This is a genomic window from Rhizocola hellebori (genome assembly GCF_016862955.1).
Taxonomy (GTDB): domain Bacteria; phylum Actinomycetota; class Actinomycetes; order Mycobacteriales; family Micromonosporaceae; genus Rhizocola; species Rhizocola hellebori.
Map to the genome: position 1 here is coordinate 1 of NZ_BONY01000074.1, position 46,818 is coordinate 46,818.

A 46,818-nucleotide genomic window follows, 5' to 3' on the forward strand; every position below is an offset into this window, starting at 1 on the left:
TTGGTGCGCATGCTCGGCCTGGCGAGCCTGATCAAGCTGGTGCCCGTGCTCGGCCTGGCGGGCTTGCTCGGCCTGGCGGGCTTGCTCGGCCTGGCGGGTCTGCTCGGCCTGGCGGGTCTGCTCGGCCTGGCGGGTCTGCTCGGCCTGGTGCCCGGCGTGCGCCTGTCCGGAGTGGGAGTGGCCGGCGTTTGCTTGCTCTGCTTGGTGGGCCGGGTCGGCCGGAGTATCTGCGGCGGTGGGGGTTTGCTCGGTTTGGCCGGGGGTGGGCTGGGCTCCGAGGGGCTGGCCGGGAACGTTCTGGGCCATGATCACCTGCGGGTACTCGCCGGTCTCGGCGCCGCGGGCGGCGGCGGCCATGACCGCGGCGGCGGCCAGGTTCGCGACGCGTTCCGCCTCGCGCTGCACTCGGGCCCTGACCTCCTTGGCGTGCCGTTCGGCGGCGTCGGCGTGACGCTTGGCGTCCTCAAGCCGGTTGAGCTGACTGGTCAGCTCCTGGTTGACAAGTCCGAGTCGCTCCTGCAACTGGTGCAGCTCCTGACCGGCCGCCGAGCCCTCCTGCCGGGCCTGCATCAGCCGCTGCTGGGCCGCGTTGAGCTCGCTGTGCAGCTGGGTGGCGACCTGTCGCCGGGCCTGGATCTCCTGCTGCACGACGGTGAGCTGCTGCTGGTGGGCGGCAGCCGCCTCTTCCGCGCGCCGGCGCAGATCGGAGGCGTAATGCTGCGCCTCGGCCGCCAGCGCCGAGTTCTTCTGGTTGACCTGATTACGCAGCTCGGCGATCTCCTGCTCGGCGGCGGCCTTCCACTGGGCCAGCTCTTCCTGGGTCTGCGTCCGGGCGGCTTCGATCTCCTGCTGTAGCTGCTTACGCGCGTTCTCCATGAGGGTCTCGGCGTCGGCGCGCGCCTTCTCTACCTGTTGCGTGTTCTGCTCGCCGATCCGAGCCGCTTCCTGCTCCGCCTGTTCCCGGGCGGCCTCGCCCGCGGCGCGCAACTCGTCGGCCTGCTCCCGCGCCTCGACGAGCGCCTTGTCCGCCTTGGCCTGACGGTGCGCCGCCTGTTCCACCGCGCTCGCGGTGATGGCTTCGGCCTGCTTCTCGCTCAGGGCCAGAATCTGGTCCACCATCGGGCCGAGGTGGCGGAAGGACGCCTTTTCGACCTGCGCTGGGCGCTGGCGCATTTCGGCGAGCTCGGACTGAAGCTTCTGCAGCTGCCGCGCCAGCTCCTGAATCTGGACGAAGCCGCGCTTGCGCTCCTCGATCATGGCGGCGAGCTGACCTTCGACCTGGCTGACGTATTCGTCCACCTGTCGTTTGTCATAACCGCGCAGGGCGCCCTCGAAGCCCGGCCGCGCGATGTCGTCGCGCGATGCGGGCTGCTCCTTGGCTTGGGACATGCGCCCTCCTCCAAACGATCGCAAGCTGCTGTGCTGACGGACCTTACCTCCCCGTCAGCACAGCGACACGCTACGGCGTCGATGGTGGCCGCGTCACTAGGCCTGACGTACCAGTGGGCGGACAAGTTACCTAATCACGGTGGTCGAAGTGTTGACGCGCCCGTAGCACGTCGGTAACGTCTGGCCAAAGTAGTGCAAGTTTTCGACAAAGCAACGTTGATTTTTGTCGTTAACTCGCGCAAGTACTCTGCAGGGCCGCTCACCTGCCCGTTTCGCCGTTCCCCGCGCCCGCATCCGCACCAGCTCCCTGGCAGATGCGTGGCGACGTCCCTCAGCGACAAGGACAGTGATGAGACGAACAAATCTGATCAAGGCGATGGCCGCGACCGCGGTCGCGGCCTGTGTGATCGCCACCGTAGGGTGGGCGCCCGTCGCGAACGCGGCCGGTGGCCCCAATCTCGCGCCCGGCAAGCCGGCCTCCGCGAGCACCGTCAACGGCGCCTTCGGGGCCGGTAACCTCAACGACGGCAACCAGGGCAGCTACTGGGAGAGCGCCAACAACGCCTTCCCGCAGTGGGCCCAGATCGACCTCGGCGCCAGCACCAGCATCGACCAGGTGGTGCTCAAGCTGCCGGCCGGCTGGGGTTCTCGCCAGCAGACCCTCGCCGTGCAGGGCAGCCCGGACGGCGGCGCGTTCACCGCCATCGTCGCCTCGGCCGCGTACACCTTCAACCCGGCCACCAGCAATGCGGTGACCATCAACTTCCCGGCCACCTCCACCCGCTTCGTGCGGGTCAGCATCAGCGCGAACACCGGCTGGTCGGCCGCGCAGCTGTCCGAATTGGAGATCTACGGCGTCACCAGCTCGACCACCAACCTCGCCCAGGGCCGGCCCACCACCGAAAGCGGCCACGCCGACGTCTACGACTCGGCACGAGCGGTCGACGGCAACGCCGGCACCTATTGGGAGAGCGCCAACAACTCGTTCCCGGAGTGGCTCACCGTGGATCTCGGCGCGCCGACCACGATCAGCCGGGTCGTGCTCAAGCTGCCCAGCTCCGGCTGGGGTACCCGTACCCAAACCCTTAGCCTGCAAGGCAGCACGAACGGGTCGACCTTCACCGACATCGTCGCGTCGGCGACCTATACCTTCAACCCGGCCGTGAACGCGAACTCGGTGACCATCACCTTCGGCCAGACCTCCACCCGCTACGTGCGGGTCAACATCACCGCCAACAGCGTATGGCCGGCCGGGCAGCTGTCAGAGGTCGAAATCTACGGTCCGGGCACCGGCTCGGATGTCACGCCGCCGAGCATCCCGGGCACGCTGTCGTTCATGCAGGCCGGAACCACCATCACGCTCAACTGGGGCGCGTCGACCGATGGCGCGGGCGGCAGTGGCCTGGCCGGTTACGACATCTTCCGCAACGGCACCCTCGCCGCGACCGTCGGGCTGGTCACCACGTGGGCCGACACGCAGCCGCTGACCGCGACGGTGAACTACTTCGTCCGGGCCCGCGACAACGCCGGGAACGTTTCCGGCAACAGCAACACGGTGAACCGTCCGGGCGCGCCGGACACCACGCCGCCGAGCGTGCCGGGCACCCTGTCCTACACCGTTTCGGGGACCACCATCACGCTCACCTGGGGCGCCTCCACCGACAACGCGGGCGGCAGCGGGATTCAGGGCTACGACATCTTCCGCGACGGCGCTTTCGTCCAGACCACGGGCAATGTGACGACCTGGAACGACACCCAGCCGGTGACGGCGACGGTGTCCTATTTTGTGCGGGCGCGCGACAACGCCAACAACGTCTCGGGCAATAGCAACACGGTGACCCGGACAGGTGGCGACGGCACCGCGCCCACGGTGCCGGGCACGCTGTCCCAGAGCACCTCGGGCAACACCATCACCCTCACCTGGGGCGCTTCGACCGACACCGGCGGCAGCGGGCTGGCCGGGTACAACGTGTACCGGGGCGGGAGCCTGATCGCGACCCTGGGCACCGTGCTGTCCTATCAGGACACTCAGCCGCCCACGGCGACCGTCTCCTACTTCGTGCGGGCGCGTGACGGCGCGGGCAACCTGTCGGGCAACAGCAACACGGTGACCCGCCAAGGATCCCAGCCACCGGGCTGTACCAATGTGGCGCAAGGCAAACCCGTGACGGCCACCGGCTCGACGTTCACGTTCGTCCCGGCCAACGCCGTCGACGGCTCGCTGACCACCTATTGGGAGGGTTCCGCGGTCTACCCGCAGGACCTGACCGTCACGCTGGGCGCGAACTACAACGTCACCGCGGTCAATGTGAAGCTCAACCCGGATCCAGCCTGGGGCACGCGCACCCAGAACTTCCAGATCCTCGGCCGGGACCAGGCGTCGAGCACCTTCACCAGCCTGGTGGCGGCGGCCAGCTACCAGTTCGTCCAGGGCACCAATGTGGTGAACGTTCCGGTCACCGCGGCCACGGCCGAGGTGCGGCTGCGCTTCAACTCCAACACCGGAGCGCCCGGGGCACAGGTGGCCGAGATCGAGGTCTGCGGCACCCCGGCGCCCAACCCGGATCTGGTGATCACCTCGACGACGTGGGCACCCGCCTCGCCGAACGAGACCAGCGCGATCACCCTTTCCGCCACCGTGCAGAACATCGGAACAGCGGCCTCCACGGCGACGACGGTCAACTTCAACCTCGGTGGCGCGGTGGTAGGCACCGCGAACGTCGGCGCGCTGGCCGCCGGCGCCTCGGCCAACGTCTCGTTCAACGCCGGAACCAGGCCGATGGGCAGCTACACCGTCTCCTCGGTGGTCGACCCGACCAACACCGTCATCGAGCAGAACGACGCCAACAACGCCTTCACCGCAAGCGGAGTCATGCTGGTGGCGCAGGCGCCCGGGCCGGATCTGCAGGTGCTGAGCATCACCGCCAACCCGCCCAACCCGGCCGCCGGTCAGGCGGTCACCTTCATCGTGGCGGTGAACAACCGCGGCACCCAGCCCTCCGGGGTTTCCACCACGACCCGGGTGACCGTGGGCAGCACCACTTTGAACACCAGCACCACCTCGATCTCGGCGGGCGCCACCGTCAACGTGGCCATCGCCGGCAGCTGGACGGCCACGGCCGGCGGGGCCACGATAACCGCCACCGCCGACGCCACGAACGTGGTGGCCGAGACCAACGAGAGCAACAACTCGTTCGCTCAGTCCATTGTGGTCGGTCGTGGGGCGGCGCTGCCTTATGTCTCCTACGAGGCCGAGGCGGCCAGCCACAACGGCACCCTGCTGACCACCGACCCGCTGCGCACCTTCGGGCACACCAACTTCGCCACCGAGTCCTCGGGTCGCCAGTCGGTGCGGCTGAACAGCTCCGGCCAGTTCGTCGAGTTCACCTCGGTGAATCAGGCCAACTCCATCGTGGTGCGCAACTCGATCCCCGACTCGGCTTCCGGCGGCGGCATCGAGGCCACGATTTCCTTGTACATCAACGGAACCTTCGATCGCAAGATCACGCTTTCGTCGCGCAACAGCTGGCTCTACGGCACCACCGATGACACCGAAGGGCTGTCGAATTCGCCTCAGGCCAACGCCCGCCGGTTGTTCGACGAGTCACAGGCGTTGCTTTCGACAAGCTATCCGGCGGGTACGCGGTTCAAGCTCCAGCGCGATTCGGGCGACACCGCTTCCTTCTACATCATCGATATGATCGATCTCGAGCAGGTGGCCGGGCCGTTGAGCCAGCCGGCCGGGTGCACCTCGATCACGTCCTACGGCGCCGTCGCCAACGACGGAATCGATGACACCGCAGCGATCCAGCGCGCCGTGACCGATGACGAGAACGGTGTCATCAGCTGCGTCTGGATCCCGGCCGGGCAGTGGCGGCAGGAACAGAAGATCCTCTCCCCTGATCCGACTCGCGGCCAGTACAACCAAAAGGGTCTGCGAAACGTCGTCATCCGCGGCGCGGGAATGTGGCACACGAAGCTCTACACCAACACCGAGCCGCAGAACGTGGTCGGCAACATCAACCACCCGCACGAGGGCAATGTCGGCTTCGATATCGACGACAACACGCAGATTTCCGATCTGGCCATCTTCGGGATGACCACCAACCGGGCCAACCGCGGCCACGGCATCAACGGCCGGCTCGGCCGCAACACGAAGATCACCAACGTGTGGATCGAGCACACCAACGTCGGCGCGTGGGTCGGCCGGGATTACTCGGACACCCCCGCCTACTGGAACCCGGGCGACGGGCTCGAGTTCACCGGCGTGCGCATCCGCGACACCTACGCCGACGGCATCAACTTCTCCAACGGCACGCGCAACTCGACCGTCTTCAACTCTTCCTTCCGCACCAACGGCGATGACGCGCTGGCGGTGTGGGCGAGCACCTTCGTCAAGGATCAGGCGGTCGACATCGGGCACGACAACCACTTCCGCAACAACACGATCCAGCTTCCGTGGCGCGCCAACGGCGTGGCCATCTACGGCGGCTACGGCAACACCATCGAGAACAACCTCATTTACGACACGATGAACTATCCCGGCATCATGCTGGCCACCGATCACTCCCCGCTGCCGTTCTCCGGCACGACGCTGGTGGCCAACAACGCGCTCTTCCGTTGTGGCGGCGTCTTCTGGAACGAAGCGCAGGAGTTCGGCGCCATCACGCTTTTCGCGTCGGGCCGGGACATCACGGGTGTCACCATCCGCGATACCGACATCTTCGACTCCACCTATGACGGCATCCAGTTCAAGACCGGCGGCGGCAGCATGCCCGGCGTCGCGATCACCAATGTCCGCATCGACAAGTCGAACAACGGTGCTGGGATTCTGGCGATGTCGGGCGCGCGCGGCAGCGCAAACCTGACCAACGTCACCATCACCAACTCGGCCGACGGCAACATCCTGCTTCAGCCGGGAACGCAGTTCACCATCACCGGCGGCTAGCCGGCCCATTGGAAAACGGGCGGCGTAACCGAATTCGGTTGCGCCGCCCCCACGTCTGCGGGCACGCTGCCTTCGATGCTCCCGCTGTCCGAGATAGACGCTCTGCAGCGCACCGTTGACGAGCAATGGTGTTCGCCGGTGGCCGATGCCGTCGCCGCCGCGTGGGCGCTGCCACCCGGCGCGGCCCGCTGGTGGCGTTCCAGCGCGAGCCACGTCTTCGCCACTTCCCTGGGCTATCTGCGCTTCGCGCCCGAGTCGTGCCGTTCGGCGGCCGACACCCGCCGGGTCGCCGGGCTCGTCGCCGCGATTGCCGCGCTCGGGCTGCCGGTGGCCGCGCCGGTTGCCTGTGCTTCGGGTGAGCTTGCCGCCGCGGTGCCCACCCGGCTCGGTGTGATGAACGCGGCGCTGCTGCGGCGGGCGCCCGGCGCCCCGATCGACAGCGAGGAGCTGACCCCGGTGCTGGCCGGGCGATGGGGTGCCACCCTCGCCCGGCTTCATGCCACACCCCCGCCGGTGCCGCTGGCCGGCGCCGAGCTCGTCTCGGATCCGGCGCTGGCCCACCTGCCGCGGGATACCGGCCAGTTCGGTCTCACCCATGGCGACTTCGAGCTGGACAACATCGCCTGGGAAGGCGGCGAACCCACCATTTACGACTTCGACGATGCGGGCCTGTCGTGGTTCGCGGCCGACATCGCTTTCGCACTGCGCGACCTGACCGGCGGCACCGGCCGGCCTACGCCGGAACACCATGCCAGCTATGAGGCTTTCCTCGCGGGCTATCGCGAGGTGCGGGCTTTCGACGACGAGACGCTGCTGCCCCTGTTCTCCCGCCGCCTCGCGGCGCTGGCCGCGCGCAGAGCCGCCGCGGCATTGGACAGCCCCGAGCCGGCGTCGCTGCGCATGCGTCTCGAGGGCTTCATCGCGCGCCAACTCGAGATCGCTGAACAGGGCGTTTAGCGATTATCTGGGCGATTGGCCGCGTACCGTCAAAATATGGCCCTGCCGCTCATCGCCGCCTTCGCGTCGGCGGTTTGTTATGGCGTGGCCTCGGTGCTTCAGGCTGTCGCCGCCCGGCGCACCGCGCACGGCGGCCCGGTCGATCCGCGCCGCCTGGTCCGGGTGCTGGCGCAGGGCCCGTTTCTGGTCGGCATCGTTTTGGACCTCCTCGGATTCGCTTGTCAGTTCTACGCTTTGCGCGTTCTTCCGCTGTACCTGGTGCAGGCGGCGCTGGCCGCCAACCTCGCTGTCACCGCCGTGGTGGCGATCCCGGTGCTGGGGCTGCGATTGAGCACGCTGCAATGGTCGGCGGTCACCGCGGTCTGTGCCGGGCTGGCGCTGCTGGGCATCTCGGCCGGGAGGGAGTCCACGGCCACGGTCAGATTCTCCTGGCGGGTGGGTTTGCTTGTCATCGCCGTGCTGCTGGGCCTGGCCGGGGTGCTGGCCACCCGCGCCCCTGAACGGCTGCGCGGGCCGCTGCTCGGCCTGACCGCGGGCCTGGGCTTCGCCGTGCTCGCCCTGGGCGTGCGCTGCCTACCCGACCTGCATCCGATGGCGCTGCTGGCCAACCCGGCCACCTACGCGGCGGCCATCGCCGGCGGCGTCGCCTTCCTATGCTTCGCGGCCGGTCTGCAACAGGCCGCCGTCACCACCGTCACCGCGGCCGTTGTCGTCACCGAGACCGCCATCCCGGCGGTGCTCGGCGTCTGGCTGCTCGGCGACGGGACCCGCCCGGGCCTCGCCCCGGTGGCCGTGGCCGGATTCCTGCTCGCCGTGGCCGGTGCTGTCGGCCTGGCCGGCTTCGGCGAAGTCACCGACGCCAGGGTGAGGCCCGCCGGATGAGCGACATCATTGATTGGTACCAAAGGGTTCTGGTCGACACCGGCCGCGCCGCCGCGCTCTGGCTGTTGCTCGGCTTCCTGGTCACCTTCATCGTCACCCGCGGCATCACCCGGCGCATCCGTGGCAAGAAGGCCGCCGAAGCGGCACAGGCCGATGCGGCGCCGACCGAAGCGGGCGGGCTCAAGAACGTCTACATCGGTGGTGTCCACATCCACCATCAGGTGTGGGGCATCCTGCTCGTGCTGATCACGGGGCTGCTGGAGTTCCGTTTCAACCCTGAATCGCCGTGGGGCGAGGTGCTCGGCGCGCTGTTCGGTGCGGGCGCAGCGCTGACTCTCGACGAGTTCGCGCTCTGGTTTCATCTCGACGACGTCTACTGGAGCCGGGAGGGCCAGAAGTCCATCGATGCCATCCTCATCGGCGCGGCGCTGGGTTCGGTGCTGCTCATCCAGGGCTCGGCGATCGGGTCGGAACGCGGCTCGGAGACCCTCGGCGTCTACATCGCCGTGCTTGCGCTGCACCTCTGCACGGCCGCCATCAGTTTCCTGAAAGGCAAACTCGCCACCGGGATGATCGGCATCGTGGTCCCTTTCGTGGCCACGGTCGGCGCCATCAGGCTCGCCAAACCGAATTCGGTGTGGGCGCGCCGCCGCTACTCGGGCCACAAGCTGGAACGGGCCAAGCACCGCTTCGGTGAGCGCTACTCGGCGCGGCAGGAGAAGCTGCGCGACCTGGTCGGTGGCAACCCGGATCCCGACAAGTAGTTCGCTGCTACTGCCGGCGCGAGTGCCAGGTCGCTCCCAGGGTCAGTTTTCGGGTCGGGTTCGCCAGGCTGTGCTCGGGTTCGGGCAACGCGATGGAAGGCAGGTGGCTGTTGAGGTACTGCTCCCGCGCGGCCGCGCAACGCGGATACCTCGCCTGCACCGACTCGGCGTCGCCGAGGTCGCTTCGCACGCCGTAGGGCAGTGCCCGGTTGCCTTGGTATTCGACCAGTTTGGCGGCTTCCGGCCGGTTGCCCAGCTCCTCCTGAATGGGCCATCCGAAGAGCTCGGCTTCGCCGAACGCGTTCTCGCGGGCCGGATCGACGAACTCCACAAGGAGGTCAGGGTTGGCCACCACGCGTTGGTAGACCTGCTCGCCCTGGCAGATCAGCCAGTCCTGCACGTCGGAGAAGGTGTCGTCGCTGCAGTAGCCGAACGCCACGGTGACCGCTTCCACCAGCGGCCAGCAATTCGCCTGATCCCGCATCGCCGTGTACGAGTCGGCGAAGCCCGCCAGCTCGCGGTCACCCATTTCCACCACATGGCGCCGCAACAGGACGCGCATCAGGGGAATGACGCCTTCGGCCCGTGCCCGCAGGTGCTCAATGTAAAGCCAAAAGCCGTCGTCTTCCATCGTTTGGATGGTAGGCACCCCAGATCACCGTCGGATCGGTCAAGCGGGCGGACCTGCCCTAACCTTCCAGCGCGTGACCACTCCGCCACGCGCTGGAATTGAGCGCCTCAGGGTGTGACCCGCCCCGCCACAAAGACCATTTCCCGGCCGGGCCTATCCGGCGCGTCACGTATCTCTTCCACCGCGAAGCCGCAAGCCGCCAGCGAGGCGGTCACCTCATCGCGGCCGCGGAAGCGCAGCGTGGAATCGGAGACCAGCTCAGCGCCGTCCGAGTCGAATTGGCAGATCCCGCGGAAGGTCACCAGATCGCCGCTGACCTCGAGCAGCTCGACCCAGCTGTGCACCCCGCCGATGCCGGGAATGTCGGTGTACCCGTAGGAGTCCTCACGAGTCCAGGTCAGCCACGCCTGCGCGGCAGGATCGCGGGTTTCGAAGACGAGCCGCCCACCCGGACGCAACGCCGCATGCGCCGCGCGCAGCGTGGCGAGCCAAGCCTCGTCGGTGAGGAACACCTGCGCCACGTTCGCCGTCATCGTCACCAGATCCACCTGTATGGGCGGCACGTCGGTGGCGTAGCCGTGGATCCAGGTCACCTTCTGCGCACCGGGCTTGGCCCGCGCCACGTCGAGCGAGGCCCGTGCTGGATCGACTCCGGTCACGGTCAACCCGCGGTTGGCCAGCAGACAGGCGAAAGTGCCTGTCCCACAACCGATGTCGAGCACGCTGCCGGCCCCGAACTCGGCCGCGATCGCGGCATACCCCTCAAGATCGCTGCGGTCCGGGTCGAGCGGATCGTAGACCTGAGCCAGCCGAGGCTCCTCGAAGATCGCATCCGGCATGCGGACACCCTAGAGCGGCCAGCTAATCGGCGTCGACCGAATTGGCGGCGAGCCGCGCGGCCTTGGCCAGCAGGTAGTGCTGTTCGGGGGCGCTGGCCGTGCGGGCGGCCGCGGCGCGGTAGTGCCTGATCGCCGCTTCCAGGTCGCCGGCCATCTCGAAGAAGTGCGCGCGCACCGCGTCGAGCCGATGATGTGCGGCCAGCCGCTCGTCGAGAGCGTCGAGCAGCCTGAGCCCCTCGGCCGGGCCGTGCACCATGGCCGCGGCGATCGCACGGTTGAGGGCGACCACCGGGTTGCCGGTCATCGAGTCCAGAACCGCATACAGGGCAAGGATCTGCGGCCAGTCGGTGTCCTGGTAGCCCTCGGCTCGGGCGTGCACCGCGGCGATGGCGGCCTGCAGCTGGTACTCGCCGATCGGGCCATCGGCGATGGTGGCATTGATCAGGGCGGTCCCCTCCTCGATGAGCGCCCTGTCCCACAGCGTGCGGTCCTGTTCGTCAAGCGGGATCAGGGTTCCGCCGGCACCTGTCCGGGCCTGCCGCCGCGCATCGGTGAGCAGCATCAGCGCGAGCAGACCCGCGACCTCACCGTGGCCCGGCAGCATCCGGTGCACCATCCGGGTCAGCCGGATAGCCTCGCCGGAAAGCTCGGTGCGGTGCAGGTTCTCGCCGGCGCTGGCCGCGTACCCCTCGTTGAAAATCAGATAGAGGACGTGCAGGACGGATCGCAGGCGCTCCGGCAGCTGTGCGCTGTCGGGCATCTGAAACGGCTCCCCGGAGGCCTTGACGCGCTGCTTGGCCCGGCTGATCCGTTGCGCCATCGTGGTTTCCGGCACCAGGAACGCGCTGGCGATCTCGGTGGTGGTCATGCCGCCGACCGCCCGTAGGGTCAGCGCGATCGCCGAGGCCGGGGTCAAGGCCGGATGGCAGCACATGAACAGCAGGATCAGCGTGTCGTCCCGGCCCGACGGCTCGGCTTGCGCGATCGCCGAGTCCTGCACGGCGGCGAGGTCTTCGCGGCGACGGCGGGCCTGTTCGCTGCGGATGTGGTCGAGCAGCTTGCGGGAAGCGGTCTGGATCAGCCAGCCCCGCGGGTTGCCCGGGATACCGTCGCGTGGCCAGTGGGTGACCGCCGAAAGCAGGGCCTCGCCGACCGCGTCCTCGGCAGCGTCGAAGTCGCCGAACCGCCGCACGAGCACGCCAAGAACCTGCGGCGCCAGGTCGCGCAGCAGGTTGTCGAAGGCCGGCTCCGGGGTCACGGCTCCGGGGTCAGCACCTGAAAGTCGCAGGCTGTCATCACCCGCCGCACACCGATCGGCTGCTGCAGCGGCACCCCTTTGGGCCCCGGCACGCTGGAGATCCTCGCGGCGATCTCGATGGCGCGTTGCTGTGATTCCACATCGACCAGCTGGTACCCGGCAAGCAGCTCCTTGAACTCCACGAACGGGCCGTCGGTGATGACCGGCGCGGTCATCCCGTCGCTGGTCACGATCTTGGCCAGCTCAGGCCCGGTCAGCGCCTGGTCGTCCACCAGCTCACCGCTGTCGGCCAGCTCCTTGAGCAGCGCACGGTAGTAGTCCATGTGCGCCTTGACCTCTTCGGGCTCCCACTGGTCCATCGGCGTGTCGATGGCGCCGCCGTCATAGTTCACCGTCAGCAGATACTTGGTCATCTCAGCTCCCGTCTCACCGGCCTCTACCTTAGGACGGAGCCGCGAGCGCGATTTCGACACGTCGGGGCAACCCGAATTTCTCGTATGGTCGAGCCATGAACGGCGCACAGGCGATCCTGCGGACATTGGTGGCGGGCGGGGTGGAGGTCTGCTTCACCAACCCGGGGACCTCCGAGATGCATCTGGTCGCCGAAATGGACTCGGTGCCGGCCATGCGAGGCGTGCTGTGCCTGTTCGAAGGGGTCGCGACCGGGGCGGCGGACGGCTACGCGCGCATGGCGCAGCGCCCGGCCAGCACCCTGCTGCATCTGGGCCCGGGGCTGGGCAACGGGCTGGCCAACCTGCACAACGCCCGCAGGGCGGGCACCCCGATGGTGAACATCATCGGCGACCATGCCACCTACCATGAGCGCTTCGACGCGCCGCTGCAGTCGGACATCGCGGCCATGGCCGGCACAGTGTCCAAATGGGTCGGTCGGGCGCTGACCGCGGCGCAGGCCGGCGCGCTCACCGCCGAAGCTGTCGGGTGCAGCCTCGGGCCGGCCGCCGGGGACCCGGCTGGAAGCCGGATCGCCACGCTGATCCTGCCCGCCGACGTGTGCTGGTCACCGGGGGCCTCGCCGGGCGCGGTCACCCCGGCGTCGCCCGCTTCAGCCGACCCCGACCGGGCCGAGGCGGTCGCCAAGCTGCTGGGCACGCAGCAGAATTGCCTGCTGCTGCTGGGCGGTGACGCGCTGCTCGCGCCGGGCCTGACCGCAGCGAGCCGGGTGGCCCAGGCAACCGGGGCGCGGCTGCTGGCCGAGCACGCCCCGGCCCGCCACGAGCGCGGCGCTGGGATCCCGCACCTCGACCGGCTCGCTTACCTCGGCCAGGCCGCCGCGGCCCAGCTCGCCGGCACGCAGCACCTCATCCTGGCCGGCGCCCGCGCACCGGTGACCTTCTTCGCCTACCCGGACAGCCCCAGCGACCTGGTGCCCGCCGGGTGTACGGTGCACGATCTGGGCAATGCCGCCACCCTGGCCCAGCTCGCCGAGCTGGTGGCACCACGGGCGAAACCCGTTGCTGCCGTTGACAACCAGGCCGGGTTACCCAGCGGGGAGCTGACCGCCCAGACCGCTGCCGCGGTCCTCGCCGCGCTGTTGCCGCGGCACGCGATTGTGGTCGACGAAGCGATCACGTCGGGCCGGTTCCTGGCCGCCGCGACCGCCGGCAGCCCGCGGCACGACTGGCTCAGCCTGACCGGCGGCGCCATCGGGCAGGGGATGCCGGTGGCGACGGGAGCGGCGATCGCCTGCCCGGACCGGCCGGTGCTCAATCTGCAAGCCGACGGCAGCGCGATGTATACGCTGCAAGCACTCTGGACCCAGGCCCGGGAAGGGCTGAACGTCACCACGGTCATCTTCCACAACGCCAGTTACGCGATCCTCGGCATGGAGCTGCGCCGGGTCGGCGCGGCGGGCGGCGAGCGCAGCAGGGCCCTGCTCGACCTGCCGGGCCTCGATTTCGTCCACCTGGCCAGGGGGATGGGGGTGCCCGCCACCCGGGCCGCCACCGCCGACGATCTCGCCGCGCAGCTGGCCGGCGTGCTCGCGGAGCCGGGTCCCCACCTGATCGAGGCCATGGTGCCGTGACTACGATTTCGCACCATGCTGATCCCGATGCCGACTCTCACCGCGATCGCGGCCGGAGAGGTCACGCTGGCCTTCCGCCGCTGGGACAGGGCCAGGGTGAAGGCCGGGACCCAGCTGCGCACGGCGATCGGGCTGGTCGAGGTGACCTCGGTGGAGTCGGTGAAGCTCAGCTCGGTCACTGCCGGGCAGGCGAAGCTCGCCGGGTTCGGCTCCCGTCAGGCGCTGCACGACTTCCTCAACCGCAAGCCGCAGGGCACAATCTTCCGCATCGAGCTGCGCCCGGCCGGCGCCGACCCGCGAATCGCGCTGCGCGCCGACGATGATCTGTCCGATGTGGAGATCGCTGCCATCGTCGACCGGCTGGCCGCGATGGACCGGTCTTCCGGCAAGGATCCGTGGACGTCGCGGTTCCTGCGGCTGATCGCCGAGCGGCCCGCGGTGAGGGCACCCGATCTGGCCGAGTCGGTCGGCTGGGAAACCTTGGTCTTCAAGCGCTATGTGCGACGGCTCAAGGAGCTCGGCCTCACCGAGAGCCTCGACATCGGCTACCGCCTCTCCCCCCGCGGCCAGGTCGTGCTCTCCGCGATTCTCCAAGGTGGACGTTCCGGATAGGACGATATAGAGTGATCTGGATATATTGATCACTAGTAGCTGCGAGGTCCAGATGACCGATCAGACTGCTCCGGCCCCGGCCACCCTGCGCAAGGATGCCATCGGGCTCAGGGAAGTGCTCTTTCAAAGCATCACGGACATGGCCCCCGCCGCGGCCATCGCGGCTTCCATCCCGGCCGGCGCTGCTTTCGCCGGTGGCTCGCTGCCGCTTTCCGTGGTCTTCGCCCTCATCGCCTGCCTGTTTTGCGCTGTATGCATCTCCGAGCTCGCCAAGCATCTGCCGGCGGCCGGATCGCTGGCCACCTACGCGGCGCGCGGTCTGCACAACGGGATCGGGTTTTTGGTGGCGTGGGCCTACACCCTGGTCGGGGTGCTCATCCCGCCGCTTGTCCTGCTGCAGCTCGGATTCACCACCGCCGCTACGCTGAGTTCCGAGTTCCCCGGCTATCCGGCCGATCTGTGGTGGCCGTGGACGGTGCTCGGCGCGCTCATTGTCATGGTCGCCGGGCTCTATGGGATCCGGACCTCCACCAGACTCGGTACCATATTGGGAATCTTCGAAATCGGCGTCTTCGCCGTCCTCGGCGTGTTGCTCGTGCTGCACGCGGGCAGCGACAACACGCTGTCCGTCTTCACCACCGCGCACACCCCCAACGGGGAGTATCACGGGCTGACCGGGGTCATCGCCGGTTCGGTCTTCACCATTCTCGCCTTCGGCGGATTCGAGGGCGCGGCCCCGCTGGCCGAGGAGGCGCGCGATCCCCGCCGCACCATCCGCCGCGCCGTGCTGGGCGCGACGCTGATAATCGGCGCCCTCTACATCTTCACCACCTACGCCGTCGATGTGGCTTTCGGGCCGGACAGCTTCCTCACCTTCACCAGCTCCGGCCCGGACTCGTGGGAAGGCTTGGCGCGCAGCCTTTACGGCGTTTTCTGGGTGCTGGTCTTCCTCGCTATCGTCAACTCCACCATCGCCAACGCCAACGCGGGGGTGAACGTCTCCAGCCGCACCGCCTACGCGATGGGCCGCATCGGCGCCTTCCCGTATGCCTTGGCGCGCATCGGAACCAAGCATCGCTCGCCGCACGTGGCGATCCTCATCGTGACCGCGGCGACGATTGTGGTCGCGCTGGGTCTGGGCTTCAGCTACGACCCGGTGACCGCCTTCGCGATGGTCGGCACCGGCATCGTCATCCTGCTGGTGGCCAACTACATCGTCGCGAACGCGGCCTGCCTTGGCTATTTCACCCGGCGCAGGCGGGAGGAGCTCAACGTCTTCCTGCATATCATCATCCCGGTACTGGGCATCGCCGCATTCGTGCCGGCCTGGCTGACCGCCGCCGGTCTGCCGGTGTTCTCCTTCGTCCCCCACCTGACCCCGCCCATCTCCTACGCCGGCCCGGCCGTGGCGGTGTGGATGGTGCTCGGTTTGCTTGTCATGATTTGGTTGTACGTGCGCCACCCGCAGCGGGTGGCCGACGTGGCCAGGGTGCATCTCGATGAGTAGCGTCCAGGTCTTCACCTACCGCCCTTCGGCCAGCGAGTTCGCCTGGACCTTCGGCGGGGCCGCCCCCGTGGCGCGGGTGGCCCCGGGCACCGTGCTGGAGGTGTTCACCGAGGACTGCTTCGCCGGACGGGTCCGTGGCGTCGACGATCTGGTGTCCCGGGTGGTCGAATTCCCCTACGTCAACCCGCAGACCGGCCCGTTCTACATCGACGGCGCCGAGCCCGGCGACACGCTCGCGGTGCATTTCGTGTCGATCGAGCCGGCCCGTGACTGGGGCGCGTCGACCACGGTGCCGCTGTTCGGTGCGCTGACCTCCACCCACACCACCGCCACGCTTCAGGATCCCCTGCCGGAAGTGGTCTGGATCTACCAGTTCGACAAGGCAAACCGCTTGTGCCGCTTCGAGTCGCGCTTCGGGGACTACACGGTCGATCTGCCGATGGACCCGATGCACGGCACGGTCGGGGTCGCCCCGGCGAACCTGGAGGCGCGTTCCTCGCTGGTGCCCGACGCGCACGGCGGCAACATGGACACCCCCGAGATGCGCGCCGGGGTCACCTGCTACCTGGGCGTCAACGTGCCTGGCGCGCTGTTCTCCCTCGGCGACGGCCATGCCCGCCAGGGCGAGGGCGAGACCTGCGGGGTCGCCGTGGAATGCGCCATGAACACGGTGGTCATCGTCGACGTGGTCAAGGGGCGGCCGTGTCCGTGGCCCCGGCTGGAGTCCGATACGCACATCATGAGCACCGGATCGGCCCGCCCGCTGGAGGACGCCTTCCGCATCGCCCAGGTGGATTTGATCCAATGGCTGCAGGCCGACTACGGGCTGGCCATGCTGGACGCCTATCAGCTTGTGTCGCAAGGGGTTGAGGCGCCACTGGCGAACGTCGTCGACCCCAACTACACCGCGCTGGCCAAGATGCGCAAGGAATGGCTGCCCCGCACGCCGGCGATGGACGACACCCATGCCCGGCTGCGCGCGATAGCCGCCGCCTACCGCTGAGCCGAAACCCAGATCCACAAATGGTTCCAGAACGGTGCATAGCACCTGGTGCCGCCGCCTGGGGCAGCGCCCGCTGCACGCTACTGGTTAGATGCCTCGCATGCAGATGGTCGCAGGGATCCTCGGGTTCGCGATCGCTCGTGACTGAGTGGGCAGACCGGCACGTCTGATCGGCCACAGCTTGCAACTGACCACAGCCACGAAACGTCTAGTGATCGAGCTGGGTGCAATGGGGAGGAAAGAATGAAGCGATTCGTGCTGGGGCTGGCCGCTGTCGGGTTGGCGGTGGGGGCTGCGGCCTGTCAGCCCACGTCGGCCAGTCCGGTCTGGGACGCGGGCGGGCCGACGTCGAGCGCCCCGTCGCCGACCGCTTCACCGAGCGAAACCCCGGCCCCGGCACCCACCACCGCCGCGCCTTCGCCGACCACCCCGGCGACCACGGCACCGGCCAAGCCCGTGTGCACCAAGGGGAAATATCAGCTCGAGGTCGAGCAGATCCTGGTTGCTATGGGCGGGTTCGGCACGGTAAAGGCCGATGGTGAGCAGTCCGACAGCGACTGTGCTGCCATCAAGAAGTTCCAGAGCCGGTTCGGCCTGCGGCCGGTGGACGGCAACCCCGGCACGGCGACCCATGATGTGGCGAAGCGGCTGAAGGCCAGCGATCCGAGCCTATGTGAAGCCGGAACAGCGCTGACCGCTTGTATCGACCTGACCCATCAGACCACCTGGCTCATGAAGGACGGCAAGGTAATCCACGGCCCGACCGTGACCCGGACAGGGTTCAACCACCCGGACGGCCACGGGGCGCCCACCCCGTCGGGGACCTACAAGATCATCGAGCGGCAGCGCAACAACTGGACCGAGACCTTCAAGGTGTACCTGCCCTACTGGCAGCGAATCATGGACGACAACGGATTCCATGAGACGACCAGCTACATCCATGACATGTCGCTCGGCTCGCACGGCTGCGTCAACCTGCTGCACGTCGACGCCGTCGCCTACTGGGACACCATCACCGTGGGCACCACGGTGAAGCTGTTCGGCCGCCGGCCCGGCACGTGAGGATGGGCGCCAATCTCGGCGGATTTGTGCCCGGGTAAGGCATCATGGTGGTCATGAGCGCCGTCGCTCCGCCCGTGGGCGGCAACGGCCGCCGGGTGTGGTGGCGGCGGCTGCGCCGTACCACAGCGGCAATGATTTTGGTTTTGGTGGCGACCGTGGCTGCCAGCTTGATCTGGGTGCGGGCAGCTTCAGCCGGTCGCATATACACCCTGGACGATGTCCCGGCCCGCCCGGTGGCGCTGGTGCTGGGGGCGCAGGTCTTCGCCGACGGCACCCCATCTCCGTTCTTGCAGGCACGGCTGGCGATGGCCCGCGACCTCTACCGGGCGGGCAAGGTGCGTGCCGTGCTGGTGTCCGGGGACAACATGAACTTCGGCTACAACGAGCCCGATGCCATGCGCGCCTGGCTGATCGCCGAGGGCGTGCCGTCGGCGAAGGTGGTGGCCGACTACGCGGGCTTCGACACCTCCGACTCCTGTCAGCGGGCGCACCGGATTTTCGGGGCCACGTCACTGATTGTGCTGACCCAGAGCTTCCACGTCCGGCGGGCGGTCGCGCTCTGCCGCGACGCGGGCATCGACGCGATAGGCGTCGGCGACGACTCCGTCGCCGTCTACCGCGCGAGCTGGAAACGCGCCCTGGTGCGGGAGCAGGGCGCGACGGTCAAGGCGCTCATCGATGTGGTCACCGGTCAGGATCCGACCCATTGGGGCCCTCGCGAGACGTCGCTCGACGAGGCCGTGCGAAGCGAGATCAAATAGGCCGCGACCAGCTGGGGATCGGTGGCGTTAGGCGAAAGGCAAGACCTTTCGCACCCAACTGGAGTAACACTGATGCAAAGCGTGTCAAACACCCGCCCGTGGCTGGCCCGGTCCCGGTGGGCAGTCCTCCCGCTGCTCATGCTCGCCTCCGCACACACTCTGGCGGCCCCGGCTCAGGCGGAACCGTCGATCGTCGTGCCATCGACGATCGTGCTGCCGGGCGCCACCTCCGCCGAGGGCATCGCCGCGGGCGAGGGAACCACGTTCTACGCCGGCGACCTGCTGACCGGTGACATCTTTCGCGGCGACATCGCGAAGGGCACGGCCGAGCTGTTCATCGAGGTGCCGGACGGCCGCCAGGCCGCGGGCATGGCGGTGAGCAAACGGCACGATCTGCTGTTCGTCGCCGGCGCCTCGACCGGCCAGGCCTACGTCTACAACACCGACACCGGGGTCACCGTCGCCACCTACCAGCTCGGCGAAGCGGACACCTCGCTCATCAACGATGTCACGATCACCAAGCAGGGCGCCTGGTTCACCGACAGCCACCTCGCCCAGCTCTACTTCATCCCGATCGACGCCTACGGCGAGCTGGGCGAGTTCAGCACGCTCCCGCTGACCGGCCCGGCCGCCGACACCGGCGACGAGTTCAACCTCAACGGCATCCGCGCCACCCCGGACGGCAAGACCCTGATCGTTGCCCACAGCGGCAACGGCGAGCTTTACACCGTCGACTCGCAGACCGGCACGAGCGCGCTGATCGCGGGGGTCAGCGTGCCCAACGTCGACGGCATCGAGCTGGAGGGGCGGCGGCTGTGGGCCGTGCAGAACTTCTCCAACCAGGTGTCGCGGATCAAGCTGAGCGCCGATCTGACCAGCGGGGTCATCACCAAGGTCATCACCAGCGAGCTGTTCCAGACCCCGACCGCGGCTGCGCTGTTCGGCAACGTCCTCGCGGTCGTCAACGCCAAGTTCGACACCGGCTTCCCGCCTACCGCGGACCAATACGAGGTTGTGCTCGTGCACGCCTGATTGCTTGCGCCAATCGCACCCGCCGGTCCTACCTGGGCCGGCGGGTTTCTGTCCTAATAGGACTGTGAATTCGGCCGAAGTTGCGGAGATCTGTCATCCTTCGCTTCATGGCCGCAGCTGCTCCCACTCACATTCTCCGGGCCGTAGCGGCAGCTTTGGCTGGTGCCGGGGTGGCGGCTTTGACCGCCGAACGCCTTTTCGGGTACGCGCCGATGTTCCTCGGCGAGAGCCTGACCTCGGTGCAGCGCCATCTCTCCGCGATCCTCGCGCTGGCGGCCGTGATGACGATCGCGGCGGTTTTCGCCTTCCGCTCGCTTCGCCGCGCAGGCGGCTGGCTGGTGCCTCTCGCCGGCCTGGCTGTGGTGCTCGGCTGCATCTGGCTGTTCACCTATCAGCCCGAGCTGGCCGAGACCGGTCAGGTCCCGCTCACCATCGGCTACGGGATAGCGCTGGGCGGCGTTCTCGCCGCCGCGGCGGCCGGTGGCTCGCGCGAGCGGGTTGCCGTCGCGATCGGCGTGGCCTTCGGCCTGGCCACCGGTGCGGCCTCGATCCGCCTGATCACCCCCGAGGTTCGGCTCGGCTCGAACCTGCCCCTGTATGCGACGCTGCCGGTTGCCTTGGTCGCGGCGTGGGTGGTCGTCGCGGCCTCGCTGTCGCCTCGGCCCGCCGAGCCTTCCGCGCAACGCCGCGGGCTGCTCATGCCGATGATCCTGGCGGCCGCGCTCTACGTGATCGTCCTGGTCGGAAACCCGCTGCGTCCGTCTATTGTGGACGGATTCTCCAGCAGACGGGGCTTGTCCGCCGAGTACTCCGCGGTCGGCCTTGCCCTGTTGGTCGCTCTCATCCTTGTCTGGTACGGATACCGCGTCGGCAAAGCACAGCTGGCCCGCTGGCTCCTGGTGTGCCTGGCCCTGGCCGGGCCGGCCACGCTGAGCGTGATCGGTTTCCAGTACGGCCGCTACGGAACGGGGATGGCGATGGTCGCGGTGGCCGCCGTCGCCGCCACGGCGGGCGGGCTGCTCGCCCACTATGTCGTAAGCGACCTGCCCTGGGAACTGATCGGCATCGGCGCGGCGGCCCTGGGCATGGTGTTGAGCTCGGTGGCCCAGCGCAGTGGCCCGCCGTCGGCGGCCCTGACCGTGTTGCTCATCGCCGGGGGTGTCGCCTTTGCCTTTGGCAGCGGGCTGGTGAGTCTTCTGGGCACCATCGCCGAGCCGATGACCGCGCTGTCGCTCGGCCTGGTGACTTTGATCCTCGCGGCCGACGCCATGCGGCCGGCCACCATGATTGCGTTGCAGCCCATCGATTCCGATGCCCCACGGCTGTCGGTTTCCGTCGTCTCGGCGCTCGCCGCGCTGGGGATCGTTGCGCTTCGCCCGAGGTGAAGTCACCTAGGCGACTTCACTCACAGTCTGAATCGACTGCGAATACAGACCGAAAGACCGATCCGCAAATTGTCCGTTGTGGACGGATCGGGGGGAGATGACCTGCGCATCGTCTGGAAACCGACACCACCAAAAGCCCGAAAGAATGTATAGCGTGACCCAAATCGTGCGGTGGAAACGAATTGGGGAGACAAATGTTGCGCAAACGAAGTATGCGCGGGTTGTTAGCGGTGGCCCTGGTAGCCGCCGCGATCAGCCCATTGCAGGTGGCGCCCGCTGAGGCGATCGCTCTGCCCAGTGGCTTTCAAGAACAGGTCGTGTATTCGGGGCTGACCCAGCCGACCAATATAGAGTTCTCCCCGGACGGGCGGGTGTTCGTGGCGGAGAAGGGCGGCCGCATCAAGGTTTTCGACGACCTTGCCGACACCACTCCGACCCTTTTCGCCGACCTTTCCACCAATGTGCACAACGTGTGGGACCGTGGCCTGCTCGGCATGGCGCTGGCGCCCAACTTCCCGGCCAACCCCTGGGTGTACGTCCTGTACACGTACGACGCGCCGCCCGGGCAGACCGCGCCGGTGTGGAACGACGCGTGCCCCAACGCCAACAACGGACTATGTGTGGTCACCGGCCAGCTGTCCCGGTTGCAGGCCAACGGCAACGTGATGACCGGAACCGAACAGGTGCTCATCCGGGACTGGTGCCAGCAGTACCCGAGCCACTCGATCGGTGACCTCGCGTTCGGCGCGGACGGCATGCTCTATGTCACCGGCGGCGACGGCGCGAGCTTCAGCGCGGTCGACTACGGGAACCTGCCCTCGGGCAGCCCGACCAACCCGTGTACCGACCCGGCCAACGAGGGCGGCGCGCTGCGCGCGCAGGACCTGCGTACCACCGGCGATGAAACCCAGCTCGACGGCGCCCTGCTGCGGCTCGACCCGGCCACCGGCGCGGCTGCCCCCGGCAACCCGCTGATCGGCTCGGCCGACGCCGACGCGCGCCGGATCGTGGCGCACGGCCTGCGCAACCCGTTCCGCCTGACCATGCGCCCCGGCACCAACGAGGCCTGGATCTCCGACACGGGGTGGAACACATGGGAAGAGGTCGATCGGGTCATCGATCCGACCAGCGCGGTCACCAACTTCGGCTGGCCCTGCTACGAAGGCGCCGGCCGCAACAGTGGTTATGAGAGCGTCGGTTTGGCGCTGTGCACGGGCTTCTACAACCAGGGCGCGGCCGCGCACACGCAACCGTTCGTGGCGTGGAACCACTCCAGCAAGCTCGTCCCGGGCGAGGCCTGCCCGACCGGCAGCTCCTCCTCCACCGGGGTGGCCTTCTACCCGACCAGCGGCGGGCCATACCCGGCCGCGTATCAGGGCGCGGTGTTCTTCGCCGACTACTCGCGCAACTGCATCTGGGCTGCCCTGCCCACCACCCCTGGTGGCCTGCCCAGCTCCTCGAACGTCATGACGTTCGGGTCGGCCGCGTCCAGCCCGGTCGATCTCGAGGTTGGCCCGGGTGGCGAGCTCTACTACGCGGACCTCAACGGCGGGGCGATCCGGCGGATCCGCTACTTCCCCGGCAACCAGCCCCCGGACGCGGTCATCGACGCCACCCCCACCCAGGGGCCCACGCCGCTGGCAGTCAGCTTCAACGCGACCGGCTCGACCGACGCCGATCCGGCCGACGACGGCAGTCTCACCTACGCCTGGGACTTCACCGATGACGGCACGACCGACTCGACCTCGGCGACCCCGTCGTTCACCTACACCACCGCGGGCACCTACACGGCGCGGCTGACCGTGACCGACACCCTCGGCGCGACCGACACGGCCACGGTGACTATCAGCGCCGGTAACCAGGCGCCCACCGCGGTGATGACCACACCGGTGGTGGGCACGACCTGGAAGGTCGGCGACACCATCGCGTTCTCGGGCACCGCCACCGATCCGCAGCAGGGCACCCTGCCCGCCTCGGCGCTGGCGTGGCATCTGCGCATGCAGCACTGCTCCGATGGGGGCAGCTGCCACGTCCACTCGATCCAGGACTTCACCGGGGTGGCCAGTGGCTCCTTCATCGCGCCGGATCACGAGTATCCGTCCTATTTGGAGCTTGAGCTGGTCGCCACGGACGCGCAGGGCCTGACCCACAGCGTGGTCCGCCGGCTCGACCCGCTCACGGTGTCGCTCACCTTTGCCAGCAACCCTTCCGGGCTCCAGCTGACGGTTGGCTCGACGGCGGCGACGACGCCTTTCACACGTACCGTGATCCAGGGTTCGGCCAACACCATCTCCGCACCCTCCCCGCAGGTCTCCGCCGGGACGAACTACGCCTTCAGCACCTGGTCGGACGCAGGCGCGCAGTCCCATGTGATCACCGCACCCACCACACCGGCGACCTACACCGCCACCTACGCCCCGGGCGCTCCGGAGACGTTCGGCAACACGCAGATCGGGTCGCAGACCGACAGCGGCGACATCAACTACATGAATGGGTCGCGCTTCGTCACCGGGTCCAGCCCGTTGGCGATCAACTCCATGTCGGTCTACGTACGCGGAGTTCAGGCCGCGCCGAACAACCAGTTCCAGCTGGCGATCTACGCCGATGCCAGCGGATCGCCCGCGGCTCGGGTGGCCTCGAGCGCCTCCGGCCCGCTGACCGCGAACTCGTGGAACACCAGGCCGGTTTCGGCCACGCTGGCGGCCAACACCGCCTACTGGCTGATGTACAACACCAACGGCGACAACAACATGGCGTTCACCATCGGCTCGGCCGGACAGGGTGGCTGGGGCACCGCCGCCCAGCCCTTCGGCACCTGGCCGGCCACGTTCGGGCCGTCGGTGAAGTCGACCTACCGGTTCTCCATCTACGCCACCGCCGGTGTGGACACCACCGCGCCGACGGTGACCTCGACGGTTCCGGGGGCCGGCGCGACCAACGTCGGGCTCACCACACCGATCACGGTTCAGTTCAGCGAGCCGATGACGGCAGCGTCGATCACCTCGGCCAACCTCGAGCTGCGTACCGGCGGCAACCTGGTCAACCGCACCGTCAGCTATGACGCGGCGGCCAACCGGGCCACCATCACGCCGGCCGCGGCCCTGACCGCCTCCACCGGGTACTCCGTCACGGTCAAGGGCGGCGCCACCGGGGTCGGTGACCTGGCCGGCAACAAGCTGGCTGCCGATTACACGTTCTCGTTCACCACCGGGGTGGTCTCCCAGGTCCTGGGCTACGACCAGATCGGTACGCAGACCGACAGCGACGACATGAACTTCATGAACGGGTCGCGGTTCACCACCGGCTCGGCCGCGATGAGCGTCACCCAGGCGTTCGTGTACATGAAGTCCGTGCAGGCAAGCCCGGCCAACCAGGGCCAGATAGCGATCTACACCGACGTGTCGGGCTCACCCGGCGCTCTGGTCGCCTCCACCGGCAGCGGCACCCTTACCGCCAACTCGTGGAACAGCATGGCCATCGCCGCCACGCTGTCGCCCAACACGTCCTACTGGTTGATGTACAACACCAATGGCAACAACAACCTCAGCTACGACACGGCCTCCGCGGGTTCCGGCGCGTGGAGCGTGGCGTCGCGGCCCTTCGGCACGTGGCCGCCGAGCTTCGGCTCGTCGGTGCTGAGCAACTTCAAGATTTCCATCTACGTCCGTTAGTGAACGCAAACGGGTCCCTCTCAGCCGGCAGGCTGGGAGGGACCCTTCCTTTTGTTCAGCGACAGCTCCAGCGCACGGCCAGCCCGGCGAAGGTCTCGTCGTGCAGGGTTCCGACGACCTGATGCCCGTCGTCGCTGATGGCGGCGATCACCCCGTCCGGCTGGAAGATTCCGCCGCGGTTCACGCCTTGGTACCCGTCAATATTGGACGGCAGCGCGATCACCTCACCCGAGACCAGCCTCAGCGCGGGCTCGCCCACGCCGCCGGTCGATCCCAGGGCGTTCACCGTCCAGGCGACCGGCGCGGGAAACACGACAGAGCCACCGGTGCTCCTGTTCCAGCGGACGTTCACCAAGCGGCCAGAAGTCATGAACCGCCCGATAATCCAATCGCCACGGATCGCCGTCGGCCCCACCCCGCCGGTGTCGGAATATCCTGCCGGAGGTGCCAATCGCTCGACCGTGCCGTCGGGCCGCCACAACAGACCGACGGTATCGCCCTCTCCGCTGGCTACCTTGGCCACCACCGACCCCACTATGTAGCCGTCATCCGAGATCGCCACCGCCCAACCCCGGGCCCATTCGCCGGGCGGAAGAGCCAGCTTCTCCGGCTGAGCCGACGGGTTGCGCCAGACGACCGGCCAGTCGCCGACCACGCCCACGATGATCAGGCTTTCGTTCAGCGCCCTGGCCGTCGCGTTGTCGCCGGCCAGGCGGGTCGTCTTGCCGTTGCGATAGGTCCAGCTGACCGGATTGTCGCCAAGGTAACTGGTGCCGATGGCGACGCCTGAGGTGGTGATGTCCTCCAGCGTCGCGTCGTCACCGCTCATGGCCACCGTGTTGACCGTGTCGCCGTCCCACAGCAGCAACCGCTTGCCTGCTCCCTGGGGATAGGCCCGGCCCAGGATGAAGCGGCCCGACGGGTCCGCTCCGGTGACGAAGGCCTTGCGGGGATAGCCGGGCGGCTGCGGCAGCTCGCCGGCCACACAGCTCACGGTGGGGCCTGCCGGCTTGGTCGGCGTGGCGGACACCGACGCCGGGTAGGCCGGGATCGGCCGGGGCGGCGCATCGTGCCAGACAGACAGTCCAATAACGACAGAAGCGATCGACAGGGCAGCCCCGCCACCGGCCATCATTCGCCCGCGACGGCGGCGACGCCTGCCGCCGTCCTTGGCACGCTGCGCGACGTCATAGACCATGGCCTGGTCGGACAGCTCATGGAGCAGGTTCCTCAGCTCTGTCATGTCAGCACACCCTCCCGTGAAAAGTCGTCGAGCTCCGGTGCCAGCTGACGCAGCCGGGTCAGGGCAAGGCTGGTCTGGCTTTTGACGGTGCCCTCGGAACAGCCGAGAACCTGCGCCGCATCCGATACCGGCAGATCCTCGAAGAAGCGCAACACCACCACCGCCCGCTGCCGCGGCGTCAGCCGGGACAGGGCACGCTGCAGCACCACCCGGCGCACCACGTCCTCCGCCTCATCGGCGCTGGGCGCGGGCTCGGGAATGCTGTCGGTCGCCGTCTCCAGCCGGGTCTTGCGCCAGATGGACACGTGCTCGTGATAGAGCACCCGGCGCACATAGGCATCCGGCGCACCCGAGCGGCGGATCCTCTTCCAATGCTGCGCAACCTTTTCCAGCGAGGCCTGCAGCAGATCCTCGGCTGCGTGGTGGTCACCGGTCAGCAGGAAGGCGATCCGTGATAGGCGAGCTATCCGCGCCTGCAGGAACTCGCCGAAGTCGTCGTCTTCCACACCCCATTACACGTGATCTCAGCGCGGCCCGTTGGAGGCAGTTTCTCTGCCGCCCGGTTCAGCTGTTGAGCACCGATGGGGCGGCATCGTCGTCGGGGTCGGCCCAGTCCACCGGGTCGGGCGCGTGCCAGGCCCGGTCCGGCGAGCTCACCGAGCCGCCGACGCCCGCTGGGGCGATGCCGCCTGCCCCGGTAGCTCCGGGGGCGACCCCGCCCATGGGCGCCATCGGCATCGCGCCACCTGTCCCGCCCATGCCCGCCGCGGATGCGCCGGCGCCGCCGACACTTCCCGAGGCGCCCGTCGCGCCGGAGCCGCCGGAACCGCTCGAGCCGCCGGAACCACCGGAACCGCTCGAGCCACCAGAACCGCCGCCGGAGCCGGAGCTGCCGGAGGTACCTGAGTGGGCAGACGTGGAGGAGGTGGACTGACCGCCACCGGCGACCTCGACACCGAGCGTATGACCAGCGAGATGGCCCGGGCGCAGGGACTGTGCCCAACCCGAAGCGCCGCCAAGGACTCCTGACCCGAGCGAGAGGTGATGGGACTGGGTGGATGAGGCAGCCGGGCCCGAGGAGGTGTGCTGTCCGTGCCCGTGGTGGCTTCCATGGTCGCGGCCGTGATCGCGACTGTGGCCGTGGCCGTGATCACGACTGTGGCCGTGGCCGTGCGTCGCCCCACCCGGACCGGCCCCTGCTCCGACGCCGCTGGCCAGGCCCGTGCCGACCGCGCCGGAGGCGGGCAGGTCCATCGGCGCCTCGGGAACCATCACCGGCCACCTGCCGTGATCGGCCACGCGATAGTCGGCGGCGAGCTTGGCGATGAGGCGCACCATGCGTTCGTGTGCCTGTGCCCTTTCCACCGAAGGCAACACCCGGCCCAGGCTCCTGCCGACCACACCGTCGACGAGATCGCCGACCGAGAAGGCTGAATTCGGCACCAGCGCGGGTGGCGGCTCGGCCCGGTGCTGGGTCTCGCGCAACGAGGAAGCCATGACCGACAAGCCTGTCCGCAGCGCGTCGGCCTCATCGGCCAGGGTCTGCGCGTAACGCGCGATCAACTCCAGCCGGTAGTGGAACTCGCGGCTGCCCTGGCTGCTCCAGGCGGGCAGCAGCCGTTGCAGATCGTGGCGCAACGCGGCCGCGATGGTGCCCGCGGTGTCGCCGAGGGAGGCCCAGGTGTCGGCGACGGTGTCGACCTGAGGCGACGACCCGGCCTGCAGCATCCGGTAAAGCTCCTGATGGCTCAGGTGCTTGTAGCGCTCGTAGAATTCGTCAGCCATGGACGCGACCATGCTCAAGCCCTTCGCCGATCAGGCGCAGGATGTCGGACAGGTTGGCGGTGTTGAGCGCCTCCACCGAGTGGTAATCGGCGATGATGGCGGCCGTGGCCGCGTGCGCCGCGGTCAGCGCGACGATGAGGCGGCGTAACCGGGCAAGGTATTCCTCGCGCAGCTGCTGATGCCGCTCCCCGGTGTGCTTGGCATCCTCGAACCCGCCCAGGGCCGGCGACGCACCGGTCGCGCCCACCACCGCCGGATCGATTCTGGCCAGCATCGCGTAGGCCTCGTCGAGCCGTGCCTGGAGGGTCCGATGGAAGTCGGCGAGCGACAGGGTGTCGACGACGACGAAGTCTTCCGCGCCCATGCCGCATAGTCTAATCGATACGCCTCACTTCTAGGAGCTAGGCCGAACAGGCGAAACCGCCGGTGCTCCAGCGAAACGCGTCGCCGCGTCGGGATCAAGGGAGGGCGCGGTGGGCACCAGGGCGAGGATCGATGCTGGTACCGGCACCGGGCGGACCCCGCCATAGCCCAGCGAAGTGAGCACCTGATCGGATTTGTCACGCGGCATCGGGTACTTCAAGCCCTGATCGGTGACCAGAAAGATGGCACCCGCGGCGGACTCCTGCAGGGTGCTCACCACGGCCGCGTGCCCGCCCGGGACGGTGACCCGATCGGCGGTGACCACTCCGTCGCTTCCCAGCCCACCCGCGATCGGGGCCGCTTCGTCCACGGTCACGCCATCGGCGATCTGGGCGTAGGCCTCGACGGTGATCTGCGGCTGCGCCCGCTCGCCCGGCCCCCGGTACGCGGCACACGCCATCGCGGGCGCACCACCCGCCCGCAGCGCGGGTATGGCTCCAGGAAACCCGGACGGCTCAAGCCTGGCCTCGGTCAGCGCCCGGCCGGCCTCCTGAGTGGAGATGTCCGTGGCCGGGGTTCCGCCCGCCAGCAGCAGCCGGGTCATCACCTCGCCGATCGGGGAAAGCCCGCTGGCAAGCATGACGTAATGCTGTGCCCCGCCCCGGAACAGCTGACCGATCTTGGCCGACTTGCCGTCGACCTGCCGCGAAGCCGTGCTTCCTGAGCCGGGCACGGTCGCGGCGACGAGGTCGGGCCCGGCGGGGATGGCGTTGAGGAACGCCTCACCCACCGCGATCGGCCGCACCGCAGCCCATTCCAGCGCGGTCAGCGTGGTGTTGCCCCGTACCAGCAGCCGGTGATCATGCCAGAGCAGAAAGAGCCCGGCCGGGCCGCCGCTGACCAGCAGCCCACGCTCGTCGAGCCCGGCGCCACCGGGCGGGATCCGGCCCGCGAACACGTGGGTGGCGATCTGCACCGAGGTCGCCGAACGCGGCGCGCTGCACACGCTCCAGGGCAGGCCGAGCAGGGACGAGCGCCCCGGCAGGGTGTCCGGCGCGTTGGCTATCCCGACTGCCCGGCCGCGTGGAATGTCCAAAAGCGAGCGTGCGGACATGGGCACCACAGGCGGGTTGGCCTGGCCCAGGATGAGCCGGGCCGAGGTGTAGTTGAGCACGGGGTGCAGTTTTCCTTGCAGATAAAGGTATCTGGCACCGGTCTCGCGCTCGATGAGCAGCGTGTTCTCGGCGGGACGGCGGCCGCCCGGGTTGAGCAGGCCGTAGACGCCCACCACCGCCAGAACGATCGCGGCCACCATGACACTGCCGAACACCGCCATGGCCAGCCGCCGCATGGGCAGGTCAGGCGCCTCGGGCTCACCGGACAGCAACGCGGAGATGATGCGGCGCGTGACAAACCGATGTGCCTGCACTTGCTCGCGCCTGGTCCGCATGCGCGCAATCCTAAGACGGCGTCGTAGGATTTTGTCTATGTCTGTGACCGCGGGCCGGTTCGGCACCGCTCAGCTGGTGGCTGTCGAGCTGGCCGCGCTCGCCGGGGGCGGTGCGGCCGTCGCCGGTCCGCCGGTCGCGCTTGGCCTGGGCGGCGCAGCGGCTGTGCTGCTGGGCGGCGCGTTGGGGCGGGCCCGGGGCCGATGGTTCTATGAGAGCGCCGCCGCCCGCCTGCGGCACCGCTGGCGGGTGATGACACCACCCAGCCAGCTGGCCGGGCTGGCACCCGATCTGACGGTCCTGCCCATCACCGACCGGGGCAACGCGATCGGCATCGGCCAGGACAGGATGGGCTGGTTCGGCGCGGTGGCGATCACCGGATTGGACGGTCACGTCACGCTGCGCCTGGACTGGCTGGCCCGGCTGCTGTCCGACTTTTCGGTGCCGGTCACCAGCCTGCAGGTGGTGGTCAGGCAGGCGCCGTTCGCGCACCCGCCCGATGAGCGCACCCACTGCGCGATGTCCTATCGCGAGCTGCTGGGCAGCGGGCCGGTGCCGGTAAACCGCGAGGTCTGGCTGGCCGTGCGGCTGGGGCCTTCCGACGCGGCCGATGCCGCGGCCGGGCGCGGTGGCGGGGTGGCCGGCGTGCACAAGGCGATGACCGCCGTGCTCGCCCGCATCGGCACGGCACTTACCGCTTCGGGTTTGGTTCATCGGGTACTGGACGCGCCCACCCTGCGCAGAACCCTCCTGGTCACCTGTGGCGTGCCCCGCGTCGGCGGGGTTCGCGAAAAGTGGACCGGCTGGCACTCCGGGGGCCTGGTGCACCTGGGCTTCGCCGTGCGCGCCTGGCCGGCGAACCCGCCCCCGGGATTGATCAACCAGCTGGCCCAGGTGCCGGGCGCCTCGGTGGTGAACACCGCCGTCGTGCTTCGCCCGACCGGCTCGCCCCAGCCCGCGGTGCGGGTGCTGCTGCGGGTGGCCTGCGCCGCCGACCGGATAGCCGAATGCGCACGCCAGGCCCACCGCACCGCGAATCAGTTGGGCACCAAGCTGATCCGGCTCGACGGCGAACACGCCGCGGCCGTCTACGCGACCGCCCCCACCGGCGCCCCGTTTGGAGTCACGCCATGAGGAAAACGGCCGCGCCCGAGCACGGCCTGCGGGCCGGGCTGGGTGCGCTATCGGTGGAAGCCGGGCACGCCGCGCTGGTGCTGGGCCGTGACCAGACCGGCGCCGCGGTCTCCATGCAGCTGTTCCGGCCACAGCCGACAGTGGTCACGCTCGTCGGCGGGTGGTGGGCCGCACGCATACTGCTGTTCCGCTGCTTGGGTTTGGGCGTGCAGGTGGCGGTGCGGGCCGCGGGTGGCCTGGCCAACACGGCCCAGTGGACCGAGCTGGACGCCGCCGCCGGGGCCACCGGCCAGCGGGTCTGGCCCATGCCCGGCGACGTTTTATCCTGGCAGCCAACGGAAGTGACGCGGCTCCTGCTGCACCTCTACGACACCGGGCCGGCCGGGCCGCCGGTGCAGCCGAGCCTGGGCAGCTGGCAAACCCAGCTCACCGTGCTGCCGCAAGCAACCGCGGCCGGCGCCTGGGCCATCGCCGGCGCCGACGTGGTGCTGGCCCAGCGGATGGAATGGGAAGAGGCAGTGGTGCTGGCCAACGCCCTCGGGCTCGGCGAGCCGACGGTCGCCCTGCTGACCTCACTGGAAAGCGACATGGTGGCGGTCTGCGCCCGCGGCATGAACACCTACGCCTGGCTAGCCCCCACCTCCGTAGAACGCCGCCTCTTCGGAAATAACCCAGGCGCGCGGTAGCCGCGCGCTAAAGCAGCGCGTGAAGCGACCCTCCAATTTCACCCCCGGATGGTGCGGATCCAGGCGTAGAGGCCGCATACCCACATGGCTAGGGGGACCAGGCCGAGGATGAGGACGATCTCCAGCAGGTCGAGGAGCCTTCCCCAGATCGGTGAGCGGCGGCTGGCGCGGCGGGCTAGGCCGAAACCGATGCTGATGGCCGCGATCGCGATGGTGACGCCGAGAATCGCGGTCAGGCGCGTCTGGTACCCAGCGGAAAGGAAAAGGGCCAAAATCGTTGCGCCCAGGGCGATCGCGCCGCAGCACAGCAGGCACAAGCGCTGGGCGCGGCTGCGAAACAGGCGGGCGCGCGCCATCAGCACCAGACCGAGCACAGCGGCCAGGGCCACCCCGGCGGTGCCCGCGGTGGAGGTGGAAACAGCAGCCGCAGCCCCGATCAACGAGACCGCGCCCAGCATGCCGGTGAGGAAACCCTCGGCGCGGGCCGACCGCTGCAGCACCCGGGCGCCGTCCACGGTCTCGGTGTCGCTCTTGAGCGCCTCGGCCTCGGTCGGCACGGTCGGGATGGGCAGACGGGCCAGGCGATAGGCGAACATCGGCAGCGCGGGCAGGGTGGCGAAGGCGAAGGTGGCCACGATCGCCGCCGCTGCCGGTGCGGCGACGCCGAAGACCAGGCAGACCGCGGCTGTCAGTTGCAAAGCGACAGTGACCACGCCGATGGCCAGGAAGAAGGGTGCCGCATCGACCACCCCGATCGCCGCGACAACGGTCACCAGCAGCACAGCCGTCACCGCGAGCAGCACATGCGGGCCGGCCAGCGAACCCAGCGAGCGATCCTCGGCGGTGATCAGGAGCCCGCCGACGGCCGCGTAGACCATCGCGACCGCGGCGACCACCACACCGGCGCCGCTGTCGCCCACCGCACGCGCCAGAATCACGGCGGTCACCAGCATCACCAAGGCGGTGGCGAGCCCGATCAGGCCGGGCAGCAGCTGCGGAGGCCCGCTGAAAAGCAGCACCGCGGCACCGCCCAGCAACGCGACCGCGCCCAGCGTGAGCCCGAACAGGCGGGTCATCGCCGGCACCCAGCGGCCCGGCCGGTCGTTGGTGGCGGTCGCTACCGCGTCCACCACGTCGTCGAACAGGAGCATCGGCGCCTCGCCCCCATGCGGGCGCAGATAGAGCAGCTCGCCGTCGCGAACCTCCAATTGGAACGGAGTGCGCGAGCTGTCCAGCGCCATGCCGCCAAGACGCGACAAGGCCCAGCCCGCAGCCGCGCCGTCGCCGGCCTCCTCGCCGCCGGCGTAGTGCAGCAAGGTCGGCAGCAGGTCGGCCAGCGGCACGTCTGACGGCAGCGCTAGGTCGATCCGCGTGCGCGGTGCAACAAGCGTGATCCGGCTAAGCCCGGCGTCCCCTACACTGGCCACCGCGATAGATTACCTACAATGTTCCGTCCGGGGAGGGGCGATTTGAGCACGGTCCTCTACCGCCGGCCACCGCGCCAGCCGGGGCCGCAGATGCCTCGTGGCGAGCTGCTGCTGGAATCCCCACCGCCGCTGCCCACACCGCTGCCGCGCAGCCTCGGCCAGCTGCTGATGGTGCTGCCGATGGTGTGCGGCGTGGGCGCGATGGCGTTCATGTACGCCGGCCGCGGCGGCGGCGCCACCACCTGGATCGTGGGTGGACTGTTCGGCGTCTCCATGCTCGGCATGGCCGTCGGCTCGATGGGTGCCAGCGGCGGCAGCCGCAAGGCCGAAGTGGACGCCGCCCGCCGCGACTACATGCGCTATCTCGCGCAGACCCGCCGCCAGGCGCGGCGCGCCGCGGCCCAGCAGCACGCCGCGCTGCAGTGGCGTCACCCGGCACCCGAAGCGCTCTGGTCGATCTGCGAAGCCCGCCGGATGTGGGAGAGGCGCAGCACCGACGACGACTTCGGCGAGGTGCGGATAGCCGCGGGCTCGCAGCGGCTCGCGGTGAGCATCGTGCCGCCGGAGACCAAGCCGGTGGAGGACCTGGAGCCGATGTCCGCGGTGGCGCTGCGAAGATTTGTGCGGACCCATTCCGCGGTACCGATGCTGCCGCTCGCCGTCCAGCTGCGTGCGTTCAGCCGGGTGGTGCTGCGCGGCCAGCGCCCGCCGGTGATGGATCTCGCCCGCGCCGCGATCGCCCAATTCGCCGCGCTGCACTCCCCCGACGATGCGTTGATCGCCATCGTGGCACCGCCGGAGCGGGAGGCCGATTGGGATTGGACCAAGTGGCTGCCCCACTCCCAGGACGAGAGGCGGGTCGACGCGGCCGGTCCGCAGCGGCTGATCTTCGACTCGATGTGGGCGCTGGAGGAGGTCTTCGGCACCGACCTTTCCACCCGGCCCCGGCACAGCTCCGACGCCAAGCCGCTGACGACGGCGCCGCACCTGCTGGTGGTGCTCGACGGCGGCGAGGTGGCCTCGACCTGCCAGCTTTACGGGCAGGGCGTGCTCGGCACGACAGTGCTCGACCTGTCCGGCATGGTGCCGCGCGACAGCGGCCGGTGGCTGCTGTGCCTGGAGGTGACCGCCGACCGGGTCGCCGCCGACCGCGGCGACAAGGTCACGCCGCTGGGCCGCCCTGACCGGCTGACCGCTGTCCAGGCCAACGGTTTGGCCCGCCAGCTCGCCCCGTTCCGGCTCTCCCATCAGACCACCGAGGAGGAACCCACCTCGCGGGTGATGGAGCTGCCGGACCTGCTGGGGCTGGGCGACGCGGCGGCGGTGGACCCGATGCGCACCTGGCGGCCCCGGCCCAACCGGGAAAGGCTGCGCATCCCGCTCGGGATCGGCCCGGACGCCAACACCATCGAGCTGGACATCAAGGAAGCGGCACAGGAGGGGATGGGCCCGCACGGGCTCATCATCGGGGCCACCGGCTCGGGCAAGAGCGAGCTGCTGCGCACGATCGTTTCCTCGCTCGCCATCAACCACTCCTCGGAGGAGCTCAACTTCGTCCTGGTGGACTTCAAGGGCGGCGCGACCTTCGCCTCGCTGGACGCGCTGCCGCACACCAGCGCGGTCATCACCAACCTGGCCGAGGAACTGTCCATGGTGGACAGAATGCAGGACGCTCTCGCCGGGGAGATGACACGCCGCCAGGAGTTGTTGCGCGCGGCCGGAAACTATGTCTCGCGCTATGACTACGAGCAGGCGCGCGTTGCCGGTGAGCCGCTGACTCCCCTGCCCAGCCTGCTGGTCATCTGCGATGAGTTCAGCGAGCTGCTCGCGGTCAAACCCGATTTCATCGACCTGTTCGTGATGATGGGCCGGCTGGGCCGTTCGCTTGGCGTGCACCTGCTGCTGGCCAGTCAGCGCTTGGAGGAGGGCAGGCTGCGCGGCCTGGACACCCATCTGTCCTATCGCATCGGCCTGCGCACCTTCTCGGCCATGGAAAGCCGGATCGTGCTCGGGGTTCCCGACGCCTACGAGCTGCCCAACGCCCCAGGACATGGCTACCTCAAGTCCGATACCCAGACCATGCTGCGGTTCCGGGCCGCCTATGTGTCCGGGCCCTACCGGCGCTCGGGGCTGCCGGCCGCTTCCCAGGCGGCGGTGAGACGGCAGATAGTCCCGTTCGCGGTGGGCTTCCTGCCCGCGCCCGCGGCGCCGGCGGAAGAGCAGCAGGCGCTGCCCGCTCGGGAGGAGGAGGTCGGCAAGCAGACGAGCATGCTCGATGTGATCGTCAGCCGCTTGCAGGGCAAGGGAAGCCCGGCACATCAGGTCTGGCTGCCGCCGCTGGCCGAGCCGCCGAGCCTGTCGGAGTTGCTCGGGGACATGGTGGTGGACCCGGCCCGCGGGCTGGTCGCGGCGGGCTGGCCCGGCGCGGGCAGAATGACTGTCCCGGTAGGGATCGTGGACCGCCCCTACGAGCAGCGGCGCGACCCGCTCGTCGTGGAGCTGGAGGGCGCCAGCGGAAACGTGATCATCGTCGGCGGCCCCCGGTCCGGCAAGAGCACCATGCTGCGCTCGATGCTGTGCTCGCTGGCGCTGACCCACAGCCCGCGTGAGGTCCAGTTCTTCTGCCTCGACTTCGGTGGCGGCACCCTGCGCGGGCTGGAGGGGCTGCCGCACCTTTCGGGGGTGGCGGGGCGGCGCGACACCGAGGCGGTACGCCGTACGGTGGCCGAGGCGACCACCCTGATCGACGAGCGGGAGGCCCGCTTCGGCAAGCTCGGTGTCGAATCGATCGAGGAATACCGGCAGCGGCGCGCCGGCGGTCTGGTCGAGGACGACCCGTTCGGCGACGTCTTCCTGGTCATCGACGGCTGGGGAACGCTGCGCCAGGAATACGAGGATCTCGAGGCCCCGATCGCCAACATCGCCAGTCAGGGCTTGGGTTACGGCGTGCACGTGGTGCTCACCGCCAATCGCTGGGCGGAGATCCGGTTCAACCTGCGCGACCTGTTCGGTTCCCGGCTGGAGTTGCGGCTGGGCGATCCGAGCGACTCGGAGATCGATCGGCGGGCCGCGACCAACGTCCCCGAACGCTCGCCGGGGCGCGGGCTGACCCGCGACAAGCTGCATTTCCTGGCCGCGCTGCCACGCCTGGACGGCGTTGCCGATCTCGTGCAGCAGGTGCGCGACTCCTGGCCGGGCGAGCCCGCCCCGAGCGTGCGGTTGCTGCCCAGAATGCTTACCGTGCAAGAGCTTTCCCGGCTCGCTGATCCGGCCGCCCCAGGTCTGCCGATCGGCATCAACGAAACCGCGCTGGCACCGGTGAACCTGACCCTCGACAGCGAGCCGCATCTGATCGTTTTCGGCGACGCGCAGTGTGGCAAGACCAACCTGTTGCGGCTCATCGCCACTTCACTGGTGCAGCGGTACACACCGGACCAGGCCCGAATCATGATTGTCGACTACCGGCGCAGCCTGCTCGGCGCGATCGAAGGCGATCACCTGCTGGAGTACGCGCCTTCGGCCAAGGTGGTCGAAGAAATGGTGGCCGGGGTGCTTTCGGCGATGAACAACCGGCTGCCAGGCCCGGACGTGACACCGGAGCAGCTGCGCAACCGCACCTGGTGGGCCGGACCCGAGCTGTATCTGCTCATCGACGACTACGATCTGGTGGCCGCGCCGGGCCGCAGCCCGCTGGCCAGCCTGGCCGACCTGCTGCCCCAGGCCCGTGATGTCGGCCTGCACGTGGTGGTGGCCAGGCGCTGCGGTGGGGCCAGCCGCGCCATGTACGACCCTGTGCTGCAACGTCTTCGAGAGCTGGAGATGCCGGGCCTGATCATGTCGGGCAGCCGCGACGAGGGCGTGCTCTTCGGAAACTCGCGACCCAGCTCGCAACCGCCGGGGCGGGGAACGCTGGTGCGGCGCAGTGATGGCACAAATCTTCTCCAGATCGCCTGGCTGGATCCGGCGTAAGCCCTTATGTCAATGCGGTGCGTTCGGCTACCGTGGCAATTCAGGGACATCGAAATATTTGGAGGTGACCGATGGCCGTCGAGAAGTTCGAGAGCGATCGCGAATCCCTGGTCCACGGTGCTACCCGGGTGCGCGGCACCCGCTCAGATGTCATGGGTGACCTGTCGAAGCTGCGCAATGTCATCGACGACCTGGTGGCCCACGGCTGGCACGGCACGGCATCGACTGAATTCACGCAGGTGATGTCGTCCTGGGACCGGAACGCGAACAGGCTCACCAATGCCATGGAGGAGATTGCCAAGCTGCTCAACGACAGCGGCGCGCAGTTCTCCGAGACCGACGATCAGCAGCGCAAGATGATGTTGCAGACCAAGGATTATTCCGGCGCGCTCGGACAGCGCCTCTCGTAGACAGATCGGGGTGTGGGATGAGCCAACCAATCCGGGCCGACTACCCGCATATGGAAGCGGCGGTCGCCGCCATGCGGGAAATCTCGACGGTCATGGACACGAAGCTCGATGAGCTGCGCAAGGAACTAACTCAGGTCAAGTGGGTCGGCCAGGCCGAAGAGGCATGGCGGATGCACCAGGCCGAGTGGGACGCCGCGATCAAAGAGCTCAACAACCTGCTGAACATGATCGCCATGAAGGTCGGCGAGGCACGGCAGAACTATCTGGACACCGAGCACACCGTGGCGCGTACCTGGAACAACGCGTCCATCGGCGGCTGAGGTAACACAGCGCCACTCGCTAGCTTGCACGGCCGGGCCGCAATGGCCCGGCCGCTTGCTTTGGTAGCTCAGCTCAGCACGGAACCGGGGGCCTCGTCGGGATCCCACGGGTTGCCGTCTTCCCTCAGCCAGGTGTCGGAATCGGCGTGCTCTTCGTGTTGGCCCGAGCCGTAGCCCATGGGGCCCATCGCTCCGCCTGCGCCGCCCGCACCGCCGCGTGCTCCTGCCGCACCGCCACGTCCTCCGGCTGCGCCGCCTGCCGCACCGCCACGTGCACCGCCGGCACCGGCGACCCCTGCGCCGCCCGCTGCGACGCCGCCCGAGGCACCGCCGCGGCCCAGCATGGCACCGCCTGCCGCGCCGCCGCCGCGCCCTGCTACGCCGGCTCCCGCTGCACCGCCTCCGATTGGGACGCCGCCCATCATGCCGGGACCTCCGGCGCCCGCGGCTCCGCCGGGCAGTCCGCCGCCACCGGGGCCAAGGCCGCCGGGCCCCCCAATTCCGCCCAGGCCGCCACCGGCCATGCCCGGGCCGCCATAGCCGCCGCCAAGTCCGCCGGGGAAGGAACCGGCGCCGCCAAGGGCACCCGCTCCCGCCAGCGACGTGCCCGGGCCCGTGGGGCCAGGGTCGGGAATGGCTGGCGGCTCAGGCGGGATCGTGAACGGATCCAGTGGGGTGCTGCCGGGAAGGCCCGTCGGCGGCTGCAGCGCGGCCGGGTTTGCACCGCCCTTCTTCTTCAGCAGATCGGCGAAGAACTCGATGGCAATGGCGGCAAGGGTCGCCGCCACCTGACCATCGGTCGCCGTCGATGTTGCTACGTTGGCGTTGACCTGGCCGGTGTAGAGCTTGGCGATGGTCCAGTACATCTTCATGATCGCAGCGGCGTGCGGCCCTACCGCCGAGGCGTAGTGCTCCGGGCCGGGTACCACCTGCCCGCTGGGCAGCACGACGAAGCGGCCGGCGATCGCCGAGGCGACGGTCGCGTCGTTCTGCGTCTTGAGCGTCTGCATCCGGGTCGCCCCGGACGCGGTGACCGTCTGCGCCCGCGCGATCGCTTGCGCGACACGGGTTGCCGCGTCGATCAGCTTCGCCGCCCGCTGCTCATGCGCCTGGGCGGACGCCCCTGTCCAGGTGGCGCTGAGATCGGAAGACTTCCTGAACTGCTGGATGGCGGCGAGCAGACTCGCCGCCGCGCTTGCCAGGGCCGTGCCCCCCGAGGCCTGGAAGGCGATCGGACTCGACATGCGCTGTGCCATGAATTGCATGACTACCCTCCGTTCGGGAAGATCGTCGAAGCGTTGAACGTCTCCGTCGCCATCCGGTTGTCACGGTCACGCAGCAGCTGGGCCGTGGAGCGCAGCAGCTCGGCATGTTCGTTGGTGTGCTCGTTGAGCTGTTTGATGGCGGTCGCGATATCGGCGAACATGGCAACCATCGCCGCCGAGGTCATATAGGTGGCATTCATGCCCGCCGCGGCCTGGGCCGCCGCCGGTGCGCTGGCAAAGGAATCGAGGACCGATCCGGAGATCTTGCTGCCGATCTCGCTGGCGGCATCATCCACTTTGGTGAGGTCCATGTTGAGTTCGTCCACGGCGCACTCCTCCTCCCCGAGAGTCGTTACAGGTCAATATAGATGTTCGTCACCTGTGAATATAGAGTGTCAACGGACACCCCTGGACCGCCTTGGAGACGATCGATGTCGCTGCCCCTCGATGCCGCCGAGGCGCTCATCGCTGACCTCACCCGGCGTATGCAAGCGCTGCGGGAAGCGACCTACGAAGGCCACGATGAAGCCAAGCTGGCCGTGGCGACGGTGACCGGCGACGGCGAGGTGCGCACGGTGAAGCTGGCGCAAACCGTTGGCCGGCACAGCCCGGAAGATGTCGCCGACGCGATCCGCAAAGCCGTCACCGCCGCCCAGCAGGAGCTGGCCCTGGCCTACACCAAGCTGGCACACCAGGCCGAACAGTGGGAGCAGCAGCAGTGACCGAGGCCGACGACTACTACGAAGAGGTCTCCCGCGCCGCTGCGGCGGCCATGCAGACCGTCGCCGAGCTGGCCCCCCGGCTCGCCGCCCGGGAGGTCGAAGAGCGCAGCCCGGACGGCAGGGTCATCGTCAAGGTCACCGCGGCCGGCACGATCACCGACATCACCCTGCGCAACGGCGTCCTGCGCCGCTATGACAGCGCGGCCCTGGGCGAGCTGGTGGCCAAGATGCTCAGCACGGCACAGCGGCGTGCCCGCGCCGAATACGAAAGCGCACTGATGGCCGCCATCCCCGACGAGGTGGCCGAGGCCAGCCGCATCATCCGCGATTCCGCCCGCGACAGCACGTAAATCGTCCCCGTCAGTCGGGGGCTGTACGGGTGGGGCGCCAGCGGCGGCGGCGGCCCCGGCGCACAGCGGCGGCGAGCAGCAGCGCCAGCCCGGCCACGATGGCACTGCCCACGGCGGACCAGCCCGCCACCACCCTCACCTGGCGCAGTGGATCGGTGGGCAGCTGTGGCGGCTGGACCTGGGTCATCGAGGCGGACGCGCTTTCCCGCTGCGCACTCAGCGCCCCGACGGCGCGCTGCGGATTCACCACGCCGTAACCGACCACCGGATTCCAGATGTCGGCGGGATGATCCGCGGTCTGCATGAGACGGTCGGCCACCTGTTGCGGGCTGAGCGCTGGATTGTAGGCACGAACCAGGGCCGCCACTCCGGAAACGTAGGCGGCGGCGAAGCTGGTGCCACCCGGCTCGCTGAACAGGTATCCCCCGCCGGCCGGGGAGGGACCGGCGATCTGCACGCCGGGGGCGGCAATGTCCACATAGGAACCCGCGGTGGAGGACCCGACGTGCTTGTCCTGCCGATCCGTGCTGGCCACCGCGATCACGCCCTCGTAGGAGGCCGGATAGGACGGGGCCCCGGGCTGTGCCCCGCCGCCCTCATTGCCGGCGGCGGCCACCAGCACCACGCCCCTGCCGATGGCATAGCGGATGGCGGCTTCGAGCTCGGGACTGTGCGTGGTGGTCAGCGACAGGTTCATCACGTCCGCGTCGGCCACGTCGGTCGCCCATCGGATCGCTTGCGCGATGCGGGCCGGAAGGTCCTCGTTGAAGGAGCGGGTCTGATCGCGCAGCACCCGCACCGGTACCACCTGGGCGCCGGGGGCCACGCCGTGGAAGGCGTACCCGTTGCTGACCGTCGGCCGCCCGGCGATGATGCCCGCGATGAGCGTGCCGTGGCCGTTTTCGTCGCAGGTTCCGGGACCCGAGGTGACCAGGTCGTTGCCCGGCAGCACCTTTCCGTCAAGGGCGGGATGCGCGGCGGAGACACCGGAGTCGATGACCGCCACCCGCACCCCGGCACCGGTGCTGAGCGGCCACGCCAGATCCGGCCGCAGCCGGGTCAGCGGCCACGGCGCCTCGGCCAGCGGATCGGCGATGACCGGCCCGCACGCGGCCGCCCACGTCTGTGAGCCGGTCGCCGCGGACCACCGCGTCTGTGAGCCGGTCGCCGCGGACCACCGCGTCTGTGAGCCGGTCGCGGCGGACGCCCAGGCGGCGCCGGATCCCAGCGGGGAAACGGGTGCAGCGCTCAGGCAAACGGCGAGCGCCGCCGTGGATAGGGCACGCCACATAATCAACGCCGCGGCGGGGGGATGACCGACCAGCCGCTGCCGGCGGCGGAGTCGTCGAATCGGCCGGTGGTCGCCTCGGGCCACCGCATGTTCGGAAACGCGGTGCGCAGCTGAACCTGCAGCGAGCCGACCCACGACCATTGGGCGACAAGGGAAGCCAGCAGCGCCAGGCCGGCCGTTCGCATCTGCGCCGTGTTGGACAGCGTCACGCGCAGCGCGTTGCCCAGGGCGGTCAGGGCCTGCCACACGAGCATGCCGACGATGGGCCACAACAGCACTCCGCGCACCCCGGCCCGCAACGCCGCGGCGGCCGCCACGATCACCGAGCCGAGCGCCACCAGCGCCTGCACGATGGCAATAATGATCTTCACCACCATGGGCAGGATCGCCACGTAGAAGCTGAGCATCAGGGCGGAACTCTGTTCAAGCGCGTCGGCGGTTTTGGTGCCCACCTCACCTATCCGGGCCGCCGAGGTGCTCTGCAGCGACACCGTCTGGAAGTACTCGCGGGCGCCGATGCCCTCCCATTTGGTGTCGGACTCAAGGATGTCCGGGTGCAGCTCCCGGGAGACGACCGTGGCCTTGCCGCCGACCTCCCGCCAGCCCTCCACATAGCGGCGCATCAGCAAGACCGCGAAGGCCTGCTGGATCCACTCCTGGACGGTCTTGGTCGCCTCGGCCACCGCCTGGCCGATACTGGCGTTCGTCGTGCGAATCTGCGTCGTTATCGAAGCGGGCGCGACGTCGCCGATCGCGCTGAGCACCTCGGAGCTGGCCCCGTCGAGCCGGCTTCGCTCGCTGCTAAGGCGCTGCAACCGCGACTCAAGCTGTCTGAGCACCTCTTGCAGCCGCGCCTCGAAGTCGTCTGCCATCGCGCCTACCTCGGCTTGAGGATTTCGAGCTGCCGGGCACGGGCCGCTTCGTCGCGCTCATATTTGCGGGCGATGCTCTCCAGCGTCGCAGCGACCACCTCGAACTGCGGGCCACCTTCGGCGCAGCGGTCATGGAAAAAATTCCAGATTTCTGTGTACGCGGTCTTCATCGGTGTGAGCGTGGTGCGTTCGAAAGCGCCGAAATGCAGCTGGCCCAGCTCGGAGACGATGGTGTTCATGGTGCTCGCGTGCCGTCGCCACGCCGCGGCGTCGGCGCGCAGCGCATCGGTGGCGACCTGGAGGAGTTCAGCCGACATGGGTTTCTCCCTTGAGTAGCGCGATCGCCTCGGCCTGCACCGCGTCGAGGCGGCGCAGCTGGGCAGCGGGGTCGGTTTCGGCTGTCGTGGCGTGCAACTGCGCCAGCGCCTCGGCCAGGACCTGGCGCAGCGCCGCGGTGAGCTGGCCCGCGCCCTGCCCGGAAACCCAGCCCGCGTCGGCGGCGCAGGCCACAGCGCCCTCCCGGGAAACGGTCAGCGTCAGCTTTCCCATCGCGGCCGAACCTATGCCCTGCACCGGTTGCGCCAGCGCCGCGGTCGCGGCGTCGACCGTGTCGAGCGCGTCGAGCAGCTCCCCGGCGACGGTGGCTGGGTCTCGTACCACATGATGAGGAATTTGATCGACGGGCATCGGCGCCGAAGCGGCGGGCGGGTCATCGAGTTGCTGCAGCAGGCCGCTTTTCTGAAGCTCGTCGGCCCAGGCGATCGCCCAGCTCTGGGCGGCGGAGGCGAACGCGGCGGTCACCGCCTGCCCGAACGCACCGGATCCGATCATGCGCAGCCACTGGTAGCCAACCTCGACCGACTCCGGAAGACCTTGCGGCCCAACGGTTGCCCGGATCTCGCCGGTGTCGTCGTAGCCTTCGGCGCTTTCCACCGAGATCGCCCCAGCCCGCTGCAGCACGTGCGAAAGGGCTTCAGCTTGCCGGTGCATCTCGGCCAGGCCGTCGTCCGCCACGGCGCATTTTAGCATCTAAATGCGCCATTCCGGCAAGGACGGCGGCTATGAATACCGCGTGACGAATCCGCGATGGCGGAAGATGCGCAGCATCCAGCTGCAGAAGGCCAGCGCCAGCACGAGCACGATGAGCGAGCCGAGCGCGGCCAGCCACAGCGTGTTCGCCCGCGCCGGCTCGCCGCGCAGAATCGTGCGCATCGCCTCGAACGCCAAACCCGTTGGCAGGTAAGCAAGGTATTCGCCCACCCCGCCCGGCAGCGCCGACACCGGGAAGAAGACCCCGGAGATCGACAGCATGACGTAGTTCAGGCCCCAGGTGAGAATCTCGGCGCTGGGCCCGAAGCGCAGGATCAGCCCGAGGATGATGAAACCGAGCGCCCAGCCGTTGACGATGAGCAGCAACACGATGGGCAAAGCGTTCCAGCCCAGCGAGTTCAGCGTGAAGCCATAGATGAGCGCGGTCATCACGCTGATCGTGGTCATAGTCATGGTCAGCTTCATCAGCCCGAAAGCGGCTACCCCGAACAGATACTCGGTGGGCGTCACCGAGGTGGTGAGCACGTTGAGCAGGTTGCGCGTGTTCGTCTCGTCGGTGACCGACAGCGAGACCGTCATCTGCACCACGGTCAGCGTCCAGAACAAGGTGATTCCGCCCAGCAGCAGGGCAACCACGGTGGCGTCAGGGGTTCCGGCCGCTGTCGACAGGTACAGGCCCAGCGAGCCCCACAGGATCGCGTCCATCACCGGCCAGAAGGCGATCTCGAACCAGCGGTGCGGGCCGCGCCACAGCACGAGCCAGTGGCGGCGGATCACGGCGGCGACACGGATGACGTTCATCGGGGACCTCGCTGGGCTTGGGCAATCGCGAGAAAGGCGCTTTCGAGATCCTCGACGTCGAACTGGGAGGCGATGTCGTAAGGGGAGCCATTGGCCACCACCCGGCCCTGCGACAGCAGCACCACCCGCTCGCAAAGCGTTTCCACTTCGCGCATGTTGTGGCTGGTCACCAGCAGAGCGGTGCCGTCGCGGCGATGCGCCTCCAGCATCGCCTCGCGCACCCGCGCGGCGATGTCCGGGTCGAGGCTCGCGGTGGGCTCGTCGAGGATGAGCAGAGCGGGCCGGTGCAGCACCGCTTTGACGATGCTGACCAGGGTGCGCTGCCCGCTGGACAGCTCCTGATTGCGCTTGGCCATCAGCTCGGTCAGGCCGAAAGCGCCCGCCGCGGCGTCCACATTGGCCTGGCGGCGGCGCAACCCGGCGAAGCCCGCGAAAAGCTCCAGGCTTTCACGCACCGTCAGATTTTCCGGCAGCGGCAGGTACCCGGCGACGAACCCGACCCGAAGCATGGCCTTGGACCGATGCCGGGGCAGCCGCAGCCCCGAGATCTCCACCGTGCCCGAGTCGGGGGTGACCGCGCCCAGCAGCATGAGCAGCGTGGTCGTCTTGCCGGCCCCGTTCGGGCCGAGCAGCCCGACCCGCTCACCGGCGGCCACGGTAAGCGTGATGCGGTCGACCGCGCGTTGTCGCTTGAACGATTTGACCAGGTCCTGTGCGTTGACCGCGAGCTCAGTCACACCGCGAAGGTACCGGTGATCACCACCGGTACGCATCGCGTTTTCTCACCGGCCATCACCCGATCGAGCAGGGCCGATCGTTGAGGGTGAACGAGGTGGGGCTGGCGTTGGCGCCCGTGAAGGTGGCCTGGAAGCCGAACGACTGCGCGCCACCGCTTCCGCCGATGGTGGCGTTGTAGCTCAGGTTGCCCACCGCCACCCCGGCACCGGTCTGGGTGAGGGCGCCGTTCCACAGGTTGGTGATGCGCTGATTGCCGGCGAAGGTCCACCGCAGGGTCCATCCGGTCACCGCCGCGGAAGCGGTGTTGGTGATGCGCACCTCGGCGTTGAAGGCGCCAGCCCACTGGCTGGTGACCCGGTAGCTCACCGCGCACGTGGGCGGCACCGCGACACCGGTGGTGGTGACCAGAAGCGTGGAGATCGAAGACGCGTTGCCGACCGCATCGACCGCGCTGACCCCGAGCACGTATTGGGTCGCCGGGGTGAGTCCGGTGTGGACGAAGGTGCGTACCGATGGGTTGACCGCGGTCGTGGTGCCGACCAGGGCCAGCGGGCCGCCGGGCAGGCCACGGTAGACGCGGAAGGTGGCGACCTCGCCCCACAGCGCGCCCTGCCAGCTCAACCGGGCCGAGGTGTCGGTGATCTCCGAGGCGCTGAGCAGGAAGACCGGGCCGGGTGGCTCGAGGTCCCCGGGCAGCGTGATCACCGTGATGAGGTTGGAGGAGGGCGACCGGTTGCCGGCCGCGTCCAGGGCGGCGACATAGAACTGGCTCACCGAGCCCCGGTTCAGGCCGGTCACGGTGGCGGTGTTGGTGGTGGGGGTGGCCACCCGCTGGATGATGTCGGTGTGAATTCTCCACACCTCGTAGTGGTCGACTCCGACGTCGTCGGTGGACGCGGGCCAGGTGAGGGTCACGCTGAATTCGGTGATGTCGGAGGCGACCGGCAGCCCGGGGGCGGTGGGCGGGGTCGTGTCCGCGGCCAGGGCCGGCGCGGCATTCATCAGCACCAGTGCGATGACCGCTGCGATCAGCAAGGGCAGCCTGTGAGTGCGCATCTCAAGTCCTCACGCGAATTTGAAAATGTCGATGGAAGCGCTCCCAGTTTCGGTATCTCGTGGTTTCCTGTCAACGCCCGGGTCTCCGCCTTGAATAGACTGCGGTGATGGAGGGCAAGGTCTCGGACAGTCAGCCCCGCGGGCGACGGCGCGGCGAGATGACCGTCGCCACGATCGCCCGGCTCGCGGGCGTGTCTTCGCCGACCGTGTCCAAAGTGCTCAATGGGCGGTCCGGGGTGGCCTCTGACACCCGGCGGCAGATCGAATCGCTGCTGCGTGAGCACGGCTACCGGCGCCCAGAGGCGGTCGGCCGGGCGCCCACCATCGAGGTGTTGTTCCACGCCCTGGAGAGCCACCTCGCCATCGAGATCATGCGCGGAGTGGAGTCGGTGGCCCGCGAGCACGATCTCGCGGTCGGGTTCGGCGAGATGGGCGACGACACCCGCCGCGGCCGCGGTTGGGTGGACAGGCTGCTGGCCCGGCGGCCCACCGGCCTCATCGTCGTCTACTCGGAGGTCACCGCGCGCCAGCAGGCCCGGCTGGCCGCCAGCGGAATTCCCATGGTGGCACTGGATCCCACCGGCGAGCCGCTGCACACGACGCCCTCGGTGGGGGCGGCCAACTGGAGCGGCGGCGTCGCCGCGACACAGCACCTGCTCAAGCTCGGGCACCGGCGCATCGCCGTCCTGAGTGGACCTCCCGAGCTGCTGTGCGCGCGGGCCCGCCTGGACGGCTTCCGGGCGGCGATGGACGCCGCCAAGGTCAAGGTCGACGACGACCTGGTGATGGCCGGAAAGTTTGACTTCGTTGACGGCGTCGCGCTCGGCAGCGCGCTGCTGCGACACGCCCGTCCGCCGTCGGCCGTGGTCTGCGGCAACGATCTACAGGCGCTGGGGATCTACGAGGCCGCTCGCCAGGCCGGCCTGCGTATCCCGCACGACCTGAGCGTGATCGGCTTCGATGACGTGGAGTACGCCAGATGGTGCGGCCCGCCGCTGACCACGGTGCGGCAGCCACTGACCGACATGGGCGCGACCGCCGCAGCCATGGTGGTGGCGCTCGCCGCAGGTGATCAGCCTGCGGAGACCCGCGTCGAGCTGGCCACCACATTGATCGTCCGGGAAAGCACAGCAAATATTGGCG

41 protein-coding genes are annotated in these 46,818 nt (G+C 68.9%); 21 read left to right on the forward strand and 20 right to left on the reverse strand.

Features of this window, described 5'->3' with window-relative positions; translation table 11 throughout:
- The coding region (locus Rhe02_RS50655) for a DivIVA domain-containing protein (RefSeq protein WP_203913416.1) at positions 1 to 1,389 on the reverse strand (1,389 nt) is incomplete at its 3' end.
- A gap of 349 nt (positions 1,390 to 1,738) precedes the next feature.
- On the opposite strand from Rhe02_RS50655, the gene Rhe02_RS38480 reads away from it, so the two are divergent.
- The 4 genes from Rhe02_RS38480 (at position 1,739) to Rhe02_RS38495 (ending at position 8,940) form a co-directional block, all read left to right on the forward strand.
- Positions 1,739 to 6,337 carry a galactose-binding domain-containing protein gene (locus tag Rhe02_RS38480; RefSeq protein ID WP_203913417.1) on the forward strand — a complete coding sequence of 1,533 codons (4,599 nt, stop codon included), beginning with the start codon at positions 1,739 to 1,741 and terminating at the stop codon, positions 6,335 to 6,337.
- Positions 6,338 to 6,412: 75 nt separating this feature from the next.
- Positions 6,413 to 7,294, forward strand: a complete 882-nt coding sequence (locus tag Rhe02_RS38485; protein ID WP_203913418.1) for a phosphotransferase enzyme family protein — start codon at positions 6,413 to 6,415, stop codon at positions 7,292 to 7,294.
- 36 nt (positions 7,295 to 7,330) lie between these two features.
- Positions 7,331 to 8,176 carry a hypothetical protein gene (locus Rhe02_RS38490; protein ID WP_203913419.1) on the forward strand — a complete coding sequence of 282 codons (846 nt, stop codon included), beginning with the start codon at positions 7,331 to 7,333 and terminating at the stop codon, positions 8,174 to 8,176.
- Complete coding sequence (locus tag Rhe02_RS38495) at positions 8,173 to 8,940, forward strand: hypothetical protein (RefSeq protein WP_203913420.1); 768 nt, start codon at positions 8,173 to 8,175, stop codon at positions 8,938 to 8,940. Before Rhe02_RS38490 ends, Rhe02_RS38495 begins: the two co-directional genes overlap by 4 nt.
- 7 nt (positions 8,941 to 8,947) lie before the next feature.
- Here Rhe02_RS38495 and Rhe02_RS38500 read toward each other — a convergent pair whose 3' ends face one another.
- The 4 genes from Rhe02_RS38500 to Rhe02_RS38515 form a co-directional block, all read right to left on the reverse strand.
- Entirely contained in the window at positions 8,948 to 9,571 is a 624-nt protein-coding gene (locus Rhe02_RS38500) for a DUF4240 domain-containing protein (RefSeq protein ID WP_203913421.1), read from the reverse strand.
- 107 nt (positions 9,572 to 9,678) lie between these two features.
- Positions 9,679 to 10,410, reverse strand: a complete 732-nt coding sequence (locus Rhe02_RS38505) for a class I SAM-dependent methyltransferase (protein WP_203913422.1) — start codon at positions 10,408 to 10,410, stop codon at positions 9,679 to 9,681.
- Positions 10,411 to 10,432: 22 nt separating this feature from the next.
- Entirely contained in the window at positions 10,433 to 11,668 is a 1,236-nt protein-coding gene (locus tag Rhe02_RS38510) for an RNA polymerase sigma factor (protein WP_203913423.1), read from the reverse strand.
- Positions 11,665 to 12,081: a YciI family protein gene (locus Rhe02_RS38515; protein ID WP_203913424.1), complete on the reverse strand. Its 417-nt coding sequence runs from the start codon at positions 12,079 to 12,081 to the stop codon at positions 11,665 to 11,667. The genes Rhe02_RS38510 and Rhe02_RS38515 overlap by 4 nt, the downstream gene beginning before the upstream one ends.
- Before the next feature lie 95 nt (positions 12,082 to 12,176).
- Between Rhe02_RS38515 and Rhe02_RS38520 the strand changes: the two genes are divergently transcribed.
- The 9 genes from Rhe02_RS38520 to Rhe02_RS38560 all read left to right on the forward strand — a co-directional run bounded on the left by Rhe02_RS38520 (position 12,177) and on the right by Rhe02_RS38560 (position 24,745).
- Positions 12,177 to 13,712 (forward strand): acetolactate synthase large subunit, encoded by a 1,536-nt coding sequence (locus Rhe02_RS38520; RefSeq protein WP_203913425.1) that lies wholly within the window; start codon positions 12,177 to 12,179, stop codon positions 13,710 to 13,712.
- 15 nt (positions 13,713 to 13,727) lie between these two features.
- On the forward strand, positions 13,728 to 14,324 hold the full coding sequence (locus Rhe02_RS38525) for an ASCH domain-containing protein (protein WP_203913426.1): 597 nt from the start codon (positions 13,728 to 13,730) through the stop codon (positions 14,322 to 14,324).
- A 52-nt stretch (positions 14,325 to 14,376) separates the two neighbouring features.
- Entirely contained in the window at positions 14,377 to 15,831 is a 1,455-nt protein-coding gene (locus Rhe02_RS38530; protein WP_203913427.1) for an APC family permease, read from the forward strand.
- Positions 15,824 to 16,834, forward strand: a complete 1,011-nt coding sequence (locus Rhe02_RS38535; protein ID WP_203913428.1) for an acetamidase/formamidase family protein — start codon at positions 15,824 to 15,826, stop codon at positions 16,832 to 16,834. The genes Rhe02_RS38530 and Rhe02_RS38535 overlap by 8 nt, the downstream gene beginning before the upstream one ends.
- Before the next feature lie 243 nt (positions 16,835 to 17,077).
- On the forward strand, positions 17,078 to 17,896 hold the full coding sequence (locus Rhe02_RS38540; RefSeq protein ID WP_203913429.1) for a L,D-transpeptidase family protein: 819 nt from the start codon (positions 17,078 to 17,080) through the stop codon (positions 17,894 to 17,896).
- Positions 17,897 to 17,949: 53 nt separating this feature from the next.
- Positions 17,950 to 18,657: a SanA/YdcF family protein gene (locus Rhe02_RS38545; RefSeq protein WP_203913430.1), complete on the forward strand. Its 708-nt coding sequence runs from the start codon at positions 17,950 to 17,952 to the stop codon at positions 18,655 to 18,657.
- Between the two features lie 72 nt (positions 18,658 to 18,729).
- Positions 18,730 to 19,689, forward strand: a complete 960-nt coding sequence (locus Rhe02_RS38550; protein WP_203913431.1) for an SMP-30/gluconolactonase/LRE family protein — start codon at positions 18,730 to 18,732, stop codon at positions 19,687 to 19,689.
- Between the two features lie 107 nt (positions 19,690 to 19,796).
- Positions 19,797 to 21,074: a hypothetical protein gene (locus Rhe02_RS38555; RefSeq protein ID WP_203913432.1), complete on the forward strand. Its 1,278-nt coding sequence runs from the start codon at positions 19,797 to 19,799 to the stop codon at positions 21,072 to 21,074.
- A 194-nt stretch (positions 21,075 to 21,268) separates the two neighbouring features.
- Complete coding sequence (locus tag Rhe02_RS38560) at positions 21,269 to 24,745, forward strand: PQQ-dependent sugar dehydrogenase (protein ID WP_203913433.1); 3,477 nt, start codon at positions 21,269 to 21,271, stop codon at positions 24,743 to 24,745.
- Between the two features lie 55 nt (positions 24,746 to 24,800).
- Here Rhe02_RS38560 and Rhe02_RS38565 read toward each other — a convergent pair whose 3' ends face one another.
- The 5 genes from Rhe02_RS38565 to eccB are packed head-to-tail and all read right to left on the reverse strand — an operon-like array spanning position 24,801 to position 29,586.
- Entirely contained in the window at positions 24,801 to 25,988 is a 1,188-nt protein-coding gene (locus tag Rhe02_RS38565; protein ID WP_203913434.1) for a hypothetical protein, read from the reverse strand.
- Positions 25,985 to 26,494: a SigE family RNA polymerase sigma factor gene (locus tag Rhe02_RS38570; protein WP_203913435.1), complete on the reverse strand. Its 510-nt coding sequence runs from the start codon at positions 26,492 to 26,494 to the stop codon at positions 25,985 to 25,987. Before Rhe02_RS38570 ends, Rhe02_RS38565 begins: the two co-directional genes overlap by 4 nt.
- A gap of 58 nt (positions 26,495 to 26,552) precedes the next feature.
- Positions 26,553 to 27,773 carry a hypothetical protein gene (locus Rhe02_RS38575; RefSeq protein WP_203913436.1) on the reverse strand — a complete coding sequence of 407 codons (1,221 nt, stop codon included), beginning with the start codon at positions 27,771 to 27,773 and terminating at the stop codon, positions 26,553 to 26,555.
- On the reverse strand, positions 27,766 to 28,137 hold the full coding sequence (locus tag Rhe02_RS38580) for a hypothetical protein (protein ID WP_203913437.1): 372 nt from the start codon (positions 28,135 to 28,137) through the stop codon (positions 27,766 to 27,768). The genes Rhe02_RS38575 and Rhe02_RS38580 overlap by 8 nt, the downstream gene beginning before the upstream one ends.
- 30 nt (positions 28,138 to 28,167) lie before the next feature.
- Entirely contained in the window at positions 28,168 to 29,586 is a 1,419-nt protein-coding gene (eccB, locus tag Rhe02_RS38585; RefSeq protein ID WP_203913438.1) for a type VII secretion protein EccB, read from the reverse strand.
- Between the two features lie 37 nt (positions 29,587 to 29,623).
- On the opposite strand from eccB, the gene Rhe02_RS38590 reads away from it, so the two are divergent.
- Positions 29,624 to 30,718, forward strand: coding sequence for a type VII secretion protein EccE (locus Rhe02_RS38590; protein WP_203913439.1), 1,095 nt, complete (start codon positions 29,624 to 29,626; stop codon positions 30,716 to 30,718).
- Entirely contained in the window at positions 30,715 to 31,404 is a 690-nt protein-coding gene (locus Rhe02_RS38595; protein WP_203913440.1) for a hypothetical protein, read from the forward strand. Before Rhe02_RS38590 ends, Rhe02_RS38595 begins: the two co-directional genes overlap by 4 nt.
- Positions 31,405 to 31,442: 38 nt before the next feature.
- Here the strand turns inward: Rhe02_RS38595 and eccD are convergent, their stop codons facing one another.
- Positions 31,443 to 32,831 (reverse strand): type VII secretion integral membrane protein EccD, encoded by a 1,389-nt coding sequence (gene eccD / locus Rhe02_RS38600; RefSeq protein WP_203913441.1) that lies wholly within the window; start codon positions 32,829 to 32,831, stop codon positions 31,443 to 31,445.
- Between the two features lie 42 nt (positions 32,832 to 32,873).
- Here eccD and eccCa point away from each other — a divergent pair, with 42 nt between their 5' ends.
- The 3 genes from eccCa to Rhe02_RS38615 all read left to right on the forward strand — a co-directional run bounded on the left by eccCa (position 32,874) and on the right by Rhe02_RS38615 (position 37,530).
- Positions 32,874 to 36,800 carry a type VII secretion protein EccCa gene (eccCa, locus tag Rhe02_RS38605; protein WP_203913442.1) on the forward strand — a complete coding sequence of 1,309 codons (3,927 nt, stop codon included), beginning with the start codon at positions 32,874 to 32,876 and terminating at the stop codon, positions 36,798 to 36,800.
- 71 nt (positions 36,801 to 36,871) lie between these two features.
- Positions 36,872 to 37,210, forward strand: a complete 339-nt coding sequence (locus Rhe02_RS38610; protein WP_203913443.1) for a WXG100 family type VII secretion target — start codon at positions 36,872 to 36,874, stop codon at positions 37,208 to 37,210.
- A gap of 17 nt (positions 37,211 to 37,227) precedes the next feature.
- Positions 37,228 to 37,530 carry a WXG100 family type VII secretion target gene (locus Rhe02_RS38615; protein WP_203913444.1) on the forward strand — a complete coding sequence of 101 codons (303 nt, stop codon included), beginning with the start codon at positions 37,228 to 37,230 and terminating at the stop codon, positions 37,528 to 37,530.
- Between the two features lie 68 nt (positions 37,531 to 37,598).
- Here Rhe02_RS38615 and Rhe02_RS38620 read toward each other — a convergent pair whose 3' ends face one another.
- Complete coding sequence (locus tag Rhe02_RS38620) at positions 37,599 to 38,795, reverse strand: WXG100 family type VII secretion target (RefSeq protein WP_203913445.1); 1,197 nt, start codon at positions 38,793 to 38,795, stop codon at positions 37,599 to 37,601.
- A gap of 2 nt (positions 38,796 to 38,797) precedes the next feature.
- On the reverse strand, positions 38,798 to 39,121 hold the full coding sequence (locus tag Rhe02_RS38625) for a hypothetical protein (protein ID WP_203913446.1): 324 nt from the start codon (positions 39,119 to 39,121) through the stop codon (positions 38,798 to 38,800).
- Between the two features lie 105 nt (positions 39,122 to 39,226).
- Between Rhe02_RS38625 and Rhe02_RS38630 the strand changes: the two genes are divergently transcribed.
- Both Rhe02_RS38630 and Rhe02_RS38635 read left to right on the forward strand, forming a co-directional pair.
- Positions 39,227 to 39,517 carry a YbaB/EbfC family nucleoid-associated protein gene (locus Rhe02_RS38630; RefSeq protein WP_203913447.1) on the forward strand — a complete coding sequence of 97 codons (291 nt, stop codon included), beginning with the start codon at positions 39,227 to 39,229 and terminating at the stop codon, positions 39,515 to 39,517.
- Positions 39,514 to 39,867, forward strand: a complete 354-nt coding sequence (locus Rhe02_RS38635; RefSeq protein ID WP_203913448.1) for a YbaB/EbfC family nucleoid-associated protein — start codon at positions 39,514 to 39,516, stop codon at positions 39,865 to 39,867. The genes Rhe02_RS38630 and Rhe02_RS38635 overlap by 4 nt, the downstream gene beginning before the upstream one ends.
- A gap of 10 nt (positions 39,868 to 39,877) precedes the next feature.
- Here the strand turns inward: Rhe02_RS38635 and mycP are convergent, their stop codons facing one another.
- The 7 genes from mycP to Rhe02_RS38670 are packed head-to-tail and all read right to left on the reverse strand — an operon-like array spanning position 39,878 to position 45,675.
- Positions 39,878 to 41,158 carry a type VII secretion-associated serine protease mycosin gene (mycP, locus tag Rhe02_RS38640; protein WP_203913449.1) on the reverse strand — a complete coding sequence of 427 codons (1,281 nt, stop codon included), beginning with the start codon at positions 41,156 to 41,158 and terminating at the stop codon, positions 39,878 to 39,880.
- Positions 41,159 to 41,160: 2 nt separating this feature from the next.
- Complete coding sequence (locus Rhe02_RS38645; RefSeq protein WP_203913450.1) at positions 41,161 to 42,030, reverse strand: hypothetical protein; 870 nt, start codon at positions 42,028 to 42,030, stop codon at positions 41,161 to 41,163.
- A 5-nt stretch (positions 42,031 to 42,035) separates the two neighbouring features.
- Positions 42,036 to 42,347, reverse strand: coding sequence for a hypothetical protein (locus Rhe02_RS38650; RefSeq protein ID WP_203913451.1), 312 nt, complete (start codon positions 42,345 to 42,347; stop codon positions 42,036 to 42,038).
- Positions 42,337 to 43,044 carry a hypothetical protein gene (locus Rhe02_RS38655; RefSeq protein ID WP_203913452.1) on the reverse strand — a complete coding sequence of 236 codons (708 nt, stop codon included), beginning with the start codon at positions 43,042 to 43,044 and terminating at the stop codon, positions 42,337 to 42,339. Before Rhe02_RS38655 ends, Rhe02_RS38650 begins: the two co-directional genes overlap by 11 nt.
- A 45-nt stretch (positions 43,045 to 43,089) precedes the next feature.
- Entirely contained in the window at positions 43,090 to 43,881 is a 792-nt protein-coding gene (locus tag Rhe02_RS38660; RefSeq protein WP_203913453.1) for an ABC transporter permease, read from the reverse strand.
- Complete coding sequence (locus Rhe02_RS38665; RefSeq protein WP_203913454.1) at positions 43,878 to 44,618, reverse strand: ABC transporter ATP-binding protein; 741 nt, start codon at positions 44,616 to 44,618, stop codon at positions 43,878 to 43,880. The genes Rhe02_RS38660 and Rhe02_RS38665 overlap by 4 nt, the downstream gene beginning before the upstream one ends.
- Before the next feature lie 55 nt (positions 44,619 to 44,673).
- Positions 44,674 to 45,675, reverse strand: a complete 1,002-nt coding sequence (locus tag Rhe02_RS38670) for a cellulose binding domain-containing protein (RefSeq protein WP_203913455.1) — start codon at positions 45,673 to 45,675, stop codon at positions 44,674 to 44,676.
- Positions 45,676 to 45,782: 107 nt separating this feature from the next.
- On the opposite strand from Rhe02_RS38670, the gene Rhe02_RS38675 reads away from it, so the two are divergent.
- On the forward strand, positions 45,783 to 46,818 hold a 1,036-nt coding region (locus tag Rhe02_RS38675; protein WP_203913456.1), incomplete at its 3' end, for a LacI family DNA-binding transcriptional regulator.

Excerpts from the sequence above, each read along its gene's own strand:
- Rhe02_RS38615 (WP_203913444.1), top strand. The coding sequence starts at position 37,228 with ATGAGCCAACCAATCCGGGCCGACTACCCGCATATGGAAGCGGCGGTC.
- Rhe02_RS38535 (WP_203913428.1), top strand. The coding sequence starts at position 15,824 with ATGAGTAGCGTCCAGGTCTTCACCTACCGCCCTTCGGCCAGCGAGTTC.
- Rhe02_RS38610 (WP_203913443.1), top strand. The coding sequence starts at position 36,872 with ATGGCCGTCGAGAAGTTCGAGAGCGATCGCGAATCCCTGGTCCACGGT.
- Rhe02_RS38650 (WP_203913451.1), bottom strand. The coding sequence starts at position 42,347 with ATGTCGGCTGAACTCCTCCAGGTCGCCACCGATGCGCTGCGCGCCGAC.
- Rhe02_RS38490 (WP_203913419.1), top strand. The coding sequence starts at position 7,331 with ATGGCCCTGCCGCTCATCGCCGCCTTCGCGTCGGCGGTTTGTTATGGC.
- Rhe02_RS38520 (WP_203913425.1), top strand. The coding sequence starts at position 12,177 with ATGAACGGCGCACAGGCGATCCTGCGGACATTGGTGGCGGGCGGGGTG.
- mycP (WP_203913449.1), bottom strand. The coding sequence starts at position 41,158 with ATGTGGCGTGCCCTATCCACGGCGGCGCTCGCCGTTTGCCTGAGCGCT.
- Rhe02_RS38515 (WP_203913424.1), bottom strand. The coding sequence starts at position 12,081 with ATGACCAAGTATCTGCTGACGGTGAACTATGACGGCGGCGCCATCGAC.
- Rhe02_RS38545 (WP_203913430.1), top strand. The coding sequence starts at position 17,950 with ATGAGCGCCGTCGCTCCGCCCGTGGGCGGCAACGGCCGCCGGGTGTGG.
- Rhe02_RS38620 (WP_203913445.1), bottom strand. The coding sequence starts at position 38,795 with ATGCAATTCATGGCACAGCGCATGTCGAGTCCGATCGCCTTCCAGGCC.
- Rhe02_RS38630 (WP_203913447.1), top strand. The coding sequence starts at position 39,227 with ATGTCGCTGCCCCTCGATGCCGCCGAGGCGCTCATCGCTGACCTCACC.
- Rhe02_RS38590 (WP_203913439.1), top strand. The coding sequence starts at position 29,624 with ATGTCTGTGACCGCGGGCCGGTTCGGCACCGCTCAGCTGGTGGCTGTC.
- Rhe02_RS38580 (WP_203913437.1), bottom strand. The coding sequence starts at position 28,137 with ATGGGCGCGGAAGACTTCGTCGTCGTCGACACCCTGTCGCTCGCCGAC.
- Rhe02_RS38560 (WP_203913433.1), top strand. The coding sequence starts at position 21,269 with ATGTTGCGCAAACGAAGTATGCGCGGGTTGTTAGCGGTGGCCCTGGTA.
- Rhe02_RS38500 (WP_203913421.1), bottom strand. The coding sequence starts at position 9,571 with ATGGAAGACGACGGCTTTTGGCTTTACATTGAGCACCTGCGGGCACGG.
- eccB (WP_203913438.1), bottom strand. The coding sequence starts at position 29,586 with ATGCGGACCAGGCGCGAGCAAGTGCAGGCACATCGGTTTGTCACGCGC.
- Rhe02_RS38660 (WP_203913453.1), bottom strand. The coding sequence starts at position 43,881 with ATGAACGTCATCCGTGTCGCCGCCGTGATCCGCCGCCACTGGCTCGTG.
- Rhe02_RS38595 (WP_203913440.1), top strand. The coding sequence starts at position 30,715 with ATGAGGAAAACGGCCGCGCCCGAGCACGGCCTGCGGGCCGGGCTGGGT.
- Rhe02_RS38670 (WP_203913455.1), bottom strand. The coding sequence starts at position 45,675 with ATGCGCACTCACAGGCTGCCCTTGCTGATCGCAGCGGTCATCGCACTG.
- Rhe02_RS38525 (WP_203913426.1), top strand. The coding sequence starts at position 13,728 with ATGCTGATCCCGATGCCGACTCTCACCGCGATCGCGGCCGGAGAGGTC.
- Rhe02_RS38480 (WP_203913417.1), top strand. The coding sequence starts at position 1,739 with ATGAGACGAACAAATCTGATCAAGGCGATGGCCGCGACCGCGGTCGCG.
- Rhe02_RS38575 (WP_203913436.1), bottom strand. The coding sequence starts at position 27,773 with ATGGCTGACGAATTCTACGAGCGCTACAAGCACCTGAGCCATCAGGAG.
- Rhe02_RS38550 (WP_203913431.1), top strand. The coding sequence starts at position 18,730 with ATGCAAAGCGTGTCAAACACCCGCCCGTGGCTGGCCCGGTCCCGGTGG.
- Rhe02_RS38485 (WP_203913418.1), top strand. The coding sequence starts at position 6,413 with ATGCTCCCGCTGTCCGAGATAGACGCTCTGCAGCGCACCGTTGACGAG.
- Rhe02_RS38645 (WP_203913450.1), bottom strand. The coding sequence starts at position 42,030 with ATGGCAGACGACTTCGAGGCGCGGCTGCAAGAGGTGCTCAGACAGCTT.
- Rhe02_RS38540 (WP_203913429.1), top strand. The coding sequence starts at position 17,078 with ATGAAGCGATTCGTGCTGGGGCTGGCCGCTGTCGGGTTGGCGGTGGGG.
- Rhe02_RS38495 (WP_203913420.1), top strand. The coding sequence starts at position 8,173 with ATGAGCGACATCATTGATTGGTACCAAAGGGTTCTGGTCGACACCGGC.
- Rhe02_RS38505 (WP_203913422.1), bottom strand. The coding sequence starts at position 10,410 with ATGCCGGATGCGATCTTCGAGGAGCCTCGGCTGGCTCAGGTCTACGAT.
- Rhe02_RS38555 (WP_203913432.1), top strand. The coding sequence starts at position 19,797 with ATGGCCGCAGCTGCTCCCACTCACATTCTCCGGGCCGTAGCGGCAGCT.
- Rhe02_RS38530 (WP_203913427.1), top strand. The coding sequence starts at position 14,377 with ATGACCGATCAGACTGCTCCGGCCCCGGCCACCCTGCGCAAGGATGCC.
- Rhe02_RS38565 (WP_203913434.1), bottom strand. The coding sequence starts at position 25,988 with ATGACAGAGCTGAGGAACCTGCTCCATGAGCTGTCCGACCAGGCCATG.